Below are 56,310 nucleotides of genomic sequence, written 5' to 3' on the forward strand. Positions count from 1 at the left end.
TTAACCTTCATGGTGGACGCCTCGCTTTCGTCAGTGGTTGCTTAGACACTTCCACTTTGGCACATCGATGCCGTTAGGGGTGGGGCGTCCATCCCATTGGCGAATGCCGGGATCTCCAGCGGTGGACGGGAACGCTGCTGTTGAGCGAGAAGGTGGAGATCCCGGCCTTCGCCAGGACGACAGGGTTGTGTGGGGAAACGCATTGGCGTTTGCGCAGAGTGGGTCTCCCAGGATCAGGCTCTCTGCTTGGTTCGGCTTACCTTGCGCATGTTGCGCGCGGCCCTGTTGCTGATTGAGTTGGCGCTCTGGAATTCATCCCAAATCACCAACTCCCGCAACAACTTCCCCCTCAACGCTCAAACTTTCCCCGGACAGCAGTGGCCCTCCGCCGGGACCCGCCAGCCGACTGAGGAGCCTTACACCCTTCCGCTGATGTAGGGCCCGGTAGCCCCATCCACGCCACATTCCCACAGCCGCTGGCAATCGAGTTCGTCCACCACCCCTTCGGCAAACACCTGCAGCGACAGCCCGTGCAGCAACGTGACGGTGCCGCGCACGAAGATGGCACGGTTTTCGTCAGTGCCGATGCCTCGCACGATGGAGGCGTCGAGCTTGACGTAGTCGAGGCCGGCTTCGAAGAGGCGGGGGATCTGCCCCAGGCGTTCGCCAGCGTGTTCGAGCCCGATGCGCACGCCGATGGGACGCAGCTGGCGGCTGAGTTCCTGCAGCAGGTGGAAGTGTTCGACGGCGGCGATCTCGGCCACCTCGAGCCAGATCAGGCGTGCGGCGCGCGGTGCCGCCCACAGCAGCGCACGCAGGCGCGGCGCGAAGCTGCTGTCGGTCAGCGACGCAGGAGACAGGTTCACGCAACGGGCCTGGCCGTCACGCGTGGCGTCCATCAGGGCCAGCGCAAGGGCTCGTTCGTCCACGTCCACCGTGAGGCGGCTGCGCATCGCCAGCGGCAGCCAGCGCGCTGCCGGCTCCAGCACACCGCCCTCCTCGAGCTGCATGCGCAGCGGGCATTCGAGGTGCACCGTCTGGTAGCGGCTGTCGACCACCGGGAACATCATCAGCCGCACGCGGTCGTGCACCAGCGCCTCGCGGATGCGCTGGCGCCACGCGCCTTCGCCCAGCAGGGCCATCGCGGGCGAGGCCTCGCTGGCCAGCTCCACGGCAAACGGGCCATAGCTTTCCGCGCGGGCCAGCGCCGCGTCGGCCGTGCCCATCACCTGGGCCATCTGCATGTCGCGCCGCAACTCCACGGCGCCCACCGCCACCGCAGCGCCTGCACCGAGCGACGGCAGCACGAGGCGCAGCGCATCGGCCAAGGCCTGGGCCGTCTCGCGTGCCACACCCGGAACCGGCAGGCAGAGGGCGAAGTCCGAGCCGTTCAAGCGGCCCAGGAAACAACCCTCGACCCGCTCGGCATAAGGCCGCAAGGCCTGCGCGATGGTGGTGATCATGCGGTCGGCCACGCCGTGACCGTGCGTGCGGTTGACCCCGGCCAGGTCGAGCACGCGCAGCAGCACCAGGCCGCCGTCGGCGGTGCCGTCCTCCCGATGCAGCGACGCGCCCAGCAGCCCGAGGAAATGCGCGCGGTTCGACAGGCCGGTCAGCGCGTCGCAGTTGGCCTGCTTGTGCAACGAATCGAGCTGGGCGGCCTGGGTCTGGAACGCCACCCGCAGGCGCTCCACCATGGTGTTCATGGCCTGGGTCAGGCGCTGGAGTTCCGGCACGTTGGGTTCCTGCACCGTGACGAACTCGCCCTTGACCAGCGCATGCGCCTGGTTCACCGTGCTGTCGAGGGGCTTGCGGATGCGGCGGACCACCAGGGTGCCCAGCGTGCCGGCCACCAGCCCCACCACCGCCAGCGCCAGCGCCGACCGCACGCTGCTTTTCCACAACTCGTCGAACGCGAAGGCCGCCTGGCTTTCCACCTCGACCTGGCCCAGCGCGCGCCAGCCGTCGGACACCTGCGCGAGACCCGGGCGCGATTCGATGGAGACGAGGCTCACGAACCATGCCGGCGCCTTGGCCGGGCCCACGGTGGCGTCGCGGACGAACTTGACCTTGCCGTCGCTGCCCACGAGGCGGATGCGGCGGTAGAACCCGGTGTCGAACTGGGCCGACATCATCAGCGCCATCAGTTCGGGGTCGCCCTTCTGCTGCGAAAGCGCCAGCGCCAGCGACGTGGCGTTGTCCGCGTTTTTCAGCTGCAGCTGCGTCTCGAGGTAGTTCCGCGCGGACTCCACGGCCACCGTCACGCTCCCGAGGAACGCCAGCAGCACGGTACCCAGCATCAGCAGCCAGATCTGGCGGATCAGCGACATGTCCGTTCCTTGTCTTGATTCATGCAACTCATTGAAACCCCTCGGCCCGTGCTTTCGCAAGCGCTTCCCGCCAGCGCGACAGCCGGGCGACCGGATCCCCGGCCGTCTGGCTTCCGACACCCTGCCACAAACCGTCCCCATTGAAACTGAAAACCGGCGCCAGGTCCGGACGCCGTGACGCCGGGCGGATCTCGCTGAGCAGGTTGTCGAGGATCAGCGGCTCCGCGTCCGGGGCCGCATGATAGGCAAGCACCATGTGGGCCTGCACGACCCCTTGCGGCCCGCCCACCTGCGCCCGCACGTACACGAGCCGCAGCTTGGCCGTGGGCATGCCCAGGGCGACGAGGGAGAAGTACTTGGCGATGGCGAAGTCTTCGCAGTCGCCCTGGCCCGCGTTCAGCGTCTCGAGCGGGCTCGCCCAATAGTCCACCTGCCCCCAGGCCGCGGAATCGTCGCGAAAGAGGATACGGCGGTTGTAGAACTGGTTGATCGCCTGGAGCCGGCCAACGTCGTCGAGTGGCATCGCCGCGGCCATCACCTGGTGCAGCGCCTGCACCCCGGCCACCGCGCGGGGGCCGGCCCGCTGGGCGGCCGCGGTCATCCGGTCCACGTCCCAGGCCCGCAGCACGGCCACGGGCACGAGCAGCGCGGCCAATAGCCCGACCGCCCCCACGCGCCGCAGCCACGCCGCGACCCGGGCGCCAAGGGGCCGGTTCGGTGCGGTTGGGCGGTTCTCGGTTCGGTGCACGGGTGTCCCTGGGGACACGGTGCCCCGTCCGGGTTGTCGTCATATTCGGGTGCGCCCTTGAGGGTTCTATGCCGCGGGCGGCCGCTGTGATAGAAAGTGCTCGCAAACAAGGGCCGCCTTGCGTGACTTACTGCCGGGCAAACCCTCCACTCCGGGGAACAAGGCCGCAGAGCCGATCACTACACTCGACAAGTCTCCCACGGGAGACGCTGTCATTGACTCTAGGATCGAGATGCTTCCAAGAAACACGGCCTTGTTCGCTGCCATCGCCCTCCTCTGCGCCACCGCGGCCCACGCGCAGGCAGAAGACCAGGCTCAGTTGAAGGCCGCCGTTCAAAAGGCGATCAACGCCAACCCCGAGGTCACCGCCCGCTTCAACGCCTACCGCGCCTCCGCCGACGCCGTCGACGCGGGCCGAGGCGGTTTCTACCCGCGGCTCGACCTCAACGCCAGCGCCGGCCGCGACCAGGACCGGATCGAGAGCCGGAACCCCGAAACCCAGTCCACCAGGCGTACGGGTGCCTCGCTCACGCTGACGCAGCTGCTCTGGGACGGCCTGGCCACGTCCAGGGACGTGGGCCGGCTGGGCCACGAACGCCTGGCACGCTACTTCGAGGTGGTCGACGTCACCGAACAGACCGCCCTCGAGGCCGCCCGTGCGTACTACGACGTGCTGCGCTACCGCCGCCTCGTGCAGCTGGCCGAAGACAACTTCGTGCAGCACCAGACCGCCTACAACCAGATCCAGTCGCGCTTCAAGGCTGGCGTGGGCCGCGGGGTCGACCTGGAACAGGCCGGTGCACGGGTGGCCTTGGCCGAGTCCAACCTGAACACCGAGATCTCGAACCTGTACGACGTCTCCACGCGCTACCAGCGCCTCGTGGGCGAAGTGCCCCCGGCCGGGTTGCCCCAGCCGGCCGATTTCAAGGCGGGCGTGCCGGCCAGCGTCAACGACGCCGCCGACGAGGCCATCCGCCGCAGCCCGGCCATCAGCGCCAGCATCGAGAACATGCGCTCGACGCGGGCCCTCGTGTCCGTGCGCGAAAGCGCCTACCAGCCGAAGGTGGAGGCCCGGCTGCGCAGCGGCGCCGGCAAGAACTTCGATGGCGTGCGCGACCAGCGCAACGACAGCACCGCCGAGATCGTGCTGAACTGGAACCTGTTCAACGGCGGGTCCGACCGCGCCCGCGTGCGCCAGCAGACCAACCTCGTCAACCAGGCCACGGACCTGCGCGACAAGGCCTGCCGCGACGTGCGCCAGACGGTGGCCATCGCCTACAACGACACCCGCAAGCTGGTGGACCAGCTCACCTTCCTCGACCGCAACACCCTCGCGATCTCGAAGGCACGCGACGCCTACCGCCAGCAGTTCGACATCGGCCAGCGCAGCCTGCTCGACCTGTTGAACTCGGAAAACGAGCTCTACACGGCCCAGCGGTCGTACGCCAACGCGGAGTACGACCTCAGCATCGCCTACCTCCGCACGCACGCGGCCATGAACCAGCTGGGCCCGCGCCTGGGCCTCACGAAGGCGGACGCGGCCCCCGCGGCACCTGACGACGCCGACGGCTGGACCGCCGGCGACGACGCACCGGGCCGCTGCCCCGCAGAGGCCGTGCCCACCATCACGATGGACACCATGGGGCTGCGCCAGCGCGCCGCCGCGCTCACCCCGTCCGGCACGCCGGCCGTGGCCCCGGCCACCGCGCCCGGGGCCCGCCCGGCCGCGCCACTCACCTCGGTGCCGCTGCAGCGCCTGGCCGACTGGGCCGCGGCCTGGCAGGCCAAGGACACGGCCCGCTACCTGTCGTTCTACGCCCCCACGTTCAAGCCCGACACCGGGTCGTTGGACAGCTGGAAGGCCTCGCGCGGCGCCGCGTTCTCGCGCCCTGGCGCCCTCACGGTGACGGTCGAGAACCCGCGGGCCACCGCGATCGACGCCACCACCGTGGAGACACGCTTCAGGCAAACCTTCCGGTCACCCACGTTCAACGACGTGTCCGACAAGGTGCTCACATGGAAGCTCGCCGATGGCACCTGGACCATCGTGAAGGAGTCCGGCCGCTGAGGCCGGTGGACCGTTGACGCCGGTGCGGCCGCCGGCTACTTGCCGGCGATGATGAGCCCGAGCAGGCGGTCCTCGGTGGCCGCGGCCGTTTCGCCCTGCCCCACCAGCCGGCCGTTTTTCATCACGGCGTAGCGGTCGGACAGGTCGAACACCTCGTGCATGTCGTGGGTGATCAGGAAGATGCCCACGCCACCGGCTTTCAGCCGGCGCACCAGGTCAGCCACCATCGCGCGCTCGTGCGGGCCCAGGGCGGCACAGGGTTCGTCCATGATCAGCACGCGGGCGTTGAAGTACAGCGCCCGCGAGATGGCCACCACCTGGCGCTGGCCACCCGACAGCAGGCGCACCGGCACGCGGATGTTGGTGAAGTTGGGGTTCAGCTTGCGGAACACCTCGCGTGCGGCCACCTCCATCGCGTCGTCGTCCATCGTGCCCCAGCGGGTCACGAGTTCACGGCCGAGGAACAGGTTCGCCACCGCGTCGAGGTTGTCGGCGAGCGCGAGCGTCTGGTAGATGGTCTCGATGCCGAGGGCCTGCGACGCCGACGGGGTGTCGATGCTCACCTGCGCCCCGCCCACGAGGATCTCGCCGCTGTCGATCGGGTAGGCGCCGGCCAGCATCTTCATCAGCGTGCTCTTGCCCGCGCCGTTGTGGCCCAGCAGCGCCACCACCTCACCGGGGTTCAGGTGGAGCGAGACGTCGTCCACGGCACGCACGCCGCCAAAGGCCTTGTGGATGCTGCGCAGGTCGACCAGGGGAGCGGTCTGGTTCATCGTCATCAGGCCATCCGTTCGCCGCTCCAGCGGCGGTACAACACATCGAACACCACCGCGGCGATCAGCACCTGGCCGATGATGACCATGCGGGTGCCGATGCTCACGTCGAGCAGCAGCAGGCCGCTCTCGAGGAACTGGATCACGAGGGCCCCCAGCACGGAGCCGAGCACGGTGCCACTGCCGCCCGACAGCGCCACGCCGCCGATCACGGCCGCGGCGATCACGTACAGCTCCATGTTCGTGCCGAGCGAGTTGGTGCCGGCGTTCAGGCGCGCCACCGACACCACCGCCGCCACCGTGACGAGCACGGCCAGCAGCAGGAAGAGCTTGAGCACCACGCGGCGCACCGGGATGCCCACCAGCAGCGCCGCCTCGGGATTGCCGCCGATCGCGTAGATGTAGCGGCCGAAGCGGGTGCGCCGCACGAGGAAGGCCATGCCGATCACCACCGCGCCCCAGATCACCACCGGCACGGGGATGCCCTGGGCCTCCTCCTTGCCGTCGAGCTGGTACGCGCAGGTGATGCCCACGAAGGCGAGCAGCACGCCGACGAAGAGCGCCCCCAGCAACACGTCGAACCACAGCGGCCGCAGCTCGAAGCCGTGGGCACCGCGGCTGCGCCGCCGCGACACGATGTTCCACACGATCACCGCCGACAGCAACGCGCCGAGCGCCCAGCTGAGCGCCGGGCCCAGCGCGCCGTCGAGCCCGCCCCCGAGTGCGAGGAACGTGGGGTCGGTGACCGGCTGCGTCTTGCCGTCTGCCACCAGGAAGGCCGCGCCGCGGAACGACATCAGCCCGCCCAGGGTCACCACGAACGACGGCACGCCGAGGTAGGCCGTGAGCCACCCGTGGTACAGCCCGATGACCAGCGCGAGCATCAGCCCGGCCAGTGACGCGGGGATCCAGTGCCAGCCCTTGCTGTACTGCAGGAACGCGATGAGCACGCCCACGCACCCCATCACGGAGCCCACCGACAAGTCGATGTGGCGGGCCACGATGACGAGGGCGATGGCCGTGGCAACGATGCCGACCACCGCGGTCTGCTGGGCGAGGTTGTAGAGGTTTTCGGGCGTCAGGAACGAACCGCTGAGCACGTGGAACACCAGGGCCATCGCCACGAGCACGGCGGCCATGATGCTCAGCCGCAGGTCGAGCGCGCTGATCTGGAGGTTGGCGGGCATGGTCAACGGGCGGGCCGGGAGGCCCGCCGGATTTCAGGTCACTTGCAGGCGGCAGGGGCGGAAGCGGCCGGCACGTTGCGGCAGAGCTCTTCCTTCGCGATCCAGCCGGCGGTGACGACGGTGTCCAGGTTGGCCGTGGTGATCGCCACCGGCTTCAGGAACTTCGACGACATGGGCACCTTCTTCTCGCCTTCGGCCCAGGTCACCGCGCCGTCGACCTTCTTGCCGGCCGCCAGCGCCACCGCGGCAGCAGCCGCTTCCTTGCCGAGCACGCGGGCGTCCTTCCAGACCGACACGGTCTGCGTGCCGAGGGCCACGCGGTTCAGCGCCGCATGGTCGCCGTCCTGCCCCGAGACCGGCACGCCGCGGATGCCGCGGCCCGACAGCGCCGCCACCACCCCGCCGGCCGTGCCGTCGTTCGACGCCACCACGGCATCGACCTTGTTGCCGTTGCGCGTCAGGATCTGCTCCATGTTCTTCTGCGCCACCTCGGGCTTCCAGCCCTCGGTGTATTCCTCGCCAACGATCTTCACCGCACCGCTCTTGACGGCGGCGGCCAGCACTTCCTGCTGGCCCGCGCGCAGGAAGTCGGCGTTCGGGTCGGTGGGCGAGCCCTTGATCAACACGTAGTTGCCCTTCGGCTTGGCGGCCAGCACGGCGCGCGCCTGCAGGCGGCCCACTTCCTTGTTGTCGAAGGTGATGTAGAACACGCCAGGCTGTTCGATCAGGCGGTCATAGGCCACCACGGGCACCTTGCGCTGCTTCGCCTTCGCGAGGGCCGGCACGATGGCGTCCTTGTCCATCGCCAGGATGATCAGGGCGTTGGCGCCCTTGGCGATCAGGCTGTCCACGTCGGACAACTGCTTCTCGGGGGAACCACCCGCGTCGGCGCTGACGTACTTGGCGCCCAGTTTTGCAAGTTGCTCCTTGATGGCGGCCTCGTCGGTCTTCCAGCGTTCCTCCTGGAAGTTGGACCAGCTCACCCCGACCGTTGTTTCAGCGAGGCTGGCACCCGCCAGCGTCGTCAGGGCCGCACACACAAGCGCTTTACGGAAGGCATTCATCTTGTTCCCCAAGTGGTTGGACGCGCCGGCCACCCCCTGCGGGAAATCACCCCGGGGCCCGACACGGAGCGCAGTATGAGGTACGCACATCATTTTCTTGCTCGTGGAAACCCGAGGAAGTTTTCCGGGCGTCAGCGGTTGCAGCCGCGACCGGTCCAGCGGGGAATCCGTACGCGCCGGCGATGCTCCCTCAACTCGATCAGCGATGGGCTGATGCCCCGCATGGAACCGGGGGCATCCCGCCGGCTCGTCCGCGGCGGCGCATGATGCCCATCGCCCGGACGCTGTTGCCAAGGCCCGGCGCGTGCTGCCCAGGAAGGATACGCCCATGACCCACCCACGCAGCGCGGGGTCCGGCTCTCGCCGGATTCCGCTGTTCGGCCTGCTGGCCGCCCTCGCGCTGGGCGGTGCCTCGGCCGCCGATCCGGCCTCCGATTTCAAACCCACGCCGCTGTCGCCGCAGCCCGACCGCGATGCCGGCTTGCGCGCGTTCTCGGAGATCGAGCGCGTGCTCAAGCACCCGCGCTGCCTGAACTGCCACGTGCCCGACGCGCCCTTGCAAGGCAACCAGGCCACGCCCCACTTCCCGCCCGTGCAACGCGGCAAGGACGGCCGCGGCCAGGCGCCGCTGCAGTGCACGACGTGCCACAGCATCCAGAACAGCCCCCTGCTGCACGCCCCACCGGGCCTTGCCAAGAACGGCAAGCCCGACTGGCACATGCCGCCCGCCCACATGAAGATGAACTGGGTGGGGCTCAGCGGCGCGGCGTTGTGCCGCGCCGTGCGCGACCCGAAAACCAACGGCGGCAAATCGCTCGCCGCCACCGAGGAACACCTCGTCAACGACCCGCTGGTCGCATGGGGCTGGCAACCGGGCCCCGGCCGCGAGCTGCCCCCGCTCGACAAGGCGGCGTTCGACGAACGCACCCGCGAATGGATCCGCAACGGCGCGCCCTGCGCACCCGGCGACGCCCCCCTCACCCGCTGACCCGAAGAGGACCGCATGACATCCTTCAACCTGAACGGCAAGGCGGTGGACGTCGACGTGCCACCCGACACCCCGGTGCTCTGGGTGCTGCGCGACACCCTCGGCATGACCGGCACGAAGTACGGTTGCGGCATCGCCGTGTGCGGCGCCTGCACCGTCCATGCCGACGGCCACCAGGTGCGCGCCTGCGTCACACCGGTCGCCGCCGTGGCCGGCCAGCGTGTGGTCACCATCGAGGCCGTCGGTGACGACCCCGTGGGCCGCGCGGTGCAGGACGCCTGGGTGAAGCACGACGTGGTGCAGTGCGGCTACTGCCAGAGCGGCCAGGTCATGTCGGCCGTGGCGCTGCTGAAAGTGAACCGGCGCCCGTCCGATGCCGACATCGCCCGCGCCATGAGCGCCAACATCTGCCGCTGCGGCACCTACGCCCGCATCCACGCGGCCGTCAAGGACGCCGCCCGGGCGCTCGCCTGAAGGACCCCGCACCATGCAACACGATCACCTCCTGCACCGGCTGGGCACCGGCGGCCTCGCAGCACTGACCGGCGCCAGTCCGGCAGCGGCCACCGGCCTCGACCGGCGCACCTTCCTGAAGATCGGCGCCGGCTCGGGCTTTGCGCTCGGGGTCTTTCCGGCGGGCGCGCAGGCGCCCGCGGCCGACGTGGCCAGCGCGCTGAAACCGGGCCAGCAACCATCGGCCTTCGTGCGCATCGCGCCCGACGGCACCGTCACGGTGAGCATCGGCAAGATCGACATCGGCCAGGGGGTCCACACCGCGTTGCCGATGGTGGTGGCCGACGAGATGGACGCTGACTGGTCGAAAGTGCGCGCCGAGTTCGCACCGGCTGGCGATGCCTACAAGGACCCGCTGTTCGGCATCCAGATGGTGGGCGGCTCCACGTCCATCAAGAACTCGTGGACGCAGTACCGCGAGATCGGCGCCCGCACCCGGGCCATGCTGCTCTCGGCCGCCGCGCGGCGCTGGAACGTCACCGCCGCCAGCCTCACGGCGAACCGCGGCGTGGTCACCGGAGTCAGCGGCCAGCGCGCCACCTACGGCGAACTGGCCGAGGCCGCCATGGCCGAGCCCGTGCCGCTGTCCGTCGTTCTGAAGACGCCGAAGCAGTTCACGATCATCGGCCGCCCCACCGGCCGGCTCGACGCGCGGCCGAAGTCCACCGGCCAGCAGAAGTTCGGCATCGACATGGCCCTGCCCGGACTGCGCACGGTGCTCGTGCTCCGGCCCCCGGTGTTCGGGGCGAAGGTGGCCTCGTTCGACGCCACGGCGGCAAAGGCGATCCCCGGTGTCGACGAGGTGTTCGAGGTGCCGCTCGACCGCGGGGCCACCGGCATCGCCGTCGTGGCCAATGGCTTCTGGCCCGCGCGCACCGCCCGCGAGGCGCTGCAGGTGCAATGGAACACCGACGGGGTCGAGCGGGCCGATTCGGCCGCGCTGCTGGCGCAGTACCGGCAACTCGCGTCACAGCCGGGGCTGCCGGTGAGCCAGTCCGACCTGTCGGCGCTGGCCGGGGCACCGCACCGCATCGTCGCTGAATATGAGCTGCCCTACCTCGCCCACACTCCGATGGAGCCGCTCAACTGCACCATCGACCTGCGCGAGGGCCAGTGCACCGTGTGGGTGGGCTCGCAGTTCCAGACCATCGACCACGCCACGGTGGCCCAGGTGCTCGGCCTCGACCCGAAGCAGGTGACGTTGAACACGCTCATGGCCGGCGGCGGCTTCGGCCGGCGCGCGGTGCCCACGTCCGACTACGTCTTCGAGGCGGCCCAGGTGGCCAAGGCCCGCCGCGCGGCCGGCCGCACCGGCCCCATCAAGCTCGTGTGGACCCGCGAGGACGACGTCAAGGGCGGCTACTACCGGCCGATGCACGTGCACCGCGCGGAGATCGGCATCGATGCGAAGGGCCGCGTGCTGGCGTGGAAACACACCATCGTGGGCCAGTCCATCATCAGCGGCACACCGTTCGAACCCATGATGATCAAGAACGGTGTCGACGCCACGATGACCGAGGGCGTGGCCGACAGCGCCTACGGTTTCCCGATGACGCTCGAGGTGCACCATCCGAAGGTCAACGTGCCCGTGCTGTGGTGGCGCTCGGTGGGGCACACGCACACCGCGTTCGTGATGGAGACCCTCGTCGACGAAATCGCCCGCACCGTAGGCGCCGACCCGTTCGACTACCGCCGCAAGGCGCTGGCCAAGCACCCGCGGCACCTGGCCGCGCTGGACCTCGTGAAGCGCAAGTCAGGCTACGGCACCCGCCGCCTGCCCGCGGGCCACGCCTTCGGCGTGGCCGTGCACGAGTCATTCGACACCGTGGTGGCCTACGTGGTGGAGGCCTCCGTGGAAGGCGGCCGGCCGGTGCTGCACCGCGTGACCGGCGCCGTGCATTGCAACCTGGCGGTGAACCCGCGGTCCATCGAAGCGCAGGTGCAGGGCGGCCTGCTGATGGGCCTCGGCATGACACTCCCCGGCGCCGAGATCACGCTGAAGGACGGCATCGTGCAGCAGGGCAACTGGAACGACTACCGCGTGGCCACCCACGCCCAGATGCCCCAGGTGGAGGTGTTCATCGTGCCCTCGGCCGACCCGCCCACCGGCGTGGGCGAACCGTCGCTGCCCCCGCTGGCGCCCGCATTCGCCAATGCATTGGCCGCGGTGACCGGCAAGCGGCTGAGGCGGTTGCCGTTCGAGGTGTGAGGGGGCCCGCCGACTCAAGCAGGCAAGCGGGAAGCAGGCAGCCGCTGTGGGTTCTTCATGGTGTGCTGCCCGCAGACACGTCCATGATCAGGCGCATGACCAGGTAGAGCCGAGGCGCGATCGACCCGATGTCCACATGCTCGGCGTCGTTCGAATGCGCGCCGAAGCCGGTCAGGCCCAGGCCTTCGATCACCGGCCCGCGCGCGTGCAGCGCTGCAAAGGCCGCATCCGTGCCGCCGCCCGTGGCCACCTCCGCCACCTTCATCGGCAAGCCGATCTCCCCATAGATCGCCTGCGCGCGCTTGGCAAGCGCACGTGACGCAGGGGTTGCTTCCAACGGCGGGCGGCGCACCTCGAACTTGAGCTGCACCTTGGCGTCGGACACGCGGCGCTGCTGGACGCGCCGCTGCATCTCCTTCTCCAGACGATCGAAGTCGGCCACGCGCAGTGCGCGCACGTCCGCCTGGGCCGTGGCGTTGGCCGGGATCACGTTTCGGTTCGTGCCCGCCTGCGCCATCGTCCAGTTCAGCTTCACGCCGGTATCCGGTTCCGACAGGTCCTGCATCTGCAGCAGCTGGTGGGCGAGTTCCGTCAAGGCGTTGATGCCCGCCTCCGGCCGCGCTCCGGCATGCGAGGCCCGGCCTTCGACCGACAGGTATGCCGCGCCGATGCCACTGGTGGCCAGGCGTACGCCGCCATCCGCGCCAGCGGCTTCGAAGGACAGCGTCATGTCCTGGTCGGCCGCGGTGCGCGCAATCGTGGCGCGCGATCCTGGGGAGCTGATCTCTTCGTCGCCATTGATCAGCACGGTGAGCGTGCCGTACGCATCCATCCCGGCCTTCTTCAGCAGCGCGATGGCATGCAGGATGGTCGCGATGCCTTGCTTGTCGTCCGCGATGGCCAGCCCGTAGGCCTTGTTGCCGTCGATGCGAAACGGCTGGTCCTTCAGCATGCCCTTCAGGTACACCGTGTCCATGTGCGCGATGAGCAGCAGCTTCTTGGTACCCCTCCCCTTGAACTGGGCCTTCACCATCGAGCCCACGCGCTCCGGCGTGTCCCCCATGCGATACAGATCGGTCGGCTCGATCAGCGAGACCTCGCCGCCCAGCGCTTCCAGCTTGCGCGCGATCAGTCCCGCCAACCGGGCGAGGCCTTCCACGTCCTTGCTACCCGACTCGACATCCACCAGTTCACGCAGCGTTTCGAGCAGCGCGGGCTGCTCCTGCCCGGCCAGTTGCTGCAGTTGCCCGGACGAAGGTGCGGCCACGGCCATGGAGGCTGCGAACAGTGAGACTGCAGCGAGCAGGGCACGGATGTGGAAGTTCATGGGAGGGACCTGCGGCGTGCAATGGAATGGCGTGGACTATGCCGGCAGCTTGCGCGCGAGTCCATCGACAAGATTTCCCTCCCCTATGACGTGATGGAATGGGTTGATGTGTTTTCGCGATGGCTCGGCCTCAAGCGTTGAGCACAGGGTTTGGCGCGTACTTGTCACCCACCCGCTCGCGCAGCGGATGCGTGTCGTAAACAATGTGCATGCTGTTGATGCGGTGGCTACCCGGGCGGAAGCCGAACACGTCCACGCAGGTGAAGTCGACCAACCTTCCGTCACTGAGCGTCCAGTCGTAGCGGAAGTAGGCCGCCACGCGAACCGTGTCGTCCGCAGGCTGCACCGATGCGAACAGGTCGATCAGCGTGATCACGCTCTGGCTCGAGGCCTGTGCCAGCTTGGGAAAGAAGTCGCGTGCCTTCATGGTCCCGAGAAACGGGGAGTGCACGACGCCGTCGTCCTCGAAAGTGAGAATCAGTCCCGCCGTATCGCCCGCGTGCAGAAGGCGCAGGTAGGTGCGCACCGTGTCCAGTTGAAGTTGACTCATGCATCGCTCCTTGTCAGTTCACGGGGCGAATGGTTCCAGACACCGTGCCCTCGGACAAGTCAGAATGGCGGCAAATCCATCAACGTTGTTTATGAATCTGAGATACCTGGAATACCTCAGGCTGGTGATCGAGCACGGCAGCTTCGCTGCGGCGGCGCGGGCTGGTGGCGTGTCGCAGCCAGCGATCAGCCACGGCATGAAGCAGCTCCAGCGACAGTTCGACACGCCGCTGTTCGTGCCGTCCGGGCGCAGGGTGCTGCCCACCGAGGCGGCGTTGCAAGCGGCGCTGAAAAGCAAGGATCTCGCCGAGCGGATCGACGCACTTGCGGTGACAAGTGCCATCCCGGCCACTCGCGACACACTGCGCGTCGGGGTGACCCCGTCCGCAGCCTTGGTCTGCGGCCCGTCCTTGTACGCTGCTTGGTGCCAAGGCCACCCTCGCCGGCGTCTCGACATGTCCGGCGCTGACGAAGGGCGCCTGCTGACCAGCTTGCAGGCCGGTGAACTGGACTTGGTGATTTCGCCGAGGCCTCGTGGCTACGTTGGCGCTGGCTTGGCCACCCAGCCGCTTTACCAGCTTGCGCCGCTGGCTTACGCCGGTCGCGCGCACCCATTGGTCAAGGCTCAGTCACTGGCAGAACTGCAAGCAGCATCCTGGGCCATCGTCGGACCCAGCGTGAGCGGGCCCGTGGATGTACTGCATGAAGCCTTCGCCGTCCGCCAGATGAGGCCGCCACGCGTGGCCGTATCGTGCCCGGACTACGCCAGCCTTCTGCACCTGATGACCCACAGCGACTTGCTCGGCGTGCTCCCCCACCCGGCCCTGCTGGACAGCGCAGCGAAGGGCGAAATCGTGCCCCTTCGTCTGCGCGAGGCTCTTCCGCGCTACGAGATGCATCTGTTCACGCCGGTTCGGTCGCGTCGGGTCTTGGGTCCCGTCTTCGCCAAGTTGAAGCAGCAGGCGGCCTTGATTTCCAAAGCGCCAGAACCTGCGCATTCAGCCGAACGACAGGCTTAGTCCGATCCAACAGGCGCATCAAGTTCTAGAGTTGCCATTGCCGATTGATGCAGCAGACATTGCGGAAAGCCAAATCTGCCGCACGTGTTCAAGGCAGGCTACACGGTCAAGGCGCGACGTGCGTGTGATAGATCTTGCTGATCACGGCCCACGTTCCATCAACCTTCAGCAGATGGAAAAAGTCAGTGAAACAGAAACCGGAAACGTCGTTGGTGTCGACGCGAGCGCTGGCGGCGGTGCCAACGATGTCAATTCTGACGATCGCAGCTTGCGCTTCGGGCGAAGGACGGAAGGAGCTGTCGAGGCCGTCGAACAGATTCTGGATCGCGCCACCTGTGAGCTTGCCGTCGGCGCCGACGCCAAAGATGGTCGCCTGTTCGCTGAAGGCCGGCTTCATGATGCTGCTTCTGGCTTGCTTGCAGCCCTCGTTGTACTTGTTCAACACCGCGACGATAGCGTTGTACTCTTGGACGTAAACAGGTTTGCTCATGGGTTCTCTCTTGATTGAGTGGGGAATCAGTGGGTTCCAGATGCAGCATCGGAACCCAAACGATCACTTGGCGAACAGCATCGCGATGTCGGCGAAAGCCTTGATCTCCAGCGCATTGCCGGACGGGTCGAGGAAGAACATCGTTGCCTGTTCGCCCGGCTCGCCCTTGAAGCGGATGTAGGGCTCGATCACGAACTCGACGTCGGCCGCCTTGAGGCGCGCGGCGGCCGCTTCCCAGTCGGCCATCGGCAGCACGATGCCGAAGTGACGCACCGGCACGCCGTGTCCATCGACCGCATTGCGCTGTGCGATGCCGGTTTCAGCGGGGGCCAGGTGCGCGACGATCTGGTGGCCGTAGAAGTTGAAGTCGACCCAATCGTCCGCGCTGCGGCCTTCAGGGCAGCCGAGCAGTTCTCCGTAGAACGTGCGGGCGAGCGCAATGTCGTGCACCGGGAATGCGACGTGGAACGGGGACAGCGGTGCGGGATTCGTTGTGGGGGCATGCATGGTCATGGTGCAGGTGATTGGTTGCTGATCGGGGCGATGGCGGTCTTCAGTGCCTTGAATCGTAGGCAGTGCAGTGGAAAAGAAAATCAATATATATTTGCCCCGAGCACAAACGGAGTTTGTTGATGATCCGCGAATTGAAGACCTTGATGGCCGTGGCACGAGAGGGAACGTTCGCCGCCGCCGGCGAACAGATCGGCCTGACGCAGGCGGCCGTCAGTGCGCAGATGCAACGTCTTGAGGCAGAGCTCGGGTTTCAGCTCTTCGACCGGACTGGCCGATCGGCGAGGCTGAATGCCATGGGACACCAGACGCTGGCGCAAGCGCAGGAACTGCTTCGTCTCTACAGCAACCTGGGATCGAGCAACACGGGTCAGCGAGCCGCCGAACTGCTCAACATCGGCGCCATCGCATCGGTGCAACGGTCGCTGCTACCTGATGTGCTCGGGAAGTTCCACAAGCAGATTCCCAACTGCCGCACGAGAGTCGTTCCGGGCTTGTCCATGGAACTGTTGAACCTGGTCGATGTTGGCGACATCGCCGTGGCGGCGATCATCCGACCGCCGTTCTCGCTGCACAGTGACCTGCGCTGGAGGACGCTCGCGCACGAGCCGTTTCGCTTGCTGGTGCCCCGGCACGTGGACGGCAACGACTGGGCCCAGTTGCTGTCCAGCGAACCGTTTGTCCGGTATGACCGCGCCTCGTTCGGCGGCCGGCAGGTCGATCGTTTTTTGCGCTCGGCACACCTGAGCGTGCAGCAGGTTTGCGAGCTCGATGAACTGGATGCAATCGTTCGCCTCGTGGCCAACGGCGTCGGGGTCGCTCTCGTGCCGCAGACCGCCACGCATCGCAGGTGGCCCGCGGCGGTGCGCGCGATCGACCTTGGGCCTCACACGTTCCATCGTGACATCGGCCTCGTCCACCGAGCGAGCCGAACCCTCAGCGAGCCGGCTCGGCTGTTCGTGCAGCTCGTTTGCAATGCATACAGTGGCAGCAGGGCGTCCGGGGAGGTCGAGGATCGCCCGGTGACTGCGCCGTAACGTCCACACAGCCGAAAGGGACCAACGCGACCAAGCTTGCGCCCTGCAGCGGTTGCTGCGAGGCGATGGTCAAGCCCACAGATGCCGAATCTCGTCGAACCCGTTCACGGCCCCCGGGTTGACCGGAGTTCATCCCGGGCCGCGGCCCCGATGGCCTCGAGCCCGATCCCCAGGCGGGCCAGCGCCCGCACGCTGGCACCCTGCCGGATGGATGCGACGGCCAGCACCACGTGGGCGCCGCTCAACGGGCGGTCCTGGTCTTGTTCGCGTTGGGCGGCCAGTTCGTGGATCACCGCCTGGCCCGATGGCTTGGCCGTGTAGAGCGCACGGGCGGCCTTCAGTGGTGCGCCGCCCTCCTCCATGGGTGCCACCAGGGACGGATCGATGCCGATGCCGCGCAGCGCGTCACCATGCTGTTGGGCGATGGCCTCGCGCAGGCCGTCGGGATCCGCCGCGAGGCGTGCGAACGTGCGGCGGGCCGCCCCGTCCGGCAGGTCCAGCGCGGCCAGCAGGAAGTGCTCCGCGCCGGGTTCCTGCTGCCCATCCTGCAACGCGTGCCGTTCGGCCCCTTCACACAGGGCCTTGAGCGTGCCCATGTCCTTGAAACGCTGCCGTATCCGCTGAAACATGCCACCTCCCGGGATCATCGCCGTGGGGAACCGGACCCGGCCAGGCGCTTGTGCGCAGCCTGCTTCGACACCCCGAGGGCCAGCGCGATCTGCGCCCACGACCAGCCCTGCGCCAGGGCCTTCTCGACCGCGCGTTGCTCGAGCTTGTCGGCCATCAACCGCAGCGCCACCACGGCGGCCAGTGCATCGGCCGGATCGTTTGCCGAAGGAAGTGATTTCAGGTCCATCGTTCGTCAATCTTAGTTGACGAACGATGGGTCGTCAACGTTCATTGACGAACACCGGCCGCCGCGTCAAGGACACACGTCGCGCCCTGCCTGTGCCGGATCCAGGCACGCCTTGAACACCGTGTCCTTCACGGCGGGCATCATCGCCATGGTGCGGAACGAGCGGTACGTGAACACCACGATCTGGCCGGGCGTGTTCAACGCCTCCCACACCTTGCGCCGCGAAGCCGCGTCCATGGTGATGCGGCCATCGGCGCGCGTGGTGCCCTTGGCCAGCGGCTTCGGGTAGCCGAACAGGTAGTCGGACAGCTTCGGAGTGTCGCCCGGCACCACGATGATCTGCCACGGCGTCTGGCTGGCCGGCAGGCCGTCCTCGGTCCAGCGGGTCTGCAGCCCGTCCGCCGAGGAGATCACCCAGGTTTCCAGCTGGTCACGGCCCTCGCCCAGCAACGGCGATGCGGGCCAGCGGTACGGGCGGCCGCCCGCATCCTCGCGGTAGGTGGCCAACACCTGGCCGCCGGGCGCATAGACCGTCACGAGCGGATGGCCCGTGAACCCGAACTGGCCCGTCGCCGGGTTCTGCTCCATGCGCGATTCGCCAGTGATGCTGCGCACGAGGCGGCCCTGCGGGTCGTGGAGGTACACCTCGCGGCTGTCGTCCGCCGCGGCGGCCTGGTCGCAGCGCCCCGCGGCGCGCTGGGACAGTTCGGTGAGCGCACCAACGGGCCCGTAGGTGGCACACGTGGCACCGCGCTGCTCCCATGTGTTCTTTTCGATGTCCCACGACACCACCTGCAGCCCGGTGGCACGCCCCTGGTCATCACGCTGGAGCTGTTCCACCTGTTCCGTCTGCAGGTCGGCCGCACGGATGGGCGGCGGCTCACCACCGCTCGGGTCGCGGTCGCGGTAGGCTTCGGTGAGCGTGCGCCGCTCGATGCGACACAGCTGCACGCGGCCCTGTGCATCGGCCTCGCCATACAACACCGGCGTGGGCTTCAGCGCGAGCTCGGCGCGGTGGTACACCGGCCAATCCACCCGATCGGCCCACGGCGCCGCGAGGGTCATCCGCCCACCCTCGGCAGCAGGCCTGCCCATCAGGTCGGGCAACACACGCACGCGCGAGCCGTCGGTGCCCAGCAATTCGAGTCCGAGGTTCAGGTCATCACCGGCGACGAACCACTTCCGCCATCGCGCGGGCGCCGGGTCGGTCGCGGCAACACCGCCGCACACCGCCGCGTGAGCACTGGCGAGGCACGAGAGAAACAGGGCCACGCCCCACGAGGTCACACGTCGATTCATGCCGGGCACCTCAATGGAATTGCAGGTCGTAGGCGTACTGCAGCGCGCCATACCATTCCTGGCCGAACCCGCCGAAACGCAGGCCGGCGGGGCCGTCCTCGAACAGCAGGAACGGGTACGCGTTGCGCGCCAGCTGCCCGTCCGGCGGCAGGCGGTACGGCGAGAACCGCTTCGGGTTCTCGAAGTAAGGCGCCAGGTGTTCGCCCGCATGGATGTGCATGTACCAGACAGTGAGCACGCGATCGGGGTACTTGCTCGGGGACACCTCGGGGTAGAGGCCGCCTTGCCCTGCCGGGATCGACGACGTCATCAGGCGCAGCGCGAGCCGCAGCGGCCCGTGGTACACGATCTCGCCGCCGCTGCGCGACATGCCGTCGCGTCGCGCCACGGTCAGCCATTCGGCCAGGTTCTGCACGGCACGCGAGCCCGGCGCCACCGAACGCTCGCACCACCGCTCGACATCGGCCGCCGTCACCGGTTCCCCGCGGGGCACCTTGCCCGACGTGGTGGCGATGTCCGCATGGAATTGGGCCAGCCACGCGCGGTAGCGTTCACCGGCGGTCACCCTGTCGAAGGCCCGTGCGGAGGTGCACAACCACGGCGCTGCAAGGCCCGCCAGCAGGAGTTGGCGTCGGGCGACACCCGGTCGTTTCATTCTTGTGTCCTCGGTCGTTGGAATGGCCGGCGCGCCGGCTGGCACGCACTGTCCCACATTCCGCGGCCGGGCAGGCAACGAGGGGTGTCAGGCGGCAGCGGTGGCGGCCTGGCGCACCACGGCCTCGGCGATCACACCGGCATCGCGCAGGATCACCTTGCGCTGGAGGATCATCGACTCGGGGTGCTCACGCTCCCAGGTCGCCACGGGCATCATCCGCTCGCTGGCCGCCGCCGCGCCGGCGCGGTCGCCCTTGCGCCAGCAGGCCATGACCGCCACCAGCTGGTCCGGGTGCGGGTAGCCCGTGAAAAATCCATCCGCGCCTGCCGCGAGTTCGGCCAGGCAGTGCACACCGCCCAGCCCGCCGAAGAGCCCGAGGCGTGTCCCAAGGGCCGCCCCCACACGAATCATCTTCTCCGGCGTGGGCTCTTCCTCGACCTTGATGCCGCACACCTCGGGCACGGTGTCGGCCAGCCGCTGGAGCAGGTCCACCGGCAGCAAGCCGCCGAACTTCGGGTGATCCATCAGGATGATGGGCAGATGCAGTGCGCGTGCGATGGTGTCCACGTGGGCCAGCACCGCCGCCGCGTCACTCCGCGGTGGCTTGACGAGCAGCCCGCTCGCCCCGCAGTCGGCCGCCACGCGGGCCAGGGCCAGCGCGAGGTGGGTGCTGTCGTCCAGCACCCCCACGATCACCGGCGCGCGCCCCGCCGAGCGCCGCGCCACGCGTTCGATCACCAGCCGGCGCTCGTGTTCGTCGAGCAGGTGGCCCTCGCCGGCGATGCTGGCCGGTACCAGCCCGGTGGCCCCACCGGCCAGGTAGTGATCCACCACGCGGTCGAGGCTCTCCAGGTCGAGGTGCCCACCCGCCGCCATCGGCGTGGGCAGCACCGCGAACAGGCCGTGAAGCCAGGCGGGATGCGGGTTCATCGTCACCTCAGGCACAACCCAGGGCCTCGGCCTCGCGCAGCACGCCGTCGAAGAAACGGCACCGTGCGTCGAGGGCCACGCGGATGGCCCGCTCCACGCGCAACTCGTCGAGCGGCGAGTGCAGCATGGGCAGCAGGATGGACTCGAGCTTGTCGGCGTGCCCGTCGTCGACGTGGATGTGCACCTCGAAGAACATGAGCGCGTCCCGATCGAACGCGGCGGCCTGCAGCAGCCCGGCCTGGATCTGCGTGTACAGGGCCCCGACGATGCCTTCGGAGGCATAGCACAAGGCGCCGAGCGTGCCGGTCACGCCGTAGTGGTCGCTGAGGTTCAGGTAGGTGTCGATCAGCGACGCCGTCTCGGGCAACTCGGGCACCGCCGCCAGCTGCGCATCGTCCAGCCCCAGGGCCCGCGTGAAACGCCGGAAGAGGTTGGCGTGGGCGCGCGCCGGATCGCCCTCGCCGAGTTCCTCCCACAGGTTCTCGCCGATCACGAGGCGGGCATCCTCCTGCGGGCAGGCCGCCAGGGCCAAGGCCAGGAAGCTCGGGAACTGGCGGCAGAACTTGTACATCTGGCCACCCAGCACGCGCACCTGGGCGATCGTGAGTTCGCCGGCGCGGCAACGCTCGACGAACGGATGGCGCCAGAGCGGATGCGCCTCGGCCACGAGGCGGAACCGCGTGGGGGTGTCGAGGAGCAGGTGGGGGATTTCGGATTGCAGCGATTTCATGAGACAGACCTCGGGGACGTTGGGGGACGAAGGAACGAAGGGACTCAGGTGCGCACGACCTTGACGGCCATGTGCAGGGGGAGATCGACGAGCGGACCGAAGAAGGCTTCGTCCAGGTCGACCATGGCTGGCGTGACGGCCAACTCGGTGATGACCGGCATGGCGGCAAACCCCGCCGCACGCAGGCCATCGAAATAATCGGCGAAGGTCTTGTGCACCAGCTGCACATCGAGTGCGCTGCCGTCACGTTTCCAGATCCTTCCGCCAAACGTGGTGTCACGTGCGCTGAAGTACCCGGCAGAGCCGACGTCGAAATAGAAAGGCGGCGCGGGTTCGCGCATGAAGGCGAACGCAGGGTGTGGCACCGCAAACACGAAGCTGCCGCCGGGGCGCAACATGCGGTGCACGTTGGCCATGGTCCGGCGCATGGGCTCGACGCCGAGGTAGTTGAAGAGGAACACGGCCACCACCAGGTCGACGCTCGCTTCGCCCAGGTCCACCGACGCCGCATCCGCCGTGTCGTAGCGGATGCCCAGCGGCTCGGCGCGCTCGGCCTCCCGCGCGAGCGCGATCATGCGCTCGGAAAGATCGAGCCCAACCACCTCCGCGCCGCGGTGGCGCAGCATGCGGCTGCAGTAACCCTCGCCGCAGCCGAGGTCGAGCACCGACTTGCCCTGGAGCGGCTCGCAAAGCGCCATCACCTGGGGCCGGGCCGTGTAGTCGGACAAGGAGCTGGGCTGTGCGCGCGACCAGTTGGCGGCGGTCTGGTCGTACAGCGCGCGGGGATCGGTGGGCATGTTCATATGCGGGTGTCCTGAGTGAGGGAGGTAAGGGCCGGGCGCGTGTCGCGCGCAGCCAGGAACCTGGACAGCGTGCACTTCAGCGCACTCGGTTCGAAGGGTTTGCCGAGCATGGCGTCCGCACCGGCCTCGGCGGCCCGTCCGTGGTCCGCGCCCAGCATGCTGGCCGTCCAGATGATGATGGGCATGTGCCCGCTGTCGCCCTGGTGTGCCCGGATGGCACGGCACACGTCGAGCCCGTCCATGTCAGGCAGGCGCATGTCCAGCATCGCCAGGTCGTAGTGCGTGTGCGCGGCCGCCTTGACGGCGTCGACACCGTTTTCCACCACGTCCACCGTGAACCCGAGCGCGTTGAGGTGCAGCTCCGCCACCATCTGGTTGACGGGATCGTCCTCGCACACCAGCAGGTGGCCGCGGAAGGCCATCGTCGTGCCCGTGGCCTCCGGCCGCACCGGTTGCACCGCGGTCGACTTGTCCAGGCACGCGGTGAACCAGAAGGTGCTGCCCCGGCCCGTCTCGCTGCTGACACCGACCTCGCCGCCCATCAGCGCGGCGAGCTTCTTGCAGATGGCCAGGCCCAGCCCGGTTCCCTGGTACTTGCGCGTCGTGGACGCGTCCGCTTGCGTGAACGGCTCGAACAGCGTGGGCTGCTTGGCGGCGTCGATCCCGATGCCGCCATCTTCCACTTCGAACCGGATCCTGGCCTGCGTGTCCGTCTCGCTGACCAGCCGAGCCCGCACCGCCACCCGCCCCGAATCCGAGAACTTGATGGCGTTGCCGAGGTAGTTGACCAGCACCTGCCGGATGCGCACGGCATCGCCGGCCAGGTCGTCGAGAATTTCGGGGGCGACGTCGACGTCGACCTGCAGATGTTTCTCCCCCGCCTGGTAGGACAGCAGTTCCACCGCGTCGGCCACCGCCCGCCGCAAGCTGAAGTCGACGGACTCCAGCTGCAGCTTGCCCGCCTCGATCTTGGAGAAGTCGAGGATGTTGTCGATGATCCTGAGCAGGGACTTCCCGCTTTTCGCCGCCGTGGCAGCGCAGTTGCGCTGCGGCACCGACAGGTCACTTGCCAGCAGGTGATCGAGCATTCCCAGCACACCGTTCATCGGTGTCCGGATCTCGTGGCTCATCATCGCGAGGAACTCGCTCTTGGTCCGGCTGGCCTGTTCCGCCACCTCGGTCGCCAGCATGGCGACCTTCAGGTTGTCCTTCTGCTCCTTGAGCCGGCACGACAACTCCTGCGCATCGGCCAGCGCCTTGTTTTTCGTCTGCAGCAGGAACAGCAGGTCCACGGCCGGGTCGTGCACGGCGAAGTCGTTGAGGCTCAGCCCGACCTGGTGCACGTCGACCATGGCCGTCACCCACGGCGAGCCCAGGAAGAACAGGTGGCGGCCCTGTGCCACGAACTCGCCGCGCAGGCGAAGCTGCCCATCACGGTAGCGCAACACGAACAGCGACTGGCGATGCTGGTGCACGCTGTCGAAGTCGAGTTGCTGCAGCACGGGCCGCTGCAGGGTGAAGTGCTCGCTCAGTGCCGCGCCCGCGACCAGCGCCGGGCACAGCCGGCCGAGAACGGCCCCGACCTGCAACACACGAAGCTCATCGTCGAGGACGATGTGGAACGGGAACGCTGCCGCGAACTCCGACGGGGCAAGCGCCAGATTCAATTCAGGTGCCGCCATCACTGGACAGGCGACACGCCCGCTCCAACGTAATCGATGCGGAAGACATCGTGGTCGTCCTGCCCGCGGCTGGCTGTCTGGCGAACGTCGACCTCCTGCGAGAACCGCCGGCCCAGCCCCTTGAGCAGGCCGATCACCATGGGTGCCAGGCCGGCGCGTTCGCTGCGGTAGTGCAGCAGCAGTGAACGGCCGCCTTCCACGGATTCCACCGTGAACGACGGTGGACGCAATGCCGGAAACGTCATCCCCACATGGCTGTGCAGGTTGTCCAGGTTCAGGAGGAACTGCTCGAGGTTCGACCCGAACATCTCGAGCATCTGGCCGTAGCCTTGTTGCGCGGTGTAGAGCACCCAGTGTTCGCCGAAGGATTCGAGGATCTGGGCGGCATCCATCTTCAGCACTTCGGTGGCGGCTCCGACCAGCTTGTACGTGAGCTCGTCCGGGTAGCTGTCCATCGAGACGAACATCTCGTGGTTGACGCCCGCGTTCTCGCGAATCTGCTGCCAGGCGTCGTCACCGAAACCGCGCCGAACGAAGTCCTCGACTGCTTGATTCACGAGACCGTACATGTTATTTCTCCCTGTGCCATTGCTTGGATCACTGATGTCGTGACTGTGAGCGCAGTCGCCAAAGCGCGCCAGTCGGCAGAGTGCTGAACGGTGTCAGCAGATTGACTACCCGCCATGCCGATGTCTGAGATCGGGCACGATGCGCAGCAGTTGCTCGAACTCGGTGGTCTTGTTCAGGTAGTGGTCCGCGCCGTCGGCATAGGCCTGTTCGCGCATCGACGGCTCGGAATGGCTCGTCAACATGATGACGAGGCAGTCGGCGCCGCGCTCGCTGGCGCGAATGGCACGGAGCACCTCGAAGCCATTGAGTTCGGGCATCTCGATGTCGAGCACGACGCCGTCGGGTTCGGTCTCGCGGAACATACGCAGCGCTTCGGCGCCATCGGCGGCCAGTGCCACCACGTCGGCGCCACCCTCCCGCAGGAGGTCGCTGACAAGCTGGGCCAGCGGACGCACGTCGTCGGCAACCAGGAACCGGGGGCGGGGACTGAGGCACTGCATCCGGTGATCGTGCCACCGCTCCCGCCGCCGCCGTGTCCGCATTTGCGCCGCCGCACTAGGCAAAATGACTACACGCGGCGCGGGCCGGTCAATCGACGAGCCCGTTCTTCAGCGCGTAGCGGGCGATGTCGACGTGGCTGTTCAGCCCCGTCTTCTCCCGGATGCGCGCCAGGTACGTGGCCACGGTCTTGTCGCTCAGCCCGAGGTCGAAGCCGATCTCCTTGATCGCCCGCCCGACGGCGATGCGCCGGAAGATCTCGAGTTCGCGGTCGGACAGGTCGTCGTGAATCAACGTGGACTTGCGCGCCTGCAGCGACTTGGCAATGACCGCCGCCGCATCCGCGTGCAGGTACGTTCCCCCGTTGGCAATGCGCTGCACGGCCTGCAGCAGGTCGTCCACGGCATGGTGCTTGTGGATCAGGCCGTTGGCGCCGGCTGCCATGGTCTCGACGATGTAGGCCGTCTCGTGGCTGGCCGTGAGCACGAGCACCGGCACCGTGGCGTTCACCTCGCGGATCAAGCGGAGCAACTCGAGGATGCCCGGGCCCGGCATCAGCACATCGAGCAGGAGCAGGTCCCACTTGCGCGTGGGCAGCTCGGCCAGCACCGCGTGGCCATCGCCCACTTCCGTCACCTGCACGCCGTCGAATGCGTCGCGCAGGAGTTCCCGCAGGCCGTGGCGTGTCACGGCATGGTCGTCAGCGATCAGAACGTGCTGCATGTCCGCCTCCCTCGACGGATGGGTAGGGCACCGTCACCGTGGCCACCGTGCCGCCTTCCGGGTGGCGGGCCACGCTGAAGGTGCCGCCGATGGCCTCGGCACGCTCGGTCATTCCCAGCAGGCCCAGGGAGGTGGTCTGGTTCACCGTGTCGATGTCGATACCGACCCCGTCGTCCCTGACACGCAGAACCCAGGCGCCCGGCTCGTCGACCAGCGCGATGCTCAAGCACGAAGCATTGGCGTGTCGGGCGGTGTTCGTCAAGAGCTCCTGGAGGATTCGGAACAGCGCGGTGGCCACGGCCGATCCAGGTAGCGACGAAATCGCGGTTTCGACGGTGGTGGTGACCCCCGAGCGGTCCTGGAACCGACGCGCTTCGTCGCGAATGGCCGACGGCAGGCCCAGGGTGTCGAGCACGCTCGGGCGCAATTCCACGGCGATGCGTTGCACCGACATCACGATCTGGTCGACCAGCGCTTCCGCGTCGGCGAGCTTCGGCGACAAGTCCGCGATCGACACGCCGGCCGCCAGCTTGCGGATCATCCACCGGACGTCCATCTTGAGCCCCGTGAGCAGTTGCCCGAGACCGTCGTGCACCTCGCGCGAGATGCGGGTGCACTCCTCCTCCCGCAGGGTGCGCAGCCGGGCGGTCAGGTCCCGCATGCGCAACTCGCGCGCAGCCTGATCGGCCATCAGCCGCTGCAGTTCGGCGTCGCGGCGCTTCGATGCGGTGATGTCACGCAGGATCGCCGCCAGCGCCGACGGTGCCCCCGACGCATCCCGGATGACACCGGTGACGACCGACACCGTGATCGCATGCCCCTCCTTGTGCAACCGGACCACCTCTTCGGCGCCGGCCGGGTCACTGCCGCGGCGCGAGTGGAAGATCCGGCGTTCGTTGGGATGCACCGGCTCGCTCGCCGTTGGCCGGATGACGTCGCGGACCCGCCGGCCGATCGCTTCGCCGGGCGGATGGCCGAACGTGCGGGTCGCGCCCCGGTTCCAGCTGGTGATGACCCCGTCGACCGTGCAACTGACGATCGCGTCGTCGGACGATTCGACGATGGCCGCGAGCCGCTGGCTCACCTCTTCCACCCGCTTGCGCTCGGTCACGTCGAAGAACGTGCACAGGAAGTCGTCCCCGATGCCGATGCCGGACAGCACCATGGCACGCACCGCCCCGTCCTTGCACGTGACCTGCCGTTCGACGGGTTCGAGGTTCATCGCCGAATCCCCCGAGCGTGCGACCGTCGCCTGCCAGGCCTCCAACGCCGCCTGCCGATAGACCGGATCGGGATAGGCCAGTGGCCACCAATCGGCCAGCGTGGGCAGCTCGGCGGTGGTGTAGCCGAGCACCTCGACAAAGCGGGCATTGACCCCCACCAGGGCCCCATTGCCGGCCACCAGGGCCTGCGGCAGCGGCGCTTCGTCGAAGAGGCGGCGAAATCGCTGCTCGCTCACGAGCAGCGTGGCTTCGGCGGTCTCCCGACGCTGTGCAGCCTGGTCGAGCAGCCCCCGCACGGCGGCGATCTCGGTGATGTGGAGGTCGGCCCGCGGCGCCGCCGCGGGCTGCGCCAGCGAGGCCACCGCGCGGCCGAGCTGGCGGCTGGCCAGCGTGCCACCGACCACGCCGGCCAGCGTGGCGGCCAGCACCGCGAGGGCCAGCGTCAGGGCCGCCTCCAGCAGCGCCTTGCGGTAGACGCCGCGCGGCATCTCGAGCACGACGGACCACGGTGACTCGATCGAGCGCACCACGAACCGGCCGCTGGGGTCGACATCCGTGGCGGGATCGAAGTCCGGCGGTGCGCGGCGCACCATCGTTTCGCCGCGGCCGTCCAGCAGGGCCAGTGACCAGCCGGCCGGCAGCGGCACCTGGTCCAGGTGCGCCTGGAAGCGGCGGGTCTCGAACACCGTGAGGAGCACGAAGGTGACGTGGCCATCGCGCAGCACCGGCGTGGCGATGGCCACCAGCGGCTCCTGCGCCACCGGCCCGAGGAACTGGTCACCGACGGCCGGCTTGGCCGTCGCCATCGCAACCGGCGCCGCCGCGCGCCCCTTCGGCACCGGCAGCATCGGCAACGCCGTGCCAAAGGGCACCCGCGTGTTGAACAGCATCCGCATCGCCGGATCGGCCAGGATGACGTGGCTGCCAAAACTCTGCTCGAAGCCCCGTGCTTCCTCGTAGAGCGCGGGCCAGCCCCTCGCGTCGTCCACCTGTGCCGACTGCGCCAGCATCTTCAGTGCGCCGATGCGGGCGCTCAGGTGCTGGTCCACCGCGGTGGCGAACGTGGTGGCAAGGCCCCGTGCCTCGCGGTCACGCTGGCTGTGCACGTCGCGGACACGTTCGACGGCCATGTAGACCGCCAGGGCCAGCAAGGGCCCCACGCACAGCCAGATCAGCCGGGAGAGGAACCCCTGGAGCGACATCACCGCGGGCACACTCAGGCCTTCGGCGGACGGTCGCCACGGCAGGCCCACGACCTGCAGCAGTTGCCTCATGGCGTGAGGTGCTGCGGCCCGCCAGGCGGACGCTCGGCTGCCGGATCGAAGCACTGTGCGGACATGATCGAACCCTCGCTGGACCACGACTGCGGATTACGGATCGCGCAGCCGAGACCACAGGCTGCACCGGAGAATCCTTATACGCTCATCCGCGGCGCAAGGCGCCTGTGTCCCCTATGCATGAGGGTTGCTGTGCCGCCGGGTTGTCGGGCGACAACCTACCGGTCGAAGCACCGTGCCCGTGTTTCACCTACACGGCCCCGCTTCCCGGGGTGCGCTCACGCGCGCAGGAGGGTCAGATCGCCTTGCCGTCGAAGTGCTGGACCGGGAGGGCCGCCAGGTCGATGTTCTCCACGCACCGGAGGTTCACCGCGGCAACGGCATTGCCCTTCGGGTCCGTGCCTTCCCCGAAGACGTGGATGCCACAGGCCGGGCAGAAGCGATGCTTGATGACATGCTTGTTGAAGAGGTACGTGCCCGCCGCCGACTCCGGTGTCTTGAACCGGACGTTTGCACGCGGGACGAACCACAGCAGCGAGGCTCGCCTCGCGCACATGGAGCAGTTGCAGGCCAAGGCACCCTCGATGGTGCCTTCGGCCTCGATGGCGACGTTGCCGCATTGGCAGCTGGCGGTGTGGGTGGTGGTCATGGGTGGGTGTGGAGGTCAACGAGGGACCCACTTTACCCAGCACGCGCGTTCGCCAGGAGTAACAAGATCGTCGTGATTCCGATCAGGCGGCGACCTCATCGACGGGTCGAGCCCACGACGGATCACGCGCCGCGGAGCTCGACCCAACCAAGCTCACTTGAGAGCAGCCCGGCTGAACCACTTCGCGTTCAGTTTTCGAAAGTCGCCGGATGCCTTGCCTGCTTCGATGATCTCGTTGACCTTGTCTCGCAGCGCTGTCTCCCCCTTGGGAAATCCAATGTAGTTCTTCGAGTCCTTGAGAACAAACTTCGTCTCCATCTCCATCGCCGGATTCTTCTGCGTGGCTGCTGCCATGACACTGATGCCGGCGGCCACCAGCTGCGTCTTGCCTTGCGCATAAGCGGCAATCGAGGCCGTACTGTCTGCGAAGCGTTCGATCTTGGCGGCGCTGGGAGCCACCGCAGTGAGCTCCTGGTCTTCGATCGACCCCTTCGTGACGGCGACGCTCATCCCGCCCAGCTGCTGCGGTTGCGACAGTGACGTTGCCCGGGCTCCAAACACAGCCAGGTAGAACGTCGAGTAGTCCACGGAGAAGTCAATCTGCTTTTCACGCTCGGGATTCTTTCCAAGGGTGGAAACGACCATGTCGACTTTGCGTTCCACCAGGAACGGAACGCGCTGCGCGCTTGCCACCGGAACCAACTTGACCGAGACGCCGAGCTTTTCGGCGACGAGCGTCGCGACGTCGATGTCAAGCCCTTTTGGCTGCTGGTCACTGCCCAGGAAGCCGAACGGAGGCGCGTCCACCGGGATGCCGACCACCAGAACCTTCTTCTTCAAAACGTCATCAAGAAGCTGTTGAGCTCGGACGCCTGGAGCGGCTACCGCCAAGCAGATGGCGGCGGAGAGGGCAAGAGTTGCGCGCATGACTGTTCCTTCGTGAAAGGGTTGGGTTGGAGTTTGAAGGCGAGTCAATGTCTTGATCGGCACCAGGCTGGTCGAGCTGCAAGCACCGTGTCCGAATGAACTCGCGTGGGGGGTACCTAGTGCAGGCGAAACACACGCACCGCCTGCGTGAGCCGATGGGTCTGCTCTTTGAGGCTTTCAGTGGCGGCGGCACTTTGCTCCACAAGCGCGGCGTTCTGCTGTGTCATGGTGTCGAGTTGCTCCACCTCGCCTCCCACTGCCTCGATGCCACTGCGCTGTGCCTGGCTTGAAGTGTTCAGGCCGCTCATGATTTCCGACACGCGGTGAATCGACGCAACGATCTCGCGCATGGTGGCGCCAGCGTCCGTGACGATGCGCGAGCCGGTATGCACACGCTCTCCAGACGCATTGATGAGTGTCTTGATCTCCCGCGCGGCTTCGGCGCTTCGCTGTGCAAGTTGGCGCACCTCGCCTGCAACCACGGCGAAGCCTCGTCCCTGCTCGCCAGCGCGTGCCGCCTCCACCGCGGCGTTCAACGCGAGGATGTTGGTCTGGAAGGCGATGCTGTCGATCACGCTGATGATGTCGACGATTCGCTGCGAGCTGGTCGAGATGTCGGCCATGGTGGCGACGACCTGATCTACAAGGTCTCCTCCGCGCGCCGCGACTTGGGACGCCGAGCGAGCCAGCGCATCGGCCTGCAGCGCCGAGGTAGCGTTGTCGCGCACAGTGCCAGTGAGCTCTCCAACATTTGCAGTTGTCTTCTGAAGGCTTGCGGCCTGCTGTTCCGTGCGCTGGCTCAGATCCAGGTTGCCCATCGCAATCTCTGCGGAGGCGGTAGAGATTGAATCAGCCGAATGCCGGATGTCTCCCACCAACGTGCGCAGGCGGTGTTGCATGCTGGAGATGGCCATCAGCAAACGACCGAGTTCGTCCCGACGGGTGGTTGCCACGGTGTTGGAAAGGTCGCCTCCCGCGATCGATTCGGCTACGCGGATGGCATCGTTCACAGGTTGCACCACTGCCGCGCTCAGCCGCCAAGCCAGCAGCGCGCCAGCGACCACTGCAGCAAGGCCTGCGCAGGACAATGCGATGGTGGCAGTCTCCTGGGTGTTGCGGGCCTCGGCATATGCCGATGCATTCAGTTCGGTCTGCCGGCGGGCAAACTCGCTCGCAAGTGCTCGCCACTGCCGTTCGACGGGACGCACTTCGTTCATCAGTACCAGCGTCGCCTCAGGTGTTGCGCCATCGGCTCCAAGCTGCGCTGCCTTGGCGATCAATGGCAACGTTCTCTCGCGGACTTTGATGATTTGCCCAAGTGCGTCGCGGTCAATTTCGCTGGCGCCGTGCGCGACCAGGGCATCTGCAAGCTCCTTCTCGGTCTTGAGATACGCCTCCTGCGTCTTGCGAAGAACGCCTACCTCAGCATCGATGTCCTTGACCTCCGTGAGAAGCGTCAATGTCCGCAGCGCCAGAGCCATGTCGGCCACTTGCACGATCATCGTATTGGCGAGTGCCATTTGCTGATTGTTGACTTCGACGATGCCTCGCATGCGCGCTGACAGCGTTGACAGCAAGAACTGGCTGACGCCAGCCAATGCCAGAAACAACGCAAGAATTGCCGCGAAGCTAAGACCGAAACGACGGGCCAGCGTGGGATGGGAGCCCTTGCGAAGATTGAACCAAGACATGTCCGCCTCTGACTGGCTGAATGATCGGAAGCTCTATCGGCCGCCAATGGCCGAAGCTAAGCGATTTCAGCGCGCCTGTTGGACGAAGCATGCAAAGTGCGACTTTGTGGGCGATTCAGTCGCAAGGTGTGGTCAGTTGGACCCCACTCAATCGAAGATCCTGGACATGATGTAGTCGTCGACATACGCTGGCTCATGAGCGCGTTTGTAGAACTTTCTCAGCCTGCCCTCGATTTCGAATCCGAGCCGCGCATAGAAGGCCAGCGCACGGGCGTTGTCGGACTCGACGATCAGTTCAACTCGCTTGGCACCTGAGCTGCGAAGCTCCTCGATGGCCTCCGTGACCATGGCGCGCGCGACGCCGAGCCCTTGAAACTTCGGGGCAACTGCCAGTGAACCCAAGTACGCGACGTGGCTCGCCCGCCCGGGATGTCGGGATGCCTTGTAGAAGCCGGCGAGTTCACCAGAGACCTCATACGCGTAGAAGCAGCGGCTCTCGACGAGTTCGCGAAAGACGGGCTGGAATGCCTCGATGGGCATGGGATCGAACCCCAGGAATGGAATGACCGCCGCATCCATGTAGATGGCGAAGATGGGGTCGAGATCGCTCAATTCAGCGAGACGGCGCATCATTGCTCCAGGGCGCCATTTCACCGCATGTCCGCTGGATGGACGGCCAGGCCTCCTGCCGCAAGGTCTGGCACATGGCGGGATACTCTGGTCTTGAGAAGCTGGACGAGTTCTTCCTGCATGTACTCATAGTCATCGGGAATGTCCAGGCAGATGACCCGCTTGCCAGCCAAGTGCCTCTTGAACTTGGACGAGAGCTTGTTCCGATGCGCTTTCTCCATGACGAAGATGATGTCTGCCCATTCCACCAGTTCACCGCTGAGGGCAACCTCGGCGTCATTGTTCGTGCCTGCGGACATGCACTCGACCGAGCGATACGCGGAAAATACGTGCTCGGCAGTCGGGCTGCGCAATCGATTCTGGCTGCAGACGAAGAGCAGATGGTTCATTGCTGTGGCCTGACGTTTGACATGAGCCGCGGCACAAACCGAAGGCCTTGGGGCGTCCGCTCGATGGATGGTCAGCCTTCTTGCCGCACAGCGACATGTTTCAGCTCCATGACCAATGCTTGTGGGGCCAGGCCCTGATGCATTTGATTCTGGAAGAAATTAGAGCCGATTCCGTCGCTCCACTGTCCAACCGTATAGCTCTTCAGAAGCTCGACTTCCCGGGGTTTGAGTGAGCGCGTGAGCAAATACTGGGTTTCGGCAAGTAGTTGTTTTGACTTCGCATCGAATAGAAAAGCAAGCGAGCCACCTGAGATTCCAATGTCTGCGATGGCCTCCAGTTCACCGTCACCAATGTGGTCGGAGAAGACTTCGTCGTCATAGAGCAGCCCATCAAGTGAACGCAATGTGGCAATGTCTTGCACAAGGAGTCCACTCTCTCCCGTCTCTGGATCGGTTTGATTGAAGTCGAAGACTCCCGCGGCGTGGGAGAAGGTGATAGTTGGCATGATGCCCTCAGGAAAGTTGGCGCTCGACATGCGCGGCGGGGCCCGACTTGCCGGGACACATCCGCTCGATGGACGGGTCAGGCCGCAACCGTCCGGGATCCACGTTCTGCGGCACTCTAGCAGGAGAAGGATTCGACATAGCGAGGCTCTCCAACTTGCTGAACCGTGACGCCTTTGGCCAAAGCCGACAGTTCGGCGCCGTTGGCAAACTGGACGACAAGACTGACGTCGCCCTTGTTGGCATACGGGACCGGAACGAGCGCGAGCAACTGACCGTCGACATGAATCCGCCCATCCGAGAGCCTGCCGATGCACTCGCTCGGCTTGCCGGCCCAAGCGGGATTCGTGAGCCGAAGCTCAAGCGCCTGAGCGTAACCCGCGCCAGAATCGACCCCTGGCGTTCCGGCCGATCGATGAACGCAGGCAGCAGAGAACCGAATGCAGAGGACGTCTGCATCACCTTCGACCGATGAGACTTCAGAATCATGAAACTCCATCGCAACGTTCATAGGTCCTCGAAGGCATCTCGCTGTCCGTGGCCTGGACGTTTGACTTGACTTGAGCGGGGGCACAAGGCTGCAGGCTTTGGGACGTCAGCTCGATGGATGGGTCAGGCCGCAGCATACAACGCGGGTACCTGGTTCTCACTGGAAACTGGAGAGTTCAACGGCGGGATGCCACCGCGCCCGGCGAGAGTGGAGATGAACGGGTTGGGCGGCAGGACCGATCATCTGGATTGACTGTTTGGCTGGCGAACCCTGAGGCCCACTCTGGTATTTTGAAGCTCGAGGCGATATGCGTTGCTGCATGCTTTGCCATGCCGAATGGGTCGAATTCTTTCATCGATTTCAATCTGCCCTATTCGTCGCCGCAATTCTCTGGCTGTTTCAGTCACGGTCCATGTCGAGACGGAGGCGCAGATCTTGGGCACCTCTGCCGGTGAAAGTAGCGACAAGACCAGCTCTGTACATGTGCCGACTGCGATGCGAAGTGATTCATTGTGAAGATCACCGGCGCCCGCGTTCTTGGTTCGACTGAGTTTCACGGTGAGATCAATGGCCTGGGGGTCGCAATCAGCGGCGCTTTGATTCAGCTTTGCCATGAGCAGGGCCTGCGCGCCCAAGTGTGCGTTGACGCTGTCGACGCCATCCGTTCGCAAGCGTTGCTCAAGATCCGCGACAAGCGTTCCGGATGCCGCCGCCAGCAAAGGAAGCAGGAGGAGCATCGCGAAGACTGCGCGCGCCCTATACGCCTTCACCTGCGCCAGGCAGTGCTTCATCCTCTGGGCACGTCCGAACCATCGCATCAAGGGCCGCCGGCAGAAGGCATCAATCCGCACCCGGCAACGGGTTCAACGCCGCCTTGATGTGGCGATACAACGCTGCCGCCCAAGGCGGCCCGCCCTTCGGCACACGCGCTGCGGGGCGGCGAAAGTCCGTGGGCGCCACCACGATGCTCACGCGCTCCTTGCCCGTCAGCGCAGCCAGGATGAACAGGTCTTCCGCGGCTTGATCGCCCATGGCCATGCAGCCGATGGACACGTTCGAGCCGTGGATCATGATGTCGGATCCGAGGTGCGTGCGGCCCTCGGCACGCGCCTGGGCCCGATCGAACGCGTTGGGGTAGTCGAGCCGGATGGACAGGTGGAAGCGGCTGTTCGCGTTCAGGAACTCGGCGCGATAGACACCTTCCGGAACCTGCCCGTCGCCTTCGCGAAGCTTCGGCCCCAAGGTGCCACTCATGCGCAGGATGGGGTATGCCACCACGCGCCGCCAGGCACCGGCCGCGGTGGCGCGTGCGTACACCTCCATGCGCGCAACATCCTTGAAGACGACGTACGTCAGCGCCGCAGGGGGATACGGAAGTCCCGCTGAAGCGAACTTGCGCTTGAGCCGCCGTTCGACGGCAGGGGCATGCAAGCGGAGGCGATCCTCGACGGTGTAGCTGCGCGGATGGCTCTCCGAGGTGCCCGCGGCCGCCGCCGCGGAAGACAACGTGGCGCCAAGCCATGAAAGCGCGGTGCGGCGTTTCACGTCGAGGCCTGGCACGGGCACGGGCACAAGGGGCGGGGTCGAGCACCCATCACAGCCGCGGTCCACGCGGCAACCCCGCGGCGTCATAGTCCCTGCGGTGAGACCACCAGCGCCAGGCCACCAGGGCCACCGGCAACAGCAGCACGGCGATCCAGGACCACCGTCCGGCCGTCAGCCCGTCGAACCACGCCGACCATGAAACGCCGGGCACGGCCGGCTCGGGCTCGGGGGCCGGTTGCGCCGGTTCGTCGACTCGCGGTGTCGAAGGGGGTTCCCCGCCAAACGGCTTGGGATCGGGCTCGCGAACGGGCGGCGCGACAGCGGGCGCCGCGACCTCGGCGGGTTTCACCACGGGCGCCGGCGGTTTCGGTGCGGGCGCGGGTGCAGGCGTCGTTACGGGCTTCGGAGCAGGCACCGGCGCCGCCTCCACAGGCCGAGGCGGCGGGGGCGGCGCGTCAGTCGTTGCACCCGCCACGGGCTCCAGCGATGCCCCGCGCCGGTACAGGATCTTCTTGGCACCGCCTTCGCAGTTGCCGATGAACTTGCCACCGGGGGGAAGCGGCGTGTTGGCCGGCACGGCCTCGAGGGTGAAGGTGCCCGGGCCGCCGGGCAGGCGCGCCGAGAGTGTGTTCTTGAGCAGGTCACACGCGTTGGATTGCGCGTGGGCGTGCGTGGCCATCAGCCACACGGCCACGCCGATACAGGCCATTCGGGCCCGCGGGCCGACGAGGTGGTTTGCCGAGCCATCATTGCGTACTTCTTGTGCCATGTTGGCGATCTCCCCATCGGTTGCCGGTCTCGAAGCTGAACTTGCGGACGTTCAGCCTCCTGCCGGCGATGCACTTTCATCAAAATCGTCGTCGAGCTGGAAGCTGCCTTCCCGGAATGCGGCGAGCAGCGCCGTGGCCTCGCCCACGAACGCGGCGGGCACCCGCACGGACGCGCCCCCCATCGCCGGAGCCAGCCACGAATGGGCCTGGGTCAGGTTCACGTCCGCCGTGATGGCCGGCAGACCACCCGCCCGCAGGCAATCACACAGCACGTGGGCTTCCGTGGGGGTCAGGTGGCTGGCCACGGTCTGGAAGTCACCGTGGTACACCTCGTCGGGCACCACCATGTCGGGCGGGGGCCGAACGGGCAACGGCAACCCGCGCGCATGGGCCTCCGCCCGGGCGATGGGCAGTGCGAAGTCGGTGAGCCCCCCTGCGGTGATGCGCCGGAGAAGTTCCTCGTCGGCCAGCCGTGCGAACACGGCCTGCAGTTCGCGTGTGTCGTCCATCGCTTCCCCCGTGCTTCCGGTCACTTGCCCCGAACCACTTCCTCGACCTCGAGGAGGCTCGCGCCATACCCCGCATCGCACGCCGCGCCGGCGGCGCACACGGCATCGCCCACGAACGGGCTCACGCCTGCGCTGCGGGCAGCCCACAGCTTTTCAGCCTGGGCCAGGTCGAACTCGGGGATCTCGTCACCCGCGGCACGCAGCCCCACACGCTTGAGGTCTCGCGGGTTGCGGGACACCACCGTCACGATGTGGTTCGTGCCCGGCGGGCCACCCGCGGTGATCGCCCAACTCTTGCGGGGCAGCACGACCTCGGTGTTGGCTTCGATGCGGTTGTTCTTGTCGATCTCGTTCGGGAACAGCAGGTAGAAGTGGCGCTTGTCGGTGCCGCTCAGGAACACGTAGACGTAGCCCGGCTCCTTCGACTTCACGCGAAACTGCAAGCGGTCGCTGCCGATGCGCAACGACGACTTGTCGGCCAGCACGTTGACACCCAGCAGCGGGTCGGCGTGGCGCACGATGTCTTGCAGGCCGGCGACCACGGTGAACGGTTCGGGCGGCGGGGGCGGCGGTGCAGGCGTGGGCGCAGGCGCCGGTGCCACCACCGGCGCGGGTGCAGGCTCGGGCGCCGGTGCCTTCGGCGCCAGGGCCCACCAGCCGCCGCCCACGGCGAGCAGCGCGGCGAGCACCCCGCCTGCCACCAGCGGCGCCTTCGACGAGGGGCCCCGGGACACCGGCACGGCCGGTGGCGGCGTCGCGGCCCGCTGCATCACCTGGGTCTTGTCGTCGCCGGGCGCGATCACGGGCGATGGCGCAGGCGCAGGCGGCGGCGGAACCTCGACGAGCGGCACAGGTGCGCTGCGTTCACCACCGCGGTCGTCCGCGCGGCGGGCCGCAGGCGGTGTCACGGACCCGATCAATGCGCGCAGCGCGGCCATGTCCTGGGGGCGCTGGTCGGGCCGGACCGCCAGGCCGGCGTCGATGATGGCGAGGAACTCGGGCGAGTAGCGCCCTGCCCCCGCCTCCGCCGCCGGTACCATCTCGTCGCTGACGATGCGGCTCACCGACGGCGTGGGCGCTCGGCCGCTGACGGCGGCGTACAGCACGGCGCACAGCGCATACACGTCGGTCCACGCGCCCTGTTTCATGGACGACGACTCGGCGTACTGCTCGATGGGCGCGTAACCCGGCTTCAGGATCACCGTGAGCGCCTGGGTGGCGTCGCTGATGACCCGGCGTGCGGCACCGAAATCGAGCAGCACCGGGCGCACCACCGCGGGCTGCCCCATCTGCGTGGCCGACGGCTGCAGCAACAGGATGTTGTCGGGGGCGATGTCGCGGTGGTAGCAGCGGTTGTGGTGCATCACCTCCAGTGCATCGATCAGCGGCGCCAGCAGCGCGAGCAGCCATGACTCGGGCGGCGAGCCGTGTTCGAGGATCCACTGCTTGAGCGTAGGGCCCTGGTAGAAGGGCATCACCATGTACGCGGTGCCGTTCTGCTCCCAGAACCGGTACACCTTGACCAGCGACGGCTGGTCGAACGCCGCGAGCAGCTGCGCCTCGTTGACGAAGCTGCGGCGCCCCAGTTCGAAGGTCTCGCGCTGGCGTTCGGACCGCACCGTCACCTGGCTGCCATTCGACCGCGACGCGAGCGACGACGGCATGTACTCCTTGAGCGCCACCACCCGGCCGAGCTGGGTGTCGCGGGCGAGGTACACGATGCCGAACCCACCCTCCCCGATCAGCCCTTCGATCACGTACTCCTGCAGCACGTGGCCCACCGGCAGCGGGGACTCCCCGGACGGCGGCGGCGCTGCGGCGGCGCGCGGCTCGAACACGGTGGGTTCTTCGCCGGGCGGGGTCGGGGGGCCGGAAGGATTGCTCATGGGGTCGACGGAGGTCTCACCACTCGCCTTCGAGCAGCAGCGCGAATTGGTCGGGTTCGGGCAGGCCGTTCGACAGGCTCAAACTCGTGTCGGGTGTGTTGGCATGGTCGGGCCACCACAGGCTCTTGCCGGCACATACCTGCATCGCCTCGCGCAGGCCCAATCCAGCCACCCATTGTGCCAACAGCACGTCGCCGTCGAGCGTGTAGCGGTCACGGCCCGGCAGGTGGGCCACGTCGGGCCGCCGTTCGGGCAGCGTGTCGGGCCACACCGGCGCCAGCGCCAGCGCGGCCTCGAACGTGTCGATGGTGGCCTGGGGCTGCAAGGTGTCGAGCACCGCGGCCGACACCTGGCGGTACCAGGCATCGAGCCCGGCGATGCCGGCAGCCGACTCCGGCGGCGCGGACACCCCGCGTGCCACCACCAGCGGGAAGTAGCGGCCCACCTTGTCCACGCTGGGCATCATCACGCCGAACCACCAGCGGGCATCCACCACACCGGGCGACAGCGCGAAGCGCCACAGCGGGCCGGTGAGGTAGACGTCGAGCCACTCGTCGCCGAGCTGGCCGCGGCTGGCCTCCATGCCCTTCGACAACCAGTCGTCGACGGCATCGACAAACGGCTGCGGCAGGCGGCGGTGCGCGAAATCGCCAAGCGAGGCGAGCTTGCCGAACCAGCCCGCGGAGCCGCCGTCGGGTTCGCCCAGGTCACCGAGCAGGTCACCAAATGCGCCCTCGCTCACAGGCGCCCCGGGCAGGTGAAGTTCTGCAGCTCGGGCAGCCGGAACGGGTTGCGCACGCTGCTGGCCGACACCACGAAGATCGCCTTGCGGCCGTCCACCGTGAACGTGGCCTTGAACCGCTCGGGCGCACCCGCAGGTTCGATCAATTGGCGATCGAACAGCTTGAAGAGGGCCCACGGGCCTTCGTTGACGCTGCCCGACAGGCCGCCGCTCGTGGACACCGGCTGCAACGCCACCCGCACCTGCCCCGTGCCACGCGGGCCGGGCCACTGCACGGACGTGGGGATCAGCGGGCCGTGGGCGTACTTGACCACCTGGCCGTCGATGTCGAGCGTGAATTGCGTGATGGTGGCGTCCATCTCCATCGGCTTGAAGTCGAGGCGCAGCCCCGGCGCGTTGCCGCCGGCGCGGAAGAACGTGTCGCGGATCACCGCGGCGTTCTGGAACTGCGCGAGCGTGAAGGTGTCGGCACCCATCGACGCGCCGTCGATCGCCTTGAAGCTCCACGGTTTCGTGGTGGTGTTGACGAAGTTGGCGAGGTTCTTCTGGAAGAAGGCGTCGAAGAGCCCGCCCGGGGCGAACACGCGGGCGAAGTCTTCCGTGGTGACGTCGCGCGACGCGTTGCGGTCGAACGGGTAGCGCCCGCTGATGGCCTGGCGGCAGAAGTCACCCACCTCCGCGTGCAGCGCGTTGCCGAGGTTGCTGCGTGTGATGTCGAGCGTGGCCTTGGTGCCGCTCACCGACAGCGTGTTCAGCAGCGAGCGCACCGGCTCGGGCAGGCGGGCCGCCTCGGCCTTGACCTTGTTGGGCACGTCGGACGGCGGTGGCACGTTGCCGCCCTTCACCGCGGTGTCGGACGCGCTCAGCTGGGTGTACACCTCGCCGATCAGGCCCACCGTCTGGTCGATGGGAGCCGGGCCCTTGTCGCCCTGGCCCGTGACGAGGTTGCGCAACGAGACGAAGCGGTCGTCCACGAGGCTCTCGATCTTGGCCCCCGGTGGCAGCGGCGACGCGTTCTGCGTGCGGTTGCCGATCAGGCGCAGCAGTTCCTCGCGCGAGCGGTTCACGGCGTCGCGTGCGGTGTTCTCGGCCTTGGCCACCACATCGCGGTTGTCGGTGAGCGTGGTCTCGCGCGACATGGCCCGCAGCAGCGGCACGAGCGGGTTGTCGGGGGCGGACAGCACCCGCGACATCTGCACGGCCTGCGCCAGGTTGGCAGTGGGCAGCATGCGCACGTCGCCGATGAACTGCTCCCACGTGGCGGCGTAGTCGGTGAGATAGAGCCGGCGCACTTCGTCGGACAACTGCTGCTGCACGTCGACGTTGCGCAGCGTGCTCTGGCGGCCTGCGTCGTTCACGCCCAGCACCCAGCCTTCTTCGTCGGCCAGCTGGCGGGCCACGCGCTCCACCTCGCGCTGGAAGCCCTTGTGGTACCCGTCGAAGGTGAAGAGGCCCTGCACGCCCTTCGTGAGCGGCTGGCCGCTGGCGCGCGTGAACACCAGCGCGGCGCCCGGACCGGCCGCCTTGGCGATGGTGAAGTCGGGCACGTCGCTGCCGACACCCTGGCGCTTGAGGCGCCGGTAGATGCGTTCGGTGAGCGGCGTGGACACCAGCCGCGACCGCACCTGCGCCACGAGCGCGCGGTCTTCCGGCAGCGGCGACACGGCCTGGCCTTCCTCCAGCAACGCGTCGAGGTGCGATTCGAGCGAAGCGCGCTGTTCGGTGGTGACCGAGCGCGGCAGGTTCGTTTCCCAGTCGGCCAGCACATACAGCTTGAGCGCGGCGGCGTCGAAGCGCGACGGGTCGTACATCATCACGTAGGCCTTCAGCGCCTCGTACTGCAGCTCCGGGTTGTCGAGACCGGTCTTGAGACGTTCCTCGATGCCGAGCGCGATGCGCGGCAGCACCGCATCGATCAGCATGCGCCGGTAGGCCTGCTGCGACGCCGAGTCGAGCTTGCGCCCCTGGTACAGGCCGAAGCCGTACGACACGGGCACGGAATCGCCGATGCCGGCACGTGCCAGGTCGCGGGTGGCCTCGAGCGCAGGCAACAGCACCATCACGTCGGGCGAGGCGCGGTTCGGCGTGCTCTGCAGCAGCGTGCGCACCTCGCTGACCGTGCCACCCACCTTCGCCACGTAGGCCTGGTTGTTGACGTAGCTGGTGCCCCACGCGATGAGCGCGACCGTGGCGAACAACGCGATGAACGCGTACGCACCCACCGCAAACCAGCCACGCCGGCGCTCCCACTTGAGGTTGGTGCCAGCCAGCGCGCTTTCGGCAAAGACGACTTCGCTCAGCAGCCGGCCAAGGAAGAAGCTGCGGCCGCTCGACTGGTTGGGCGGCACCACGGTGCGTTCGAGCCGGTACGTGCGGGCGATGCGGCCCAGCATGCGGTCGATGGGCGTGCCTTCCTGCGTGCCGCTCACGAAGTACACACCACGCAGCAGCGGATGGGCCTCGAACTGCGACGGCGAGAACACCTGTTCCAGGTAGTCCTTCAGCAGGCCGCGCAACGCCTCGAACTGCTGCGGGAAGCCGTAGATGCGGGCGCGGCGCTGCGGGTCGCGCTCGAGCTGCAGGCGGTCCACCAGGCCGTCGGTGAGGCGCTTCTCGAGCGCATCGAATTCGGGGGCGAAACCGGCCAGGTCGGTGTGCTGCTCGCGGTCGAGCTTGAACGTCATGCCCCACGGCGTGGCGCGGGTGTCCTTGTCCACCTCGCCGAGCGTTTCCATGAACCCGGACAGCAGGTCGCACTTCGTGACCAGCAGGTAGATGGGGAAGCGGATGCCCAGTTGCTGGTGCAGTTCCTGCACACGCTGGCGCACGGCGGCGGCGTGTTGCGCGCGTTCGGCCGCGCTGCGCGTGAGCAGGTCGGTGACGGACACGGTGACCAGCACGCCGTTCACCGGCTGGCGCGGGCGGGCGGTCTTCAGGAGGCCGAGGAACCCTTCCCAGGCCTTGCTGTCGGCTGCCTTGTGGCTGTCCTGCGTGGTGTAGCGGCCCGCGGTGTCGATCAGCACGGCCTGGTCGGTGAACCACCAGTCGCAGTTGCGGGTGCCGCCCACGCCGCGCACGGCGTGTTCACCCATCGATTCGGCGAGCGGGAACTTGAGCCCCGAGTTGACGAGCGCGGTGGTCTTGCCGGAGCCCGGCGCGCCAATGATCACGTACCACGGCAGCTCGTACAGGTAGCGCTTGCCCACGCGCGACGACAGCCCGCTCCACGCGCCGGCCAGGCCCGACTTGCCCTGGTCGAACTTGGCACGCTTGAGGGTTTCGAGGGCGGTGGCGAAACGTTCGCCAAGGGTCTTCAGTTCGGCATCGGCCGGGTCGTTGGAGGCAGACTTGGCCGGGGCGATGAGCTGGTCGACGACCTTCTCGTTCGTCTGGCGGGCGCGCCAGAACTGCCACGCCTTGCGCAGCGCCACGACCAGCAGGATGGCGCCGATCAGCAACCAGCGCGACGTGGGGCTTTCGAGCGGGCGCACGTCGCCGATGGCCACCAGCGGGCCCACGATCCAGATGACGATGGACAGCGCCAGCAGGCCGAGCGCCAGCAGCAGCCACGGATTGAACAGCAGCGAGAAGATCTTTTTCATGGGGCGGTTCCCTGGGCCGCGGCAGCAGCGGACTGTGCGCCGGTGCGCGGCACGAACAGCGTGACCTCGACGCGCCGGTTCAGCGCGCGGTTGGCCGGGGTGTCGTTGCTGGCCACCGGCTCGCCGTCGGCGCGGCCTTCGGCGCGCAGGCGGTCGGGCGTGACACCGTCGGCCTGCAGGATGTTGCGCACGGTTTTCGCCCGTTCTTCCGACAGGTGCCAGTTGGACGGGAACTGTGCGGTGTGGATGCGGACGTTGTCGGTGTGGCCGGTGACCACGACCTGGCCCTGCACCTTCGTCAGCGCATCGGCGATGCGTTTCATCAGCGCCTGGCGTTCGGGCGTGAGCGACGCGCTGGCCGGGGCGAACAGGCCATCGCCGCGCACGGTGACGACGCTGCGGTCCACTTCGTCGCGCACGGTGACGAGTTCGGCCTTGATCTCGTTCACGAGGAACTGCGCGAGGCGCGGCGTGGGTGCCGGGATCTTGACCGCCGGCGTGGGCGGCAGCAGGCGCAGTTCCTGGATCTGGCCGAACACCGGGTCGGACGCCCCGCTCAGCCGGGCCGACAGGAACCAGTAGATGCCGAGCAACAGCAGCGACACGACGGCCGCCGTGACCCACAGCGGCAGCCACGTGAGCAGCGTGCGGCGCGGGGGCTTTTCGCCGCGCCAGTTCTGGGCGAGCGCCGGGGCGTAGTCGCCGCGCTCGCGGCGCACGATCTGCGCGAGGCGTTCGCGCACGGCCTCGAGCTGCGCGCGGCCGCCGTCGACCACGCGGTAGCGGCCCTCGAAACCGAGGCACAGCGCGGCATAGATCAGTTCGAGCAGGTCGCGGTTGGTGCCCGGGTTCTCGGCGAGCTTGGCCATCAGCTGGAAGACCTTCTCGCCGCCGTTCGTCTCGTTGTGGAACATGGCGAGCAGGCTGTGGCGGCCCCACTGGCCGGACGCCCCCCACGGCATGCCGGCCGCCACCTCGTCGAGCAGCGTGCACAGCACGTAGCGCGCCGCGAGCACCCGCTCGGGCGCCACGTTGCGCGCACGCGCCTGCGATTCGAATTCGCGCAGGCCCTGGGCGATGGACTCGCGGAGCGCGCTCGGGTCGGCCAGGCGCGTGGTGGAGCGGATCTGCGGCACGAGGGCCAGCAGCGGGTTGGCGAGCGCCACCAGCGGGTTCAGCCCGCTGTCGGGCAGGCCGATGTCGGGGGCCACGTCGGCCCCGCTGGCCACCGGCATGCGGGGCGCCGCGCTGGTGGAGGGCACCGCACCGCGCCCGCCCGGGGTGGGCATGATGAAAGTGCGGCCGGTGTCGTGCTCGGCAAACGGATCGTCCGGGGTGGGTGTGCTCATCAGGGGCTTTCAGGTCGCCGGCGCCCGGCGGCCGCGCCGGACGTCGTTTCGTCGTTCACTTGCGGATGGCCCACAACTCGAGCTCGAGACCCGGGAAATCGCCGGACACGTGCATGGCCATGCTGCCGTTCTGCTCGATCAGTTTCCACAGGTCGGACGACCCGTCGAGTTCGAAATAGAAGAAGCCCGCGTGGAATGGCAACTGGCGCGGTGCCACCGGCAGCGACCGCAGGCCGATGCCGGGCAACTGCAGGTTGACCAGGTCGCGGATCTTGTCGACCGGGCCCATCTTCGTCTGGGCGGGGAAACGCTGGCGCAGCTGTTCACCGGGCATCTGCGCGTTGACCGCCAGCACGAAGGTGCCGTTGCGCACCAGCTCCAGGTCGCTGACGACCGCGGTGCGCACGCCGTACTTGCGGTCGACGAGGTCGATCTGCAGCGCGTTCTGCTCGAGCACCGACGTGAGCATGCGGCGCAATTCATCGAACACCGGCGTGAAGGTGCCACGCAGGTCGTCGTGCTTGTAGGGCGGGAACACCGGTGGGCGGCGGGTGTTGCTGGAGAGCGTGGCCAGGTCGCCGGCCAGGCGCAGGCAGTCGCGGTGCACCTCGCGCGGGTGGGCGTTGGGGGTGGCGGTGTGCTGGCTGAAGATGGGCTCGTTGCGGTTGAGCGTCTGCAGCATCAGGAAATCGGCGAGCTCGGACACGCCGCTGCTCAGCTGCCCCATGCGCGCGGCCAGCGCCTGCGCACGCTGCAGCACCAGGCCGTGCAGCAGCGACACGCTGGCCGACAACTGCGCCGTGGCGTCGATGGCCACCTGAGGCGGGATGTACAGCCGGTCGAGCGTGACCTGGCCGTCGCTGCGGCGTTCGGCCACGAGCGCCACGCCCAGCAGGGCGTACGCCTCGGTGGCTTCCTTCGCACGCACGAGGCGCAGGCGCAGGCGGCCGGTCTGGATGGTGGTGGGTTCGTCCGATGCGTCGGTGTTGTCGCGGACGTTTTCTTCCTCGGCCTCGAAGCGGCTCAGTTCACCGCCGTCGCCGTGGCCGGTGCCGAAATCCACCTCGTTCAGGCCTTCGCGCTGCAGCGGGATGGCGAGGTAGATGACCTCGCCCTTCACGTCGGCGGAGATGTCGAGCGGTGGCGGCAGCGGGTCGAGTTGCGGCAGCGAGAACGGCGTGCCGTCGGGCAGCAGCCCGCTGGCACGCGCGAGGCCGATCTTGCCGAGGGCGAGCAGGCCCTCGTCGAGTTCGAGTTCGGCAAACCCCCACGCGAACGGTGACAGGCTGCGCACCCGCGCGTCGACCAGGCGCTCCAGGTAACGGGTTTCCTGCTGGAAGTGGTGGGGTTGCAGGAACATCCCCGAGGACCAGACGACCTTGGCACGCCAGCTCATGTTGTAGGGCCTTGAAATGCGGAGAGAGGATGGGCGTTGTGGAAGCGGTGGGCGCGGTCACTCATCGCGGGTGATCGTGACGTTGACGTCGTCGATCTTGATCTTCATGGTGTTGGTCTTGTTGGCCACCACCGGGGCGGCCACGCGCCAGCGGGCGCGCTCCAGGTCGCGGAAGGCGGCCACCACACCGATGAACTTGGCGTCGGACGACAGCGTCTTGTTGACGGCCTTCACGTCGTTCGGGCGCAGCACGAATTCCTCGCGCGACAGCAGTTCACCGCCGAGCGTGGCCTGGTCCTTCTCGAACAGCGTGACGAAATCGGTGGACTCGAACAGCGCGGTGGACTTGAGTTCGTACACCCGGACGATCACCGGCGACGGGCGCTTGCGGCTGTCGGGGTTCACGTTGGCGCCCACGATGGCGGTGGACACCAGGGTGGTCTTGGCGGGCGGCAGCAGCGCAACGGGGCCCGTGCCGCAGCCGGCGAGCACCAGCGCCAGCATCGCCGCGGCAAGGCCGGCGGCGCGCGCGCGGACGGTTCGGGAAAGGGCGAGGCGGTGGAGGTGCATGGGATGTCCGGGGCCGGTTCGAAATCGAGGGCACGCACGCCCCGCCCAACGACGGTCGTGATCGAGCCGGTTGGAGAATACCGGCGCCCCCCGGGAGCGGCGCGTGACTTAGGTAATGCGCCCGCTGCCGCAGGCCCGGCCTACCCTCGGGGTTCCACGACTTGCCCGGTCTGCAATGAACCACCGCACACTGCTGCCCGCCCTGGCCCTGGTGCTGGCTGGTTGTGACACGCCGCCGGCCGTCCAGCCCCCTGCCACCGAGGCACCCCAGGCCGCCGCCACGCCGGCGCCGGCCGCCCCGGCGCTCCCGGCCGCCACCCCGCGCCGCGACGTGCCGCCCGAGGTGCGCACCCGCAACGCCGTGTTCAAGCTGGCCACGTTCGACGACCTGCCCGGCTGGCAGCAAGACGACATCCGTGCCGGATGGGGCGCCTTCCGGAACTCCTGCACCCCGCTGCAACGGCGCCCGGGGTGGCGCGAACTGTGCGACGCCGCGGCCACGGTGCCCCCCACCGAAAAGGCGATGCGGGCCTTCTTCGAGGCCCGTTTCACGGTGTTGCGCATCCTGAACACCGACGCCAGCCGGGAGGGCGACGTCACCGGCTACTTCGAACCGCTGCTCGAAGGCCAGCCCACCCGGGGTGGGGGCTACGACACACCGGTGCTGGGCGTGCCGCGGGGCCTGTACACCCTCGACTGGGGCCGGGTGCCGGCGGCGCAGCGCCAGGCCACGATCCGCGTGAAACCGCAGGGTGACAAGCTCGTGCCGGTGCCGGCGTCCGAGCCGGGCGCCTACATGATGGACATGCGGCGGTTCGTCCTCGACGACCGCGACCGCAAGCTCCGGCTGCGCCTGGTGGGCGGGGCCCAGCCCCGGGTGGAGCCCTACTACAGCCGCGCCGAACTGGAAGCGCTGGGCCTGCCCGGCGGGGTGGACGCCCCGGTGCTCGCCTGGGTCAACGACCCGCTCGCGCTGTACGCGATGCAGGTGCAGGGTTCCGGCCGCATCCTGATGCCCGACACCTCGGTGCTGCGTGTGCAATACGCCGAGCAGAACGGCCACCCGTTTCGCCCCCTTCGGGTGGTGCCGAAGGTGAAGCCGGTGACCCGAGGGGCGGCAGAAGCCGACACGTTCGAGCTGGAAGGTGCCGATCCGGCACCGGCCGCGCCCGTCGTCACCCGGGGTGGCCGGGCCCCCGGGGCCGACCCGCTGGTCGACGAATTGCTCAAGGGCGGCCGCCGGGCGCCGGCCGCGGCCAGGAGCGCTCCCGCAGCACCGGCGCGCCTGAACACCGACCCGAGCTACGTCTTCTTCAAGGTGGCCGTGGACCGCCGGCCGTCCAGCGAAGGCCCGCCGGGCGCGCTGGGCGTGCCGCTCACGGCGGGCCGGTCTGTCGCGGTGGACCCGCGGGTCACCCCGCTCGGCTACCCGATGTACCTGAGCGCCCCGGCCCCCACCGGCTCGCGGGTACAGATGCAGCGCCTGGTGTTCGCGCAGGACACCGGCGGCGCCATCCGCGGCGCGCTGCGGGCCGACTACTTCTGGGGGTTCGGCGCCGAAGCGGGGCAGATGGCGCGCAACACGCGGCACCGGGGCCAGATGTGGGTGATGCTGCCCCACGCCGAAGCCGCCCGGCTGTCGGCCAGCCGGCTCGTGACCCGGGGCGCGGGCGGCAACGGCCCGGTGGAGAGCGCCGGACAGTGCCTGGTGGACGACGGGGAATTCTGCGCCGAACTCACCGATTGAAAGGCCACGCTACCATCGTCTCCGATGGACTCCCTCGACCTGCAAGCCCTGACCCTCGCCCGCGACTGGCACACCGCCGGCCATGCGGTGTGGCTCGTCACCGTGCTCGACACCTGGGGTTCCGCGCCCCGCCCGCCCGGCGCCCTGCTCGTGCTGCGAGACGATGGCACCGTGGCCGGCTCGGTCTCGGGCGGGTGCGTGGAAGACGACCTGATCGCCCGGGTGCGCGAGGGTGAACGGGTTACACGCCCCTCGGTGGTCAGCTACGGCATCTCGAAGGACGAGGCGGCCCGGTTCGGGCTGCCGTGCGGCGGCACGTTGCGGCTGGTCGTCGAGCCGCTGCAAGACCCGGCCTGGATCAACGAGGTGCTGGCCCGGGTGGCGCGGCACGAGCTGGTGGCCCGCCGCCTCGACCTGGACACCGGAACCACGCGCCTCGAAGACGCCGCCCGAGGCGAGGGGTTCACGTTCGACGGCCACGTGCTGCGCGCGCTCTTCGGCCCGCGCTGGCGGCTGCTGATCGTGGGTGCCGGGCCCCTGTCGCAGGCGCTGGCCGGCATGGCGCTCGCGCTCGATTTCGAGGTCACCTGCTGCGACCCGCGCGACTCGTACCACGCGGCATGGAACGTGCCGGGTGCCACCTTCACCCGCGAGATGCCCGACGACGTCGCCACGGCCATGGCCCTCGACCCGCACTGTGCGGTGGCCGCGCTGTCGCACGACCCCAAGCTCGACGACCTGGTGCTGCTGGAAGCCCTCAAGTCACCCGCGTTCTACGTGGGGGCGCTCGGTTCGCGCCGCCACACCGCGCAGCGGAAGGCCCGGCTCGCGCTGTTCGACCTGACCGCCAGCGAGATCGACCGGCTGCACGGCCCCATCGGTCTCGACCTGGGCGGCAACCGCCCGGCCGAGATCGCGGTGTCCATCCTGGCCGAGCTGATCGCGGTGCGCCACGGCGTGGCCCTCGTGCAGAAGAAGCCGGCCGTGCCGCTGCCGGGAGGTGTGGCGTGATCCCGTGGCTGCACGACGCGAACGACCCGCTCCCCGACCCCGCCAGCGCCCTGCCCTCGGGCTCGGAAGCCCCCGGCCTGCTGGCCGCCGGTGGTGAACTCACCCCGGAGCGCCTGCGCGAGGCCTACGGCAAGGGGGTGTTCCCCTGGTACGGCGAGGACCAGCCGGTGCTGTGGTGGGCGCCCGACCCGCGCATGGTGATGTACGTGGACGAGTTCCGCCTGTCGCACTCGTTGCGCAAGACCGTGCGAAAGTTCGCGCGCACGCCGGACTTCGAGGTGCGCATCGACAGCCACTTCCGCGCCGTGATCACCGCCTGCGCGCAGGCGCCGCGGGACGGGCAGTCCGGCACCTGGATCGTCCCGGAGATGATCGAGGCCTACTGCCGCTGGCACACGCTGGGCACCGCCCACAGCGTGGAGACCTGGATGAACGGGGAGCTGGTGGGGGGGCTCTACCTCGTCAACCTCGGGCGCATGGTGTTCGGCGAGTCGATGTTCGCGCGCCGCACCGACGCCTCCAAGATCGCGTTCGCCGCCCTCGTGTGCTTCTGCCGCGCCCATGGCGTGACCCTGATCGACTGCCAGCAGCGCACGGGCCATCTGGCGTCGCTGGGCGGCCGGGAGATCCCCCGTGCCCGGTTCGAGCAGGAGCTCCCCCCTCGGGTGGGAGGGGCGCCCATCCGGGATTGGTCCTATGATGCGGCGATGTGGGACCTGCTGGACGGCCCCACCGATACGCCCTCCGAGGACACCGGCCCGTGACCCACCCCAAGGAGCTCCCGCTCGCGTCGCTGCAGTTCTACGCGACGGCACCCTACCCATGCAGCTACCTGCCCGACCGCATGGCGCGCTCGCAGGTGGCCACGCCCAGCCACCTGATCCACGCGGATGCGTACTCGGGGCTGGTGTCCAACGGGTTCCGGCGCAGCGGCCTCTTCACCTACCGCCCGTTCTGCGACGGCTGCAAGGCCTGCGTGCCGCTGCGGGTGCCGGTCAGCACGTTCCAGCCCACCCGCAGCCAGCGCCGCGCCTGGAAGGCCCACCTGAACCTGAAGGCCCGGGTGCTGCGCCTGTGTTTCGTGCCCGAACACTACGAGTTGTACCTGCGCTACCAGGCCGGCCGCCACAGCGGCGGCGGCATGGACAACGACAGCGTCGACCAGTACACCCAGTTCCTGCTGCAAAGCCGCGTCAACTCACGGCTCGTGGAGTTCCGCGAACCCGACCCCGACGGGCGCGGCATCGGCACGCTGAAGATGGTGTCCATCCTCGACATCCTGAATGACGGCCTGTCGGCGGTGTACACGTTCTACGAGCCCGAGTCGCACACCAGCTACGGCACCTACAACGTGATGTGGCAGATCGAGCAGACCCGCCTGCTCAAGCTGCGCTACACGTACCTCGGCTACTGGATCCGCGAAAGCAGCAAGATGGCCTACAAGGCCCAGTTTTCCCCGCACGAACTGCTCGTGAACGACCACTGGGTGACCGCTCAGGCGGGTTGAACTCCGAGTTGCACCAGCACCTCGTCGGCCAGCGCCAGGCACGAGGTCAGCCCCGGCGACTCGATGCCGAACAGGTTCACCCACCCCGCCACGCCGTGTTCGGCCGGCCCCACCACCCGGAAATCAGGGGCGGGCTCCCCCGGCCCGTAGATCTTCGGCCTCACGCCGCTGTACGCGGGCACCAGCGCCCCGTCGGGCAGGCCGGGCCAGTAGCGGCGCACGTCGGCGTAGAACGCCTCGGCGCGGGCCGGGTCCACGCGGTAGTCGATGAGGCCGGCCTCGCCGTGCGGCAACCACTCCACGTCGGGGCCGAACCGGGCTTGGCCGGCCTGGTCCAGGGTGAGGTGCACGCCGAGCCAGGCGTCCTGCGGCAGCGGGTACACGAGGTGCGTGAACGGCGCGCGGCCGGCCAGCGCGTAATAGTTACCCTTGCACCAGTGGGCGTCCGGCACCGTGGCCGGCGGCATGCCCTCGGTGGCCCGGGCCAGGGCCACCGCGCCCAGCGCCGCGGCATTCACCACGTGGCGGGCGGCCAGGGACATGGGCTCGTCGCCCCCCACCTGCAACACGTGGCGGCCGGCACCACACACGGCCGACCGCACCGGCGACGACACCGCCACCGCACCGCCGGCGCGTTCCAGGTCGCCTTGCAGCGCGAGCATCAGGCCGTGGCTGTCGACGATGCCGGTGGACGGCGACCACAACGCGCCCACGCACGCGAGCGCCGGCTCGAGCGCCAGGGCCTCGGCGCCGCTCAGGCGCTGCACGTCGTGCACGCCGTTCGCCCGCGCGTGGGCCAGCAGGCGTTCCAGCCCGGGCAGTTGCGCGTCGCCGGTGGCCACCACCAGCTTGCCGCAGCGCCGGTGCGCCACGCCATGGGTGGCGCACAAGTCGTACAGCTGCTCGCGGCCGGTCACGCACAGGCGCGCCTTGAGCGATCCCGCCGGGTAGTACAGACCGGCGTGGATCACCTCGCTGTTGCGTGAGCTGACCCCGGTGCCGATGGCCGGCTCGGCCTCCAGCACCACGGTTTCCAGGCCGGCCCGGGCCAGGGCCCGGCCCACGGCCAGCCCCACGACGCCGGCGCCCACGACAACCGCGTCGACCGTGTCGGTCACTTCGGTGCGGCCTGCGCGACGGCACGCGCCACGGCCGGGCGCGCCAGCATGCGGTGCCGGTGGGCCAGCACCTTCGGGAAGCGGGCCGGGTCCACCCCGTCACCTTCGAGCCAGTTGGCGATGGTGAACAGGTACGGGTCGGCGATGGAGTAGGTGTCGCCCATCACCCACGGGCCGGTGAACATCTCGCGCTCGATCAGCTCGAAACACTCGGCCATCGTCTGCGACACCTTGAGGCGCATGGCCTCCAGCGCCGTCGTGTTGCCCGCGTCCACCCAGCGGTAGCCCCGGTGCTTGTGGGCGTGGGCCACGTGCACCGTGGAACACAGGTAGCTGTTGAACGACTGGATGCGGGCGAAGGCATACGGATCGGCCAGCGGGGCCAGCCCGGCGCCCGGGAACGACTGCGCCACGAAGGCCAGCAGCGCGGGGGTTTCGGTCAGGGTGCCCTGCGGCGTGACCAGGGCAGGCACCCGGCCCTTCGGGTTGATGGCCAGGTAGGCAGGCGTTCGCTGGGCGTTCGCCGCGGTGTCGACCCGCGAAACCTCATACGGGGCGCCGGCTTCTTCCAGGGCGATGTGCACGGCCAGCGAACAGGTGTTGGGGGCGGTGAAAAACGTGAACATGGGCAGTCGGGTTCCTGAAGGGGCTCCCAGCATACTGGCCCGAGTGTCCCCGCGCCGGCGCGGGCGTTTGCACCACCCGGGAGCGGCCTGCCCCATTCGGGTGGACAATGGCGCCTGATCTCCTGCTTTTCCGCTTCTGGCGCCCTCTTTCACCGGGGCCCACGGCGCCCCTGGGGGCGCGCCGCGCGACACAACTCGAACACCCTTCCATGAGTACCCTCCCGAGCCTGGTTTCGTGCTGGCTTCCCACTGAACTCGGTGAATTCCAACTGCACGGCGTGGCCGACCCGCTGACCGGCCGCGAGCACGCTGCCCTGACCATGGGCGACCTGACCAACGGCGAACCCGTGCTCACCCGCGTGCACTCCGAGTGCCTCACCGGAGACACCCTGTTCAGCCTGAAGTGCGACTGCGGGCCGCAGCTGCAGGGCGCCATCGAGGCCATTGCCAAGGAAGGCCGCGGCGCGCTGGTGTACCTGCGCCAGGAAGGCCGCGGCATCGGCCTCGTCAACAAGATCCGCGCCTACGCACTGCAACAGGCCGGCGCCGACACGGTGGACGCCAACCGCCTGCTGGGCCTGCCCGATGACTCCCGCGACTACAAGATGGCCCACGACATCCTGGCCGCACTGGGCGTCAGCAGCGTGCGCCTGATGACCAACAACCCGGGCAAGGTGGAAGCGTTGCGCAAGCTGGGCATCCTCGTCACCGAACGGGTGGAACTCAACGTGGGGCGCAACCCCCACAACCACGGTTACCTCGACACCAAGGCGCGGCGCATGGGGCACCTCATCAGCACCCCGCTGAACCTGCACGACCTCGTCAACAAGGAACAGTCCTGACGGCCTCCTCGCGCTGGAGCGCTTCGGCGCGCCCGCCGAGCGACTGCGCCACGGCCCACCACCCGGCAGCCACGCCCACCGAGATCCACGCGATCTGCGGCGCTGACACGTGCATGTCGCGCAGCCCGCCGTAGATCCACGCCGAGGCCGTGTCGCCCATGCGGTGCACCAGCGTGTCGATTACGTTCTTGGCCTTGTATTTCTGCTCGGGCGACAGCACATTGAAGAGGGTCTCGCGCGCCGGCTTGGTCAGCGCGTATTCCCCGGCCCGCCGCAACACACCGAAGACGACCAGCACCCACAGCGCCGGGTACGTCAGCGCCAGCACGGCAAACCCCACCACCGACAGCAGCGGCAGCAGGCCCAGCACGAACCGCGTGCCGAGGCGCGTGATGAGCCCCTTGAACGCCAGCAGCTGCAGGCAGAGCGCCAGCACGTTCACCGCCAGGTCCACCTGCGCGAGCAGTTGCGTGCGGTCGGTGCTGTCGGTCACCGCCTTCGGGATCATCTCGGCGCCCAGGAAGTACAGGAACGTGGACAGCAACGTGTAGGCGAGGAGGAACACGCACAGGCTCAGCAGGTACGGCGAGCGCACCACGTCGACGAGGCCGCCCAGCACCCCGCCCTGCAGTGCCCGCTCCTCGCCGCGGGTGTCACCGTGGCCCGCGGCGCCGGTGTGCCGCGCCCACGCGCGCAGCTGGAAGATGGCCACCACCGCCACGCACAGCAGCGCCGCCGACACCAGCAACAGGCGCTTCGGGCCCAGCGGGCGCACCAGCGTGGCGGTGAGCAACGGCCCTACCAGGGCCCCGAGCGTGCCGCCGGCCGAGATGAAGCCATAGAGGCGTTTGGCCTGGCCGGTGTCGAACAGGTCGGCCATGAAACTCCAGAACACCGAGACCACGAAGAGGTTGAACACCGCCGCCCACACGAAAAACGCGCGGGCGCGCAGCGGGCTCTGCGTGCCACCGGCCTCGAACACGGTGTAGAACGCAACCAGGTTCAGCACGAAAAAGCCGTACAGCCACGGCAGCAACCGGCGCCGCGGCACACGCCGCGTGAGCCAGCCGAACACCGGCACCAGCAGCAGCATCGCGAGGAACACCCACGTGAAAAGCGCCTTCAGCACCGCGGGGCCCAGCTGCAACCCCATCTCGTCGCGGATCGGGCGCAACACGTAGTAGCCCGACAGCAGCGCGAAGAAGTACACGAACGACCACACCACCGCGGGCAGTTCGTCGTGCGAGGCCTGGCTCGCCTTCAGGATCAGGGATTTCATGGCGCGCGATCTTGCCACGTGCGAAAAAAAAGGCGAGGCCCTCAGGCCTCGCCATCAATGTCGCCGGGCAGGCGCGGCGCCGGGATTTGCCGGCGCCGGAAGACGAGGAACGTCACGTTGGTTTCCCCCAACCGCAACAGCTTCACCGCCCGGCGATCAGGCCGTCAGCGTATCACCACCAGGGTTCACCCCTTCCGGTGGCACGGCGCGTATCATGAACTCCGCCTGCAGCCGCCGACAGGGCCTCCAGGCACAAGGAGCACACCATGTCGATCGTGTCTCGCCTGCTGGTCTGCCTGGGGCTCGTGTGGCAGGTGGCCGCCACCGGCGCCGAGGTGGTGCGTTTCCCGAAACCCGAGTTCGAGGGCGACCACCGATCCGACTACGCGCGGCAACTCCTGCAGCTCGGGCTCTCCAAGACCGGCCGCGACTACCGCATCGAATCCGCTGCGTTTGCCATGAACCAGGATCGCCAGGTGCGCGAGCTCGAGGCGGGCCGCACCATCGACGTGGCCCCCATCCCCAGCTCCGTCGAACGCGAAAAACGCCTGCTGCCCATCCTCATCCCCATCAACAAGGGAATGCTGGGCTGGCGCCTGGGCCTCATCCGCAAGGGAGAACACGACGCGCTGGCGCGCGTGCGCACGCTGGAAGACCTCAAGGGCGTGCGCCTCGCGCAGGGCCAGGACTGGCCGGACACCCAGATCCTGCAGGCCAACGGCCTTCCCGTGATCACGGCACCACGCTACGAGGGCCTGTTCAAGATGCTGACCGCCAAACGCTTCGACTACTTCCCGCGCAGCGTGATGGAGATCTGGGAGGAGCAGGTGAACAACGCCGACCAGCTGGAGGTGGAACCCCACCTCGCCCTGCACTACCTCTACGACGCGTACTTCATGGTCAACCGGCAAAACACGCGCCTTGCAAAGGACATCAACGACGGGCTGGAGAAGGCGCTCGCGGACGGCTCGTTCGACAAGCTCTTCCTGCAGTACTACGGTGACCGGTTGCGCCAGGCCCGCCTGGACACGCGCACGGTGATCGAACTCACCAACCCGCTGCTGACCCCCGGCACGCCGTCCAGCCGGCCCGAGCTCTGGTACGACTTCAGGCGGGCCCCTCCTCCTCCGAAGTGAATCCGGCGCCCGCCCGGTCTGCATCCGCCGGGCGAATCCACCGGGCGAGCGTGGCGAACATCTCGTCGACACGGATGGGTTTGGCCACGTGGTCGTTCATCCCGGCGGCCAACGCCTTCTCGCGGTCGCCCACCATCGCGTCGGCGGTCATCGCGATCACCGGCAGGTCGCGCCATTGCGGGTGCTGGCGAAGCGCCCGCGTGGCCTCGTAGCCGTCCATGACGGGCATCTGGCAATCCATCAGCACGCCATCGAAGCGCTGGCGGCCCAGCATGTCCAGGGCCTCCTGGCCGTCACTGGCCAGGCTCACGACAATGCCGGCGCGGCCCAGCATGGTCATGGCGATCTCGCGGTTGATGGCGTTGTCCTCCACGAGCAGCAGCTGCGCCCCACGCAGGAGCGCCTGGTTCGCGAGCGACGGTGATTCGCGCGCGCCCCCGCCGATGCGCGGCACGGTGGCGCGCCCGAGGGCCTGGTGGCACGCGTCGGACAGCGCCTGCGGCAAGACCGGCTTGGTCAGGAACGCGTCCACGCGCAGGTTCCGCGCGGCCAGGTCCTGCGCCAACTTGTCGCGTGCCGCCGCTGCGGCCATCAGCACGATGGGGAGCACCCGGCCGCCGCGCGCGCGTTGTACCAGCAGGCGCACGCACTCGACACCATCGAGTCCCGGCATCTGCCGGTCGAGCAGCACCAACTCGTAAGGGCGCCCAACCTCCTCGGCAAGCGCCACCCTGCGCAGGGCATCGCGGCCATCCTCCGCGGTGTCGACCGCGAGTCCGAGCGCCACGCCCATGCGCGCCAGCGCCTCGCGGGCGCACGCGTTGTCGTCGACGACCAGCGCCCGTTCACCCGCCAGGGTGCGTGGTTGCGGGGATGGCGCCGCGGCCTCGGGCGGCACGTTGAAGCCCAACTCGAAGTGGAACCGGCTGCCCACGCCCGGGGTGCTCTCCACGTGGATCTCGCCACCCATCAGCTTCACCAGGCGGCCACTGATCGACAAGCCCAGGCCAGTGCCACCGTAGCGCCGGTTCGTCGACGCATCGCCCTGCGAAAACGGCTGGAACAGGCGGGCCTGCACCTCGGAGGTCATGCCGACGCCCGAGTCGCGCACCTCGAAGCGCAGCCGGACCGACCGGGCGTCGCGCGTGAGCACCTCGATGGCCAACGTGACCTCGCCGTGTTCGGTGAACTTGATGGCGTTGTTGCCCAGGTTCAGCAGCACCTGCCCCAGGCGCGAGGGGTCACCGACCAGCACGGCGGGCAGGTCCGGCGGCAGCACGACCAGCAGTTCGAGGCCCTTGCCCTCGGCGCTCAGGGCCATCAGGTTGACCAGCCGG

The 56,310-nt window shown here is 68.2% G+C and carries 54 protein-coding genes (1 of these 54 only partly in view); 12 read left to right on the forward strand and 42 right to left on the reverse strand.

What is annotated here, in order from left to right:
- Positions 1-416: 416 nt before the first annotated feature.
- Together ASC87_RS29420 and ASC87_RS29425 are read right to left on the reverse strand one after the other, a co-directional pair.
- A complete protein-coding gene (locus ASC87_RS29420) occupies positions 417-2,330 on the reverse strand; it encodes an EAL domain-containing protein (protein WP_056671600.1) in 1,914 nt (637 codons plus the stop codon).
- Between the two features lie 28 nt (positions 2,331-2,358).
- Positions 2,359-3,078: a transglutaminase-like cysteine peptidase gene (locus ASC87_RS29425; protein ID WP_056671603.1), complete on the reverse strand. Its 720-nt coding sequence runs from the start codon at positions 3,076-3,078 to the stop codon at positions 2,359-2,361.
- Between the two features lie 232 nt (positions 3,079-3,310).
- On the opposite strand from ASC87_RS29425, the gene ASC87_RS29430 reads away from it, so the two are divergent.
- The gene (locus tag ASC87_RS29430; RefSeq protein ID WP_056671606.1) at positions 3,311-5,146 is read left to right on the forward strand and encodes a TolC family outer membrane protein; all 1,836 of its coding nucleotides are present in this window, start codon (positions 3,311-3,313) and stop codon (positions 5,144-5,146) included.
- Positions 5,147-5,181: 35 nt separating this feature from the next.
- Here the strand turns inward: ASC87_RS29430 and ASC87_RS29435 are convergent, their stop codons facing one another.
- Genes ASC87_RS29435 through xylF form a run of 3 tightly spaced genes read right to left on the reverse strand, consistent with a single transcriptional unit; the run spans position 5,182 to position 8,170 of the window.
- Positions 5,182-5,925 carry an ATP-binding cassette domain-containing protein gene (locus ASC87_RS29435; protein ID WP_056671609.1) on the reverse strand — a complete coding sequence of 248 codons (744 nt, stop codon included), beginning with the start codon at positions 5,923-5,925 and terminating at the stop codon, positions 5,182-5,184.
- Positions 5,925-7,106, reverse strand: a complete 1,182-nt coding sequence (locus ASC87_RS29440) for a sugar ABC transporter permease (protein WP_056671612.1) — start codon at positions 7,104-7,106, stop codon at positions 5,925-5,927. The genes ASC87_RS29435 and ASC87_RS29440 overlap by 1 nt, the downstream gene beginning before the upstream one ends.
- A gap of 38 nt (positions 7,107-7,144) precedes the next feature.
- On the reverse strand, positions 7,145-8,170 hold the full coding sequence (gene xylF, locus ASC87_RS29445; protein WP_056672158.1) for a D-xylose ABC transporter substrate-binding protein: 1,026 nt from the start codon (positions 8,168-8,170) through the stop codon (positions 7,145-7,147).
- A 328-nt stretch (positions 8,171-8,498) separates the two neighbouring features.
- Here xylF and ASC87_RS29450 point away from each other — a divergent pair, with 328 nt between their 5' ends.
- The 3 genes from ASC87_RS29450 to ASC87_RS29460 are packed head-to-tail and all read left to right on the forward strand — an operon-like array spanning position 8,499 to position 11,880.
- Positions 8,499-9,158 carry a hypothetical protein gene (locus ASC87_RS29450; protein ID WP_235582345.1) on the forward strand — a complete coding sequence of 220 codons (660 nt, stop codon included), beginning with the start codon at positions 8,499-8,501 and terminating at the stop codon, positions 9,156-9,158.
- Between the two features lie 15 nt (positions 9,159-9,173).
- Positions 9,174-9,632 (forward strand): (2Fe-2S)-binding protein, encoded by a 459-nt coding sequence (locus tag ASC87_RS29455; protein ID WP_056671615.1) that lies wholly within the window; start codon positions 9,174-9,176, stop codon positions 9,630-9,632.
- 13 nt (positions 9,633-9,645) lie between these two features.
- Positions 9,646-11,880, forward strand: a complete 2,235-nt coding sequence (locus ASC87_RS29460; RefSeq protein WP_056671618.1) for a xanthine dehydrogenase family protein molybdopterin-binding subunit — start codon at positions 9,646-9,648, stop codon at positions 11,878-11,880.
- Between the two features lie 55 nt (positions 11,881-11,935).
- On the opposite strand, the gene ASC87_RS29465 is transcribed toward ASC87_RS29460, so the two are convergent.
- Both ASC87_RS29465 and ASC87_RS29470 read right to left on the reverse strand, forming a co-directional pair.
- Complete coding sequence (locus ASC87_RS29465) at positions 11,936-13,207, reverse strand: M20/M25/M40 family metallo-hydrolase (protein ID WP_056671620.1); 1,272 nt, start codon at positions 13,205-13,207, stop codon at positions 11,936-11,938.
- Between the two features lie 130 nt (positions 13,208-13,337).
- Positions 13,338-13,757: a nuclear transport factor 2 family protein gene (locus ASC87_RS29470; RefSeq protein ID WP_056671623.1), complete on the reverse strand. Its 420-nt coding sequence runs from the start codon at positions 13,755-13,757 to the stop codon at positions 13,338-13,340.
- A gap of 91 nt (positions 13,758-13,848) precedes the next feature.
- Between ASC87_RS29470 and ASC87_RS29475 the strand changes: the two genes are divergently transcribed.
- A complete protein-coding gene (locus ASC87_RS29475; protein ID WP_082569057.1) occupies positions 13,849-14,775 on the forward strand; it encodes a LysR family transcriptional regulator in 927 nt (308 codons plus the stop codon).
- Between the two features lie 106 nt (positions 14,776-14,881).
- Here ASC87_RS29475 and ASC87_RS29480 read toward each other — a convergent pair whose 3' ends face one another.
- Positions 14,882-15,265, reverse strand: a complete 384-nt coding sequence (locus ASC87_RS29480; RefSeq protein WP_056671626.1) for a nuclear transport factor 2 family protein — start codon at positions 15,263-15,265, stop codon at positions 14,882-14,884.
- Between the two features lie 63 nt (positions 15,266-15,328).
- Positions 15,329-15,772, reverse strand: a complete 444-nt coding sequence (locus ASC87_RS29485) for a VOC family protein (RefSeq protein WP_056672162.1) — start codon at positions 15,770-15,772, stop codon at positions 15,329-15,331.
- Positions 15,773-15,897: 125 nt separating this feature from the next.
- Between ASC87_RS29485 and ASC87_RS29490 the strand changes: the two genes are divergently transcribed.
- On the forward strand, positions 15,898-16,812 hold the full coding sequence (locus tag ASC87_RS29490; protein ID WP_056671629.1) for a LysR family transcriptional regulator: 915 nt from the start codon (positions 15,898-15,900) through the stop codon (positions 16,810-16,812).
- 104 nt (positions 16,813-16,916) lie between these two features.
- Here the strand turns inward: ASC87_RS29490 and ASC87_RS29495 are convergent, their stop codons facing one another.
- From ASC87_RS29495 to tssJ, 29 genes are all read right to left on the reverse strand, one after another.
- On the reverse strand, positions 16,917-17,441 hold the full coding sequence (locus ASC87_RS29495; protein ID WP_162255225.1) for a Clp protease N-terminal domain-containing protein: 525 nt from the start codon (positions 17,439-17,441) through the stop codon (positions 16,917-16,919).
- Positions 17,442-17,455: 14 nt separating this feature from the next.
- A complete protein-coding gene (locus ASC87_RS29500; protein ID WP_056671634.1) occupies positions 17,456-17,668 on the reverse strand; it encodes a hypothetical protein in 213 nt (70 codons plus the stop codon).
- A gap of 66 nt (positions 17,669-17,734) precedes the next feature.
- Positions 17,735-18,967 carry a hypothetical protein gene (locus tag ASC87_RS29505; protein ID WP_157604453.1) on the reverse strand — a complete coding sequence of 411 codons (1,233 nt, stop codon included), beginning with the start codon at positions 18,965-18,967 and terminating at the stop codon, positions 17,735-17,737.
- A 10-nt stretch (positions 18,968-18,977) separates the two neighbouring features.
- A complete protein-coding gene (locus ASC87_RS29510) occupies positions 18,978-19,622 on the reverse strand; it encodes a hypothetical protein (protein ID WP_056671640.1) in 645 nt (214 codons plus the stop codon).
- A gap of 87 nt (positions 19,623-19,709) precedes the next feature.
- Positions 19,710-20,552, reverse strand: a complete 843-nt coding sequence (locus tag ASC87_RS29515; RefSeq protein ID WP_056671643.1) for a dihydrodipicolinate synthase family protein — start codon at positions 20,550-20,552, stop codon at positions 19,710-19,712.
- Between the two features lie 7 nt (positions 20,553-20,559).
- Positions 20,560-21,282 (reverse strand): TenA family transcriptional regulator, encoded by a 723-nt coding sequence (locus ASC87_RS29520; RefSeq protein ID WP_056671646.1) that lies wholly within the window; start codon positions 21,280-21,282, stop codon positions 20,560-20,562.
- A gap of 44 nt (positions 21,283-21,326) precedes the next feature.
- Positions 21,327-22,085 (reverse strand): class I SAM-dependent methyltransferase, encoded by a 759-nt coding sequence (locus ASC87_RS29525; protein WP_056671649.1) that lies wholly within the window; start codon positions 22,083-22,085, stop codon positions 21,327-21,329.
- Positions 22,082-23,752 (reverse strand): ATP-binding protein, encoded by a 1,671-nt coding sequence (locus tag ASC87_RS29530; protein WP_200954583.1) that lies wholly within the window; start codon positions 23,750-23,752, stop codon positions 22,082-22,084. Before ASC87_RS29530 ends, ASC87_RS29525 begins: the two co-directional genes overlap by 4 nt.
- A 14-nt stretch (positions 23,753-23,766) precedes the next feature.
- On the reverse strand, positions 23,767-24,336 hold the full coding sequence (locus ASC87_RS29535) for a heme NO-binding domain-containing protein (protein ID WP_056671655.1): 570 nt from the start codon (positions 24,334-24,336) through the stop codon (positions 23,767-23,769).
- 105 nt (positions 24,337-24,441) lie between these two features.
- Positions 24,442-24,837: a PleD family two-component system response regulator gene (locus tag ASC87_RS29540; protein ID WP_056671658.1), complete on the reverse strand. Its 396-nt coding sequence runs from the start codon at positions 24,835-24,837 to the stop codon at positions 24,442-24,444.
- Positions 24,838-24,925: 88 nt separating this feature from the next.
- Entirely contained in the window at positions 24,926-25,558 is a 633-nt protein-coding gene (locus ASC87_RS29545; protein WP_056671662.1) for a response regulator transcription factor, read from the reverse strand.
- The gene (locus tag ASC87_RS29550) at positions 25,536-28,055 is read right to left on the reverse strand and encodes a PAS domain S-box protein (RefSeq protein ID WP_056671665.1); all 2,520 of its coding nucleotides are present in this window, start codon (positions 28,053-28,055) and stop codon (positions 25,536-25,538) included. The genes ASC87_RS29545 and ASC87_RS29550 overlap by 23 nt, the downstream gene beginning before the upstream one ends.
- 298 nt (positions 28,056-28,353) lie before the next feature.
- Entirely contained in the window at positions 28,354-28,707 is a 354-nt protein-coding gene (locus ASC87_RS29555; RefSeq protein WP_056671669.1) for a GFA family protein, read from the reverse strand.
- Between the two features lie 153 nt (positions 28,708-28,860).
- Positions 28,861-29,634, reverse strand: coding sequence for a transporter substrate-binding domain-containing protein (locus ASC87_RS29560; RefSeq protein ID WP_056671672.1), 774 nt, complete (start codon positions 29,632-29,634; stop codon positions 28,861-28,863).
- Positions 29,635-29,750: 116 nt separating this feature from the next.
- Entirely contained in the window at positions 29,751-31,325 is a 1,575-nt protein-coding gene (locus tag ASC87_RS29565) for a methyl-accepting chemotaxis protein (protein ID WP_056671676.1), read from the reverse strand.
- A gap of 147 nt (positions 31,326-31,472) precedes the next feature.
- Positions 31,473-31,955 carry a GNAT family N-acetyltransferase gene (locus ASC87_RS29570; RefSeq protein WP_056672165.1) on the reverse strand — a complete coding sequence of 161 codons (483 nt, stop codon included), beginning with the start codon at positions 31,953-31,955 and terminating at the stop codon, positions 31,473-31,475.
- Positions 31,956-31,975: 20 nt separating this feature from the next.
- The gene (locus ASC87_RS29575; RefSeq protein ID WP_056671678.1) at positions 31,976-32,344 is read right to left on the reverse strand and encodes a low molecular weight protein tyrosine phosphatase family protein; all 369 of its coding nucleotides are present in this window, start codon (positions 32,342-32,344) and stop codon (positions 31,976-31,978) included.
- 71 nt (positions 32,345-32,415) lie between these two features.
- Positions 32,416-32,850 carry a hypothetical protein gene (locus ASC87_RS29580; RefSeq protein WP_157604454.1) on the reverse strand — a complete coding sequence of 145 codons (435 nt, stop codon included), beginning with the start codon at positions 32,848-32,850 and terminating at the stop codon, positions 32,416-32,418.
- Between the two features lie 116 nt (positions 32,851-32,966).
- Positions 32,967-33,359 (reverse strand): hypothetical protein, encoded by a 393-nt coding sequence (locus ASC87_RS32345; protein ID WP_157604455.1) that lies wholly within the window; start codon positions 33,357-33,359, stop codon positions 32,967-32,969.
- Between the two features lie 218 nt (positions 33,360-33,577).
- Positions 33,578-34,129 carry a hypothetical protein gene (locus tag ASC87_RS32350; protein WP_157604456.1) on the reverse strand — a complete coding sequence of 184 codons (552 nt, stop codon included), beginning with the start codon at positions 34,127-34,129 and terminating at the stop codon, positions 33,578-33,580.
- Positions 34,130-34,178: 49 nt separating this feature from the next.
- Positions 34,179-34,883, reverse strand: coding sequence for a murein L,D-transpeptidase family protein (locus ASC87_RS29585; RefSeq protein WP_157604457.1), 705 nt, complete (start codon positions 34,881-34,883; stop codon positions 34,179-34,181).
- A gap of 49 nt (positions 34,884-34,932) precedes the next feature.
- A complete protein-coding gene (locus ASC87_RS29590; protein ID WP_157604458.1) occupies positions 34,933-35,652 on the reverse strand; it encodes a DUF1161 domain-containing protein in 720 nt (239 codons plus the stop codon).
- Between the two features lie 51 nt (positions 35,653-35,703).
- A complete protein-coding gene (locus ASC87_RS29595) occupies positions 35,704-36,162 on the reverse strand; it encodes a hypothetical protein (protein ID WP_056671693.1) in 459 nt (152 codons plus the stop codon).
- 20 nt (positions 36,163-36,182) lie between these two features.
- Positions 36,183-38,048, reverse strand: coding sequence for a serine/threonine-protein kinase (locus ASC87_RS29600; RefSeq protein ID WP_056671696.1), 1,866 nt, complete (start codon positions 38,046-38,048; stop codon positions 36,183-36,185).
- Between the two features lie 16 nt (positions 38,049-38,064).
- Positions 38,065-38,790 carry a type VI secretion system-associated protein TagF gene (gene tagF, locus ASC87_RS29605; RefSeq protein WP_056671699.1) on the reverse strand — a complete coding sequence of 242 codons (726 nt, stop codon included), beginning with the start codon at positions 38,788-38,790 and terminating at the stop codon, positions 38,065-38,067.
- A complete protein-coding gene (gene tssM, locus ASC87_RS29610) occupies positions 38,787-42,392 on the reverse strand; it encodes a type VI secretion system membrane subunit TssM (RefSeq protein ID WP_056671702.1) in 3,606 nt (1,201 codons plus the stop codon). The genes tagF and tssM overlap by 4 nt, the downstream gene beginning before the upstream one ends.
- Complete coding sequence (locus ASC87_RS29615) at positions 42,389-43,741, reverse strand: DotU family type VI secretion system protein (protein WP_056671706.1); 1,353 nt, start codon at positions 43,739-43,741, stop codon at positions 42,389-42,391. Before ASC87_RS29615 ends, tssM begins: the two co-directional genes overlap by 4 nt.
- Positions 43,742-43,796: 55 nt before the next feature.
- The gene (gene tssK, locus ASC87_RS29620; protein WP_056671709.1) at positions 43,797-45,137 is read right to left on the reverse strand and encodes a type VI secretion system baseplate subunit TssK; all 1,341 of its coding nucleotides are present in this window, start codon (positions 45,135-45,137) and stop codon (positions 43,797-43,799) included.
- Between the two features lie 57 nt (positions 45,138-45,194).
- A complete protein-coding gene (tssJ, locus tag ASC87_RS29625) occupies positions 45,195-45,707 on the reverse strand; it encodes a type VI secretion system lipoprotein TssJ (RefSeq protein ID WP_056671712.1) in 513 nt (170 codons plus the stop codon).
- A 175-nt stretch (positions 45,708-45,882) separates the two neighbouring features.
- On the opposite strand from tssJ, the gene ASC87_RS32895 reads away from it, so the two are divergent.
- Genes ASC87_RS32895 through ASC87_RS29645 form a run of 4 tightly spaced genes read left to right on the forward strand, consistent with a single transcriptional unit; the run spans position 45,883 to position 49,972 of the window.
- Positions 45,883-47,454 (forward strand): murein transglycosylase A, encoded by a 1,572-nt coding sequence (locus ASC87_RS32895; RefSeq protein WP_056671715.1) that lies wholly within the window; start codon positions 45,883-45,885, stop codon positions 47,452-47,454.
- A gap of 24 nt (positions 47,455-47,478) precedes the next feature.
- Positions 47,479-48,465 carry an XdhC family protein gene (locus ASC87_RS33470; protein WP_056671718.1) on the forward strand — a complete coding sequence of 329 codons (987 nt, stop codon included), beginning with the start codon at positions 47,479-47,481 and terminating at the stop codon, positions 48,463-48,465.
- On the forward strand, positions 48,462-49,229 hold the full coding sequence (gene aat / locus ASC87_RS29640) for a leucyl/phenylalanyl-tRNA--protein transferase (RefSeq protein WP_056671721.1): 768 nt from the start codon (positions 48,462-48,464) through the stop codon (positions 49,227-49,229). The genes ASC87_RS33470 and aat overlap by 4 nt, the downstream gene beginning before the upstream one ends.
- A complete protein-coding gene (locus ASC87_RS29645) occupies positions 49,226-49,972 on the forward strand; it encodes an arginyltransferase (protein WP_056671724.1) in 747 nt (248 codons plus the stop codon). Before aat ends, ASC87_RS29645 begins: the two co-directional genes overlap by 4 nt.
- On the opposite strand, the gene ASC87_RS29650 is transcribed toward ASC87_RS29645, so the two are convergent.
- Positions 49,960-51,090, reverse strand: a complete 1,131-nt coding sequence (locus tag ASC87_RS29650; protein WP_056671727.1) for an NAD(P)/FAD-dependent oxidoreductase — start codon at positions 51,088-51,090, stop codon at positions 49,960-49,962. The genes ASC87_RS29645 and ASC87_RS29650 overlap by 13 nt on opposite strands.
- Entirely contained in the window at positions 51,087-51,716 is a 630-nt protein-coding gene (locus ASC87_RS29655) for a glutathione S-transferase family protein (RefSeq protein ID WP_056671730.1), read from the reverse strand. The genes ASC87_RS29650 and ASC87_RS29655 overlap by 4 nt, the downstream gene beginning before the upstream one ends.
- A gap of 209 nt (positions 51,717-51,925) precedes the next feature.
- Here ASC87_RS29655 and ribA point away from each other — a divergent pair, with 209 nt between their 5' ends.
- Positions 51,926-52,558 carry a GTP cyclohydrolase II gene (ribA, locus tag ASC87_RS29660; RefSeq protein ID WP_056671733.1) on the forward strand — a complete coding sequence of 211 codons (633 nt, stop codon included), beginning with the start codon at positions 51,926-51,928 and terminating at the stop codon, positions 52,556-52,558.
- Here ribA and ASC87_RS29665 read toward each other — a convergent pair.
- Positions 52,539-53,837, reverse strand: coding sequence for an NTP/NDP exchange transporter (locus ASC87_RS29665; RefSeq protein WP_056671737.1), 1,299 nt, complete (start codon positions 53,835-53,837; stop codon positions 52,539-52,541). The genes ribA and ASC87_RS29665 overlap by 20 nt on opposite strands.
- A gap of 266 nt (positions 53,838-54,103) precedes the next feature.
- Here ASC87_RS29665 and ASC87_RS29670 point away from each other — a divergent pair, with 266 nt between their 5' ends.
- Positions 54,104-54,973 (forward strand): ABC transporter substrate-binding protein, encoded by an 870-nt coding sequence (locus ASC87_RS29670; RefSeq protein WP_056671741.1) that lies wholly within the window; start codon positions 54,104-54,106, stop codon positions 54,971-54,973.
- Here ASC87_RS29670 and ASC87_RS29675 read toward each other — a convergent pair.
- Positions 54,945-56,310: the 3' portion of a response regulator gene (locus ASC87_RS29675; RefSeq protein ID WP_162255226.1), read on the reverse strand. The gene runs 1,316 nt beyond the window's last position; the window shows 1,366 of its 2,682 coding nt (coding positions 1,317-2,682); its start codon lies beyond the right edge, outside the window; the stop codon is at positions 54,945-54,947. The two genes, ASC87_RS29670 and ASC87_RS29675, sit on opposite strands and share 29 nt — an antisense overlap.

Source organism: Rhizobacter sp. Root1221 (assembly GCF_001425785.1).
GTDB lineage: Bacteria > Pseudomonadota > Gammaproteobacteria > Burkholderiales > Burkholderiaceae_C > Rhizobacter.

Excerpts from the sequence above, each read along its gene's own strand:
- ASC87_RS29470 (WP_056671623.1), bottom strand. The coding sequence starts at position 13,757 with ATGAGTCAACTTCAACTGGACACGGTGCGCACCTACCTGCGCCTTCTG.
- ASC87_RS29490 (WP_056671629.1), top strand. The coding sequence starts at position 15,898 with ATGATCCGCGAATTGAAGACCTTGATGGCCGTGGCACGAGAGGGAACG.
- ASC87_RS29520 (WP_056671646.1), bottom strand. The coding sequence starts at position 21,282 with ATGAAATCGCTGCAATCCGAAATCCCCCACCTGCTCCTCGACACCCCC.
- ASC87_RS33470 (WP_056671718.1), top strand. The coding sequence starts at position 47,479 with ATGGACTCCCTCGACCTGCAAGCCCTGACCCTCGCCCGCGACTGGCAC.
- tssJ (WP_056671712.1), bottom strand. The coding sequence starts at position 45,707 with ATGCACCTCCACCGCCTCGCCCTTTCCCGAACCGTCCGCGCGCGCGCC.
- ASC87_RS29565 (WP_056671676.1), bottom strand. The coding sequence starts at position 31,325 with ATGTCTTGGTTCAATCTTCGCAAGGGCTCCCATCCCACGCTGGCCCGT.
- ASC87_RS29430 (WP_056671606.1), top strand. The coding sequence starts at position 3,311 with ATGCTTCCAAGAAACACGGCCTTGTTCGCTGCCATCGCCCTCCTCTGC.
- ASC87_RS32895 (WP_056671715.1), top strand. The coding sequence starts at position 45,883 with ATGAACCACCGCACACTGCTGCCCGCCCTGGCCCTGGTGCTGGCTGGT.
- ribA (WP_056671733.1), top strand. The coding sequence starts at position 51,926 with ATGAGTACCCTCCCGAGCCTGGTTTCGTGCTGGCTTCCCACTGAACTC.
- ASC87_RS29465 (WP_056671620.1), bottom strand. The coding sequence starts at position 13,207 with ATGAACTTCCACATCCGTGCCCTGCTCGCTGCAGTCTCACTGTTCGCA.
- ASC87_RS32345 (WP_157604455.1), bottom strand. The coding sequence starts at position 33,359 with ATGAACGTTGCGATGGAGTTTCATGATTCTGAAGTCTCATCGGTCGAA.
- ASC87_RS29615 (WP_056671706.1), bottom strand. The coding sequence starts at position 43,741 with ATGAGCACACCCACCCCGGACGATCCGTTTGCCGAGCACGACACCGGC.
- ASC87_RS29495 (WP_162255225.1), bottom strand. The coding sequence starts at position 17,441 with ATGTTTCAGCGGATACGGCAGCGTTTCAAGGACATGGGCACGCTCAAG.
- ASC87_RS29450 (WP_235582345.1), top strand. The coding sequence starts at position 8,499 with ATGACCCACCCACGCAGCGCGGGGTCCGGCTCTCGCCGGATTCCGCTG.
- xylF (WP_056672158.1), bottom strand. The coding sequence starts at position 8,170 with ATGAATGCCTTCCGTAAAGCGCTTGTGTGTGCGGCCCTGACGACGCTG.
- ASC87_RS29590 (WP_157604458.1), bottom strand. The coding sequence starts at position 35,652 with ATGGCACAAGAAGTACGCAATGATGGCTCGGCAAACCACCTCGTCGGC.
- ASC87_RS29670 (WP_056671741.1), top strand. The coding sequence starts at position 54,104 with ATGTCGATCGTGTCTCGCCTGCTGGTCTGCCTGGGGCTCGTGTGGCAG.
- ASC87_RS29475 (WP_082569057.1), top strand. The coding sequence starts at position 13,849 with ATGAATCTGAGATACCTGGAATACCTCAGGCTGGTGATCGAGCACGGC.
- ASC87_RS29560 (WP_056671672.1), bottom strand. The coding sequence starts at position 29,634 with ATGCGCGCAACTCTTGCCCTCTCCGCCGCCATCTGCTTGGCGGTAGCC.
- ASC87_RS29455 (WP_056671615.1), top strand. The coding sequence starts at position 9,174 with ATGACATCCTTCAACCTGAACGGCAAGGCGGTGGACGTCGACGTGCCA.
- ASC87_RS29655 (WP_056671730.1), bottom strand. The coding sequence starts at position 51,716 with ATGTTCACGTTTTTCACCGCCCCCAACACCTGTTCGCTGGCCGTGCAC.
- ASC87_RS29460 (WP_056671618.1), top strand. The coding sequence starts at position 9,646 with ATGCAACACGATCACCTCCTGCACCGGCTGGGCACCGGCGGCCTCGCA.
- ASC87_RS29505 (WP_157604453.1), bottom strand. The coding sequence starts at position 18,967 with ATGAATCGACGTGTGACCTCGTGGGGCGTGGCCCTGTTTCTCTCGTGC.
- ASC87_RS29480 (WP_056671626.1), bottom strand. The coding sequence starts at position 15,265 with ATGAGCAAACCTGTTTACGTCCAAGAGTACAACGCTATCGTCGCGGTG.
- ASC87_RS29515 (WP_056671643.1), bottom strand. The coding sequence starts at position 20,552 with ATGAACCCGCATCCCGCCTGGCTTCACGGCCTGTTCGCGGTGCTGCCC.
- ASC87_RS29665 (WP_056671737.1), bottom strand. The coding sequence starts at position 53,837 with ATGAAATCCCTGATCCTGAAGGCGAGCCAGGCCTCGCACGACGAACTG.
- ASC87_RS29420 (WP_056671600.1), bottom strand. The coding sequence starts at position 2,330 with ATGTCGCTGATCCGCCAGATCTGGCTGCTGATGCTGGGTACCGTGCTG.
- ASC87_RS32350 (WP_157604456.1), bottom strand. The coding sequence starts at position 34,129 with ATGAAGCACTGCCTGGCGCAGGTGAAGGCGTATAGGGCGCGCGCAGTC.
- ASC87_RS29550 (WP_056671665.1), bottom strand. The coding sequence starts at position 28,055 with ATGAGGCAACTGCTGCAGGTCGTGGGCCTGCCGTGGCGACCGTCCGCC.
- ASC87_RS29580 (WP_157604454.1), bottom strand. The coding sequence starts at position 32,850 with ATGCCAACTATCACCTTCTCCCACGCCGCGGGAGTCTTCGACTTCAAT.
- ASC87_RS29500 (WP_056671634.1), bottom strand. The coding sequence starts at position 17,668 with ATGGACCTGAAATCACTTCCTTCGGCAAACGATCCGGCCGATGCACTG.
- ASC87_RS29525 (WP_056671649.1), bottom strand. The coding sequence starts at position 22,085 with ATGAACATGCCCACCGATCCCCGCGCGCTGTACGACCAGACCGCCGCC.
- ASC87_RS29435 (WP_056671609.1), bottom strand. The coding sequence starts at position 5,925 with ATGACGATGAACCAGACCGCTCCCCTGGTCGACCTGCGCAGCATCCAC.
- ASC87_RS29540 (WP_056671658.1), bottom strand. The coding sequence starts at position 24,837 with ATGCAGTGCCTCAGTCCCCGCCCCCGGTTCCTGGTTGCCGACGACGTG.
- ASC87_RS29510 (WP_056671640.1), bottom strand. The coding sequence starts at position 19,622 with ATGAAACGACCGGGTGTCGCCCGACGCCAACTCCTGCTGGCGGGCCTT.
- ASC87_RS29575 (WP_056671678.1), bottom strand. The coding sequence starts at position 32,344 with ATGAACCATCTGCTCTTCGTCTGCAGCCAGAATCGATTGCGCAGCCCG.
- tssM (WP_056671702.1), bottom strand. The coding sequence starts at position 42,392 with ATGAAAAAGATCTTCTCGCTGCTGTTCAATCCGTGGCTGCTGCTGGCG.
- ASC87_RS29535 (WP_056671655.1), bottom strand. The coding sequence starts at position 24,336 with ATGTACGGTCTCGTGAATCAAGCAGTCGAGGACTTCGTTCGGCGCGGT.
- ASC87_RS29595 (WP_056671693.1), bottom strand. The coding sequence starts at position 36,162 with ATGGACGACACACGCGAACTGCAGGCCGTGTTCGCACGGCTGGCCGAC.
- ASC87_RS29485 (WP_056672162.1), bottom strand. The coding sequence starts at position 15,772 with ATGCATGCCCCCACAACGAATCCCGCACCGCTGTCCCCGTTCCACGTC.
- ASC87_RS29600 (WP_056671696.1), bottom strand. The coding sequence starts at position 38,048 with ATGAGCAATCCTTCCGGCCCCCCGACCCCGCCCGGCGAAGAACCCACC.
- ASC87_RS29570 (WP_056672165.1), bottom strand. The coding sequence starts at position 31,955 with ATGCGCCGTCTCGCTGAATTGAGCGATCTCGACCCCATCTTCGCCATC.
- ASC87_RS29555 (WP_056671669.1), bottom strand. The coding sequence starts at position 28,707 with ATGACCACCACCCACACCGCCAGCTGCCAATGCGGCAACGTCGCCATC.
- tssK (WP_056671709.1), bottom strand. The coding sequence starts at position 45,137 with ATGAGCTGGCGTGCCAAGGTCGTCTGGTCCTCGGGGATGTTCCTGCAA.
- ASC87_RS29545 (WP_056671662.1), bottom strand. The coding sequence starts at position 25,558 with ATGCAGCACGTTCTGATCGCTGACGACCATGCCGTGACACGCCACGGC.
- ASC87_RS29440 (WP_056671612.1), bottom strand. The coding sequence starts at position 7,106 with ATGCCCGCCAACCTCCAGATCAGCGCGCTCGACCTGCGGCTGAGCATC.